Annotated in this window: 53 protein-coding genes and 1 pseudogene; 16 read left to right on the top strand and 38 right to left on the bottom strand. The window is 40.8% G+C overall.

Annotation, left to right across the window (positions count from 1 at the left end; genetic code table 11):
• Positions 1 to 1,060: 1,060 nt before the first annotated feature.
• The 5 genes from GDZ68_RS12335 (at position 1,061) to GDZ68_RS12355 (ending at position 7,762) form a co-directional block, all read left to right on the top strand.
• Positions 1,061 to 3,043 (top strand): methyl-accepting chemotaxis protein, encoded by a 1,983-nt coding sequence (locus GDZ68_RS12335; RefSeq protein WP_153722608.1) that lies wholly within the window; start codon positions 1,061 to 1,063, stop codon positions 3,041 to 3,043.
• Positions 3,044 to 3,462: 419 nt separating this feature from the next.
• Positions 3,463 to 3,684: a DUF3311 domain-containing protein gene (locus GDZ68_RS12340; RefSeq protein ID WP_153722609.1), complete on the top strand. Its 222-nt coding sequence runs from the start codon at positions 3,463 to 3,465 to the stop codon at positions 3,682 to 3,684.
• A gap of 4 nt (positions 3,685 to 3,688) precedes the next feature.
• Entirely contained in the window at positions 3,689 to 5,110 is a 1,422-nt protein-coding gene (locus tag GDZ68_RS12345) for a sodium:solute symporter family protein (protein ID WP_153722610.1), read from the top strand.
• Positions 5,111 to 5,143: 33 nt separating this feature from the next.
• The gene (locus GDZ68_RS12350; RefSeq protein WP_153722611.1) at positions 5,144 to 6,091 is read left to right on the top strand and encodes an AEC family transporter; all 948 of its coding nucleotides are present in this window, start codon (positions 5,144 to 5,146) and stop codon (positions 6,089 to 6,091) included.
• Positions 6,092 to 6,103: 12 nt separating this feature from the next.
• Entirely contained in the window at positions 6,104 to 7,762 is a 1,659-nt protein-coding gene (locus GDZ68_RS12355; RefSeq protein ID WP_153722612.1) for an amidohydrolase, read from the top strand.
• Positions 7,763 to 7,803: 41 nt separating this feature from the next.
• Here the strand turns inward: GDZ68_RS12355 and GDZ68_RS12360 are convergent, their stop codons facing one another.
• The gene (locus tag GDZ68_RS12360; RefSeq protein ID WP_153722613.1) at positions 7,804 to 8,523 is read right to left on the bottom strand and encodes a GntR family transcriptional regulator; all 720 of its coding nucleotides are present in this window, start codon (positions 8,521 to 8,523) and stop codon (positions 7,804 to 7,806) included.
• Positions 8,524 to 8,948: 425 nt separating this feature from the next.
• On the opposite strand from GDZ68_RS12360, the gene GDZ68_RS12365 reads away from it, so the two are divergent.
• Positions 8,949 to 10,925: a methyl-accepting chemotaxis protein gene (locus GDZ68_RS12365; RefSeq protein ID WP_153722614.1), complete on the top strand. Its 1,977-nt coding sequence runs from the start codon at positions 8,949 to 8,951 to the stop codon at positions 10,923 to 10,925.
• A 212-nt stretch (positions 10,926 to 11,137) separates the two neighbouring features.
• On the opposite strand, the gene GDZ68_RS12370 is transcribed toward GDZ68_RS12365, so the two are convergent.
• Positions 11,138 to 11,842 (bottom strand): gamma-glutamyl-gamma-aminobutyrate hydrolase family protein, encoded by a 705-nt coding sequence (locus tag GDZ68_RS12370; RefSeq protein WP_153722615.1) that lies wholly within the window; start codon positions 11,840 to 11,842, stop codon positions 11,138 to 11,140.
• Positions 11,843 to 12,651: 809 nt separating this feature from the next.
• On the opposite strand from GDZ68_RS12370, the gene GDZ68_RS12375 reads away from it, so the two are divergent.
• The gene (locus tag GDZ68_RS12375) at positions 12,652 to 13,437 is read left to right on the top strand and encodes a hypothetical protein (RefSeq protein ID WP_153722616.1); all 786 of its coding nucleotides are present in this window, start codon (positions 12,652 to 12,654) and stop codon (positions 13,435 to 13,437) included.
• A 271-nt stretch (positions 13,438 to 13,708) separates the two neighbouring features.
• Here the strand turns inward: GDZ68_RS12375 and GDZ68_RS12380 are convergent, their stop codons facing one another.
• From GDZ68_RS12380 to GDZ68_RS12410, 7 genes are read right to left on the bottom strand one after another with little or no spacing between them, the layout of a single operon-like run.
• On the bottom strand, positions 13,709 to 15,511 hold the full coding sequence (locus GDZ68_RS12380) for a helix-turn-helix domain-containing protein (RefSeq protein WP_153722617.1): 1,803 nt from the start codon (positions 15,509 to 15,511) through the stop codon (positions 13,709 to 13,711).
• A gap of 21 nt (positions 15,512 to 15,532) precedes the next feature.
• Complete coding sequence (locus GDZ68_RS12385) at positions 15,533 to 16,192, bottom strand: DUF1028 domain-containing protein (RefSeq protein WP_153722618.1); 660 nt, start codon at positions 16,190 to 16,192, stop codon at positions 15,533 to 15,535.
• Entirely contained in the window at positions 16,189 to 17,169 is a 981-nt protein-coding gene (locus tag GDZ68_RS12390; protein ID WP_153722619.1) for an ABC transporter ATP-binding protein, read from the bottom strand. Before GDZ68_RS12390 ends, GDZ68_RS12385 begins: the two co-directional genes overlap by 4 nt.
• Complete coding sequence (locus tag GDZ68_RS12395; RefSeq protein WP_153722620.1) at positions 17,156 to 18,154, bottom strand: ABC transporter ATP-binding protein; 999 nt, start codon at positions 18,152 to 18,154, stop codon at positions 17,156 to 17,158. The genes GDZ68_RS12390 and GDZ68_RS12395 overlap by 14 nt, the downstream gene beginning before the upstream one ends.
• Before the next feature lie 16 nt (positions 18,155 to 18,170).
• Positions 18,171 to 19,007, bottom strand: coding sequence for an ABC transporter permease (locus GDZ68_RS12400; protein WP_153722621.1), 837 nt, complete (start codon positions 19,005 to 19,007; stop codon positions 18,171 to 18,173).
• Positions 19,008 to 19,025: 18 nt separating this feature from the next.
• Entirely contained in the window at positions 19,026 to 19,970 is a 945-nt protein-coding gene (locus GDZ68_RS12405) for an ABC transporter permease (protein WP_153722622.1), read from the bottom strand.
• Positions 19,971 to 20,024: 54 nt separating this feature from the next.
• Entirely contained in the window at positions 20,025 to 21,602 is a 1,578-nt protein-coding gene (locus GDZ68_RS12410; RefSeq protein WP_153722623.1) for an ABC transporter substrate-binding protein, read from the bottom strand.
• A 175-nt stretch (positions 21,603 to 21,777) separates the two neighbouring features.
• Between GDZ68_RS12410 and GDZ68_RS12415 the strand changes: the two genes are divergently transcribed.
• On the top strand, positions 21,778 to 22,902 hold the full coding sequence (locus GDZ68_RS12415) for an amidohydrolase (protein WP_153722624.1): 1,125 nt from the start codon (positions 21,778 to 21,780) through the stop codon (positions 22,900 to 22,902).
• A gap of 450 nt (positions 22,903 to 23,352) precedes the next feature.
• Here GDZ68_RS12415 and GDZ68_RS12420 read toward each other — a convergent pair whose 3' ends face one another.
• The gene (locus GDZ68_RS12420; protein WP_153722625.1) at positions 23,353 to 24,810 is read right to left on the bottom strand and encodes a methyl-accepting chemotaxis protein; all 1,458 of its coding nucleotides are present in this window, start codon (positions 24,808 to 24,810) and stop codon (positions 23,353 to 23,355) included.
• 198 nt (positions 24,811 to 25,008) lie between these two features.
• On the opposite strand from GDZ68_RS12420, the gene GDZ68_RS12425 reads away from it, so the two are divergent.
• Positions 25,009 to 25,707, top strand: a complete 699-nt coding sequence (locus GDZ68_RS12425) for a YjjG family noncanonical pyrimidine nucleotidase (RefSeq protein WP_153722626.1) — start codon at positions 25,009 to 25,011, stop codon at positions 25,705 to 25,707.
• Positions 25,708 to 25,855: 148 nt separating this feature from the next.
• Here GDZ68_RS12425 and GDZ68_RS12430 read toward each other — a convergent pair whose 3' ends face one another.
• Both GDZ68_RS12430 and GDZ68_RS12435 read right to left on the bottom strand, forming a co-directional pair.
• Complete coding sequence (locus tag GDZ68_RS12430) at positions 25,856 to 26,242, bottom strand: hypothetical protein (RefSeq protein WP_153722627.1); 387 nt, start codon at positions 26,240 to 26,242, stop codon at positions 25,856 to 25,858.
• A gap of 488 nt (positions 26,243 to 26,730) precedes the next feature.
• Complete coding sequence (locus GDZ68_RS12435; RefSeq protein WP_153722628.1) at positions 26,731 to 28,380, bottom strand: SWIM zinc finger family protein; 1,650 nt, start codon at positions 28,378 to 28,380, stop codon at positions 26,731 to 26,733.
• 426 nt (positions 28,381 to 28,806) lie between these two features.
• Here GDZ68_RS12435 and GDZ68_RS12440 point away from each other — a divergent pair, with 426 nt between their 5' ends.
• Complete coding sequence (locus GDZ68_RS12440) at positions 28,807 to 29,115, top strand: hypothetical protein (protein ID WP_153722629.1); 309 nt, start codon at positions 28,807 to 28,809, stop codon at positions 29,113 to 29,115.
• A 214-nt stretch (positions 29,116 to 29,329) separates the two neighbouring features.
• Here the strand turns inward: GDZ68_RS12440 and GDZ68_RS12445 are convergent, their stop codons facing one another.
• Positions 29,330 to 29,623 carry a helix-turn-helix domain-containing protein gene (locus tag GDZ68_RS12445; RefSeq protein WP_153722630.1) on the bottom strand — a complete coding sequence of 98 codons (294 nt, stop codon included), beginning with the start codon at positions 29,621 to 29,623 and terminating at the stop codon, positions 29,330 to 29,332.
• A gap of 13 nt (positions 29,624 to 29,636) precedes the next feature.
• Positions 29,637 to 30,068, bottom strand: coding sequence for a hypothetical protein (locus GDZ68_RS12450; protein WP_153722631.1), 432 nt, complete (start codon positions 30,066 to 30,068; stop codon positions 29,637 to 29,639).
• A gap of 288 nt (positions 30,069 to 30,356) precedes the next feature.
• On the opposite strand from GDZ68_RS12450, the gene GDZ68_RS12455 reads away from it, so the two are divergent.
• Positions 30,357 to 30,575 carry a hypothetical protein gene (locus GDZ68_RS12455; protein ID WP_153722632.1) on the top strand — a complete coding sequence of 73 codons (219 nt, stop codon included), beginning with the start codon at positions 30,357 to 30,359 and terminating at the stop codon, positions 30,573 to 30,575.
• Positions 30,576 to 30,867: 292 nt separating this feature from the next.
• On the opposite strand, the gene GDZ68_RS12460 is transcribed toward GDZ68_RS12455, so the two are convergent.
• The 12 genes and pseudogenes from GDZ68_RS12460 to GDZ68_RS12515 form a co-directional block, all read right to left on the bottom strand.
• A complete protein-coding gene (locus GDZ68_RS12460) occupies positions 30,868 to 31,728 on the bottom strand; it encodes an HNH endonuclease (protein ID WP_153722633.1) in 861 nt (286 codons plus the stop codon).
• Positions 31,729 to 32,664: 936 nt separating this feature from the next.
• Positions 32,665 to 33,918, bottom strand: coding sequence for a TRAP transporter large permease (locus GDZ68_RS12465; protein WP_153722634.1), 1,254 nt, complete (start codon positions 33,916 to 33,918; stop codon positions 32,665 to 32,667).
• Positions 33,915 to 34,436 (bottom strand): TRAP transporter small permease, encoded by a 522-nt coding sequence (locus GDZ68_RS12470; RefSeq protein WP_153722635.1) that lies wholly within the window; start codon positions 34,434 to 34,436, stop codon positions 33,915 to 33,917. Before GDZ68_RS12470 ends, GDZ68_RS12465 begins: the two co-directional genes overlap by 4 nt.
• Before the next feature lie 63 nt (positions 34,437 to 34,499).
• Entirely contained in the window at positions 34,500 to 35,516 is a 1,017-nt protein-coding gene (locus GDZ68_RS12475) for a TRAP transporter substrate-binding protein (protein ID WP_153722636.1), read from the bottom strand.
• A gap of 94 nt (positions 35,517 to 35,610) precedes the next feature.
• Entirely contained in the window at positions 35,611 to 36,756 is a 1,146-nt protein-coding gene (locus GDZ68_RS12480; RefSeq protein WP_153722637.1) for a glycerate kinase, read from the bottom strand.
• 269 nt (positions 36,757 to 37,025) lie between these two features.
• Complete coding sequence (locus GDZ68_RS12485; RefSeq protein ID WP_153722638.1) at positions 37,026 to 37,850, bottom strand: sugar phosphate isomerase/epimerase family protein; 825 nt, start codon at positions 37,848 to 37,850, stop codon at positions 37,026 to 37,028.
• 79 nt (positions 37,851 to 37,929) lie between these two features.
• Positions 37,930 to 39,093, bottom strand: coding sequence for a dihydrodipicolinate synthase family protein (locus GDZ68_RS12490; protein ID WP_153722639.1), 1,164 nt, complete (start codon positions 39,091 to 39,093; stop codon positions 37,930 to 37,932).
• 13 nt (positions 39,094 to 39,106) lie between these two features.
• Entirely contained in the window at positions 39,107 to 40,270 is a 1,164-nt protein-coding gene (locus GDZ68_RS12495) for a Gfo/Idh/MocA family protein (RefSeq protein ID WP_153722640.1), read from the bottom strand.
• Between the two features lie 124 nt (positions 40,271 to 40,394).
• On the bottom strand, positions 40,395 to 41,237 hold the full coding sequence (locus GDZ68_RS12500) for an AraC family transcriptional regulator (RefSeq protein ID WP_228551094.1): 843 nt from the start codon (positions 41,235 to 41,237) through the stop codon (positions 40,395 to 40,397).
• A 387-nt stretch (positions 41,238 to 41,624) separates the two neighbouring features.
• Positions 41,625 to 41,955 (bottom strand): annotated as a pseudogene (locus GDZ68_RS12505) (transposase); the annotation flags it as partial.
• 186 nt (positions 41,956 to 42,141) lie between these two features.
• Complete coding sequence (locus GDZ68_RS12510; RefSeq protein WP_153722641.1) at positions 42,142 to 42,318, bottom strand: hypothetical protein; 177 nt, start codon at positions 42,316 to 42,318, stop codon at positions 42,142 to 42,144.
• 361 nt (positions 42,319 to 42,679) lie between these two features.
• The gene (locus tag GDZ68_RS12515) at positions 42,680 to 42,892 is read right to left on the bottom strand and encodes a hypothetical protein (RefSeq protein ID WP_153722642.1); all 213 of its coding nucleotides are present in this window, start codon (positions 42,890 to 42,892) and stop codon (positions 42,680 to 42,682) included.
• 151 nt (positions 42,893 to 43,043) lie between these two features.
• On the opposite strand from GDZ68_RS12515, the gene GDZ68_RS12520 reads away from it, so the two are divergent.
• The 3 genes from GDZ68_RS12520 to GDZ68_RS12530 all read left to right on the top strand — a co-directional run bounded on the left by GDZ68_RS12520 (position 43,044) and on the right by GDZ68_RS12530 (position 43,822).
• Positions 43,044 to 43,376, top strand: coding sequence for a hypothetical protein (locus GDZ68_RS12520; RefSeq protein WP_194841151.1), 333 nt, complete (start codon positions 43,044 to 43,046; stop codon positions 43,374 to 43,376).
• A gap of 41 nt (positions 43,377 to 43,417) precedes the next feature.
• Positions 43,418 to 43,552 carry a hypothetical protein gene (locus GDZ68_RS18315; protein WP_255425146.1) on the top strand — a complete coding sequence of 45 codons (135 nt, stop codon included), beginning with the start codon at positions 43,418 to 43,420 and terminating at the stop codon, positions 43,550 to 43,552.
• Positions 43,553 to 43,621: 69 nt separating this feature from the next.
• Entirely contained in the window at positions 43,622 to 43,822 is a 201-nt protein-coding gene (locus GDZ68_RS12530; protein WP_153722645.1) for a hypothetical protein, read from the top strand.
• Positions 43,823 to 43,863: 41 nt separating this feature from the next.
• Here the strand turns inward: GDZ68_RS12530 and GDZ68_RS12535 are convergent, their stop codons facing one another.
• The 10 genes from GDZ68_RS12535 to GDZ68_RS12580 all read right to left on the bottom strand — a co-directional run bounded on the left by GDZ68_RS12535 (position 43,864) and on the right by GDZ68_RS12580 (position 54,702).
• Positions 43,864 to 44,526: a class I SAM-dependent methyltransferase gene (locus tag GDZ68_RS12535; RefSeq protein ID WP_153722646.1), complete on the bottom strand. Its 663-nt coding sequence runs from the start codon at positions 44,524 to 44,526 to the stop codon at positions 43,864 to 43,866.
• Between the two features lie 24 nt (positions 44,527 to 44,550).
• The gene (locus GDZ68_RS12540) at positions 44,551 to 46,584 is read right to left on the bottom strand and encodes a sulfatase-like hydrolase/transferase (RefSeq protein WP_153722647.1); all 2,034 of its coding nucleotides are present in this window, start codon (positions 46,582 to 46,584) and stop codon (positions 44,551 to 44,553) included.
• 100 nt (positions 46,585 to 46,684) lie between these two features.
• Positions 46,685 to 47,836: a UDP-4-amino-4,6-dideoxy-N-acetyl-beta-L-altrosamine transaminase gene (pseC, locus tag GDZ68_RS12545; RefSeq protein ID WP_153722648.1), complete on the bottom strand. Its 1,152-nt coding sequence runs from the start codon at positions 47,834 to 47,836 to the stop codon at positions 46,685 to 46,687.
• Position 47,837: 1 nt separating this feature from the next.
• On the bottom strand, positions 47,838 to 48,878 hold the full coding sequence (gene pseI / locus GDZ68_RS12550) for a pseudaminic acid synthase (RefSeq protein WP_153722708.1): 1,041 nt from the start codon (positions 48,876 to 48,878) through the stop codon (positions 47,838 to 47,840).
• Positions 48,878 to 49,438 (bottom strand): UDP-4-amino-4,6-dideoxy-N-acetyl-beta-L-altrosamine N-acetyltransferase, encoded by a 561-nt coding sequence (pseH, locus tag GDZ68_RS12555; protein WP_153722649.1) that lies wholly within the window; start codon positions 49,436 to 49,438, stop codon positions 48,878 to 48,880. Before pseH ends, pseI begins: the two co-directional genes overlap by 1 nt.
• On the bottom strand, positions 49,422 to 50,516 hold the full coding sequence (pseG, locus tag GDZ68_RS12560) for a UDP-2,4-diacetamido-2,4,6-trideoxy-beta-L-altropyranose hydrolase (protein WP_153722650.1): 1,095 nt from the start codon (positions 50,514 to 50,516) through the stop codon (positions 49,422 to 49,424). The genes pseH and pseG overlap by 17 nt, the downstream gene beginning before the upstream one ends.
• 12 nt (positions 50,517 to 50,528) lie before the next feature.
• A complete protein-coding gene (locus tag GDZ68_RS12565; RefSeq protein ID WP_153722651.1) occupies positions 50,529 to 51,260 on the bottom strand; it encodes a cytidylyltransferase domain-containing protein in 732 nt (243 codons plus the stop codon).
• Positions 51,261 to 51,274: 14 nt separating this feature from the next.
• Positions 51,275 to 52,240 (bottom strand): UDP-N-acetylglucosamine 4,6-dehydratase (inverting), encoded by a 966-nt coding sequence (gene pseB, locus GDZ68_RS12570; RefSeq protein ID WP_153722652.1) that lies wholly within the window; start codon positions 52,238 to 52,240, stop codon positions 51,275 to 51,277.
• Between the two features lie 13 nt (positions 52,241 to 52,253).
• Positions 52,254 to 53,984 carry a motility associated factor glycosyltransferase family protein gene (locus tag GDZ68_RS12575; RefSeq protein WP_194841152.1) on the bottom strand — a complete coding sequence of 577 codons (1,731 nt, stop codon included), beginning with the start codon at positions 53,982 to 53,984 and terminating at the stop codon, positions 52,254 to 52,256.
• A 118-nt stretch (positions 53,985 to 54,102) separates the two neighbouring features.
• A complete protein-coding gene (locus GDZ68_RS12580) occupies positions 54,103 to 54,702 on the bottom strand; it encodes a hypothetical protein (protein ID WP_153722654.1) in 600 nt (199 codons plus the stop codon).
• Between the two features lie 241 nt (positions 54,703 to 54,943).
• Between GDZ68_RS12580 and GDZ68_RS12585 the strand changes: the two genes are divergently transcribed.
• Complete coding sequence (locus GDZ68_RS12585; protein ID WP_153722655.1) at positions 54,944 to 55,558, top strand: hypothetical protein; 615 nt, start codon at positions 54,944 to 54,946, stop codon at positions 55,556 to 55,558.
• A gap of 23 nt (positions 55,559 to 55,581) precedes the next feature.
• Positions 55,582 to 55,989 carry a hypothetical protein gene (locus GDZ68_RS12590; protein ID WP_153722656.1) on the top strand — a complete coding sequence of 136 codons (408 nt, stop codon included), beginning with the start codon at positions 55,582 to 55,584 and terminating at the stop codon, positions 55,987 to 55,989.
• 282 nt (positions 55,990 to 56,271) lie between these two features.
• Here GDZ68_RS12590 and mauJ read toward each other — a convergent pair whose 3' ends face one another.
• Positions 56,272 to 56,988, bottom strand: a complete 717-nt coding sequence (gene mauJ, locus GDZ68_RS12595; RefSeq protein WP_153722657.1) for a methylamine utilization protein MauJ — start codon at positions 56,986 to 56,988, stop codon at positions 56,272 to 56,274.
• Between the two features lie 131 nt (positions 56,989 to 57,119).
• The gene (locus tag GDZ68_RS12600) at positions 57,120 to 57,482 is read right to left on the bottom strand and encodes a TIR domain-containing protein (RefSeq protein ID WP_153722658.1); all 363 of its coding nucleotides are present in this window, start codon (positions 57,480 to 57,482) and stop codon (positions 57,120 to 57,122) included.
• Positions 57,483 to 57,671 lie beyond the last annotated feature (189 nt).

The following is a 57,671-nucleotide window of genomic DNA, read 5'->3' on the forward strand; positions in this document are numbered from 1 at the left end:
CTCTATACAGAGAGTGACCGCTGCTGAGTAATCTCGGAGAGCAAGCTCTCGGGATTTCAATCCACACTCTCTATACAGAGAGTGACTCTGATGTAGATGTACATTTACATTTAATCAATATTTCAATCCACACTCTCTATACAGAGAGTGACCGCAATATGATGTATTCTATAAAGCACCCATACAACATATTGAGTTCAAAAAGTAAAACATCCAACTTAACAATGCTCTTTTACTCAATTTCAAGCTCAGATGCCGACAAATATGCGCGAACCTCTCTGGGATTACATGTGCACTTCGGGTTCGCCTGTCCTTCTAATTTCGATTGTAGCATGGAAAACATTATCTTTAAAATGAAACTAGCCTTTTCACAGTAAAGCACTTAATCATATAAACCGTTTTTATTGCAGACTAACTTGCAAGTAAATAAGTAAAATTAATTTAATCAGTGGCCTTAATTATAAAAGCTGTCAAACTAATAACGCTTGACCTGCCTCCCACTTTCTGACTATAAACAGGTTGTATTGCTGGCAGTGTATTGAAATAACATTTCTGTATTTGAACATGATAACTCCTTCGGCAACGCTCCCTCTCACGTTTTATTCGATAAAACTCACATAAAGAAAAAAAAAGATGTAAAGACAGCTCGCGTAGCAAATGATTATAAAGTAGCTATCGAACCAATAGAAGGTGTTAACTTACATGAAGTAGTGTCATTTAAATAAAATACCATTTAAAGGAACCTGTACATATTAGCAGGTTCCTTTACGTTTTTTAAGTTATAGATGATAACTCAATATAACTTCGCATCCCTCTATTCCTTACCCAAAAGAACAATTTGCCGGAGCAAAACCTTCAATCTTAGCACTTTCCGCAAATTAGAAAGTGTTGACTCTTCTCTACTTATACTAATTCTTTTAGTTGCCTGTGCACGATACGCTTTTCAGAATTGTGTCTAAATTGTGTGGCACACAGGCACGCCATTTAGTCCTATTCTATCAAAAAAATATATGATATAGTTATATAGCAACAGATTTGACTAGAAAGGAATTGTTTTACATTGTTTCAATCTATACGCTCCAAATTACTATTTACGGTCATGATTTTTTTCGTTATCGGCATTGCACTCATGACATTTCTGACAACTAATCAAGTAAAGAAGCACTCCATTGCGGATGCGCTGAAATCCAGCGACGCCATCGTGAATGAAATTGGTTTTGGTGTCGAGCAATTTCTGAGCAAATATGAAAGCGGTCTCAATTTATTAGCGGACGATGAGGCGATTGCGCTTTTCAAGCAAAAAGTAGATGCTGTAAAAGGCGGCAAGGAGATGGAGAAGAAGTTCGATGAGTTCCTGATGTACTATTCAGATACGTCCGCGGCTTATTACTCATCCACCACCCGTGACTCCTTCATCATGCCCTATGCAGATCTAACCGGCTACGAGCCTGAAACGCGTCCTTGGTTCAGTATGGCGGTGGAAAATCCAGAAAGCGTACAATGGATCGAACCTTATGAAGATGACCAGACAGGCGAGATTGTCATCTCCGTTTCAAAAGCAATTGTCGAAAACGGCAAAGTGACAGGTGTGGCAGGGCTCGATATTCAGCTGGGAACATTGACGGATGAAATCATTAATCGAGATATCGGCTATAACGGCTTCCCGCTGCTGCTTGACGGGAAAGGCACAGCTATCTCTCATCCTACGAAAACCGGAGAAGACGTCAGCCAGCTTACATATGTAAAAGAAATGTACAAAAACGACGATGGCATCGTGGAGTATACTGACGAAAATGGCATCGCCAAGCGATTGGTCTATACAACACTTCCGGATGTCGGTTGGAAAGTAGGCGCCGTCTATGAAGAACGTCAATTGAGCAGTCTGGCGAACAAACTGCGCAACACGACACTTTTCATTGCATTGATCACGCTGCTGGCCATATTCGCGGCATTGTATGTGGCGGTCAACCGCACAACGAAACCAATCAGCACCATTCAGTCACATATGGAATCTGCCTCTTCAGGCGATCTGACCGGCCGTACCAACATGGCCGCAACAGACGAAATCGGCAGACTCGGGAATGATTACGACCTGATGCTTGACCAGATGAGCGGCATTATCGGTATCGTCCGCACCTCAGCCGAAGACGTCCGTTCCAATTCAGAAAGTTTGAGCGCGACAGCACAGGAAACTAGCGCCGCCAGTTCAGAAGTAGCGCATGCAATCAATGAAATTGCAGAAGGTGCTTCGAAGTCAGCAGAAGATGCTGAAAATGTTACCGACCGGACAGATGCCTTAGGTCAGCAAATCAATGAAATTACCAATAATGCCGCAGCCATGCTGCAGATCGCCGAGCAAACAGGTGAGAAAAATGCGAGCGGCCAGGATCAAATGGCAGCCCTGAAGCATTCATTCGAAACAACCGGCCTGACACTGCGATCTACATCAGAGCAAACTCGGACATTAGGCGAAAAAGTTGAGGCAATCGGGCAGGTCATGGAAACCATCATGAATATCTCGAAGCAGACCAATTTGCTTGCTCTTAACGCGAGCATCGAAGCAGCACGGGCCGGCGAACACGGCAAAGGTTTTGCAGTAGTGGCAGATGAAGTCCGCACACTTGCAGAACAAACTGCCCAATCCACCGAAAACGTCGGCAGCACCATCCGCGAACTGCAGGATGAGTCCGACATGGTCGCCAGTCAATTACATGAAACGATCGAATCCTTCAAACAGCAGGGAGTTGTCGTCCAAGAAACCGAAACGACATTCGAAGAACTTTCCAGCCTGATGGCCGACATGCAGCAAAGCATTCATCTGGTCACAGAAGAAATTAAACAAATCAGCATCCACAAAGAAGAAGTGCTGTCCACCATCCAAACGATGACCGCCACTTCCCAAGAAACCGCAGCCGCCTGCGAAGAAGTGAGCGCCTCTTCTGAAGAGCAGCTCCGGGCTATTGGCGCGGTAACGGATGCAGCAGTGACATTGACGGATTTAAGTGAACGGCTGCAAGAGGCAATTGAACGGTTTAAGTCATAATAAGGAAAGACCCGCCAGCTTTAAATTGCTGGCGGGTCTTTTTTAGTATTGACATGTATACGAAAAAAAATTGACTTCTGCCTGATTGTCAAAACCAAGCAATAGCAAGGAACTTGATCACTTTACTAACCTAATTTTCCTCTACTCACTGCCAGCAATCTTCTCGTTTTGCACTTCTCTTTTTAGATTGCTTACACATTTACTGCAAAAAAATCATCTCAAGCGATCTGCTACAAAATTAAGTGTTTTTGCTTCACATGCAAAATTCACGCCAAAAACCCTCTCATTCTTCCTTAAAACTATTATTTTTTTATTTTCTAAATTTTCTATTGACGTTCTACTTCCCTCTCATTATACTTAATTTCAACTGGTACGGACATCATGATGACTGTACCGCATTTTGTAAAGGAGGGGTAAAGATGACGCGACGAACAGCACTCAATGTCTTCATTGGGTTGGTCATTCCATTTGTAGGTATAGTAAGCGGAATACTTGTATTCAGAAATTCCGAACAGTTTGTTCTAGGTTTTCCGATTTTGTATTTTTGGATGTTTTTGTGGTTTGTACTGACTTCAATTTGTATTTCGTTATCCTGGTTTTTCTTTGACAGTAAAGATCCTGAAATAGAGTGGGAGGAGTAACGTAATGGCCATTGTGATATTTAGTTTAATTCTTATTTTTTCGCTGTACTTAGCAGTTCGTTCTTCCAATAAATCAAAAAAAGACAATATGGAAGATTATTTGGTAGGCGGTCGTTCATTTAACGGCTTCATCCTATTCTTTTTAGCCATCGGAGAAGTGTACAGTATTGGAACGATTATCGGCTTCCCAGGCGGAATTTATGCAAAGGGGGTCGGATATGGGCTTTGGTTCCTCGGCTATATTTTATTGGCGTATCCGATCGGTTATTTCCTGGCACCACTCATCTGGCGAGCGGGGAAAAAATATAACGCCATGACAGCACCGGATTTATTCAAAAGTCATTTCGGCAGCCGCCCGCTTGAACTCATCGTGGCTTGTTCTTATTTAATCTTTTTAATTCCTTGGGGACAGTTGCAGTTTGAAGGGCTGAATGTAGCACTTAATGCACTGGGGTTTAATTTGCCTCCAGCAGTTGCGGTATTCATCGCCGGCGTCATTGCTTACATTTATATTTCGGTTTCTGGTGTAAAGGCACCCGCGATTATTTCGATTCTAAAGGATATTTTATTGTTTGCTGCCATCTTAATAGTGGGGATTGCAGCATTTAAAAATATCGGCGGAGTGCATAACCTGTTTTCAGAGGCTAAAAGTCACGGCGCGTCATTATCGTTTGGAAACACAGGCGACTTAACATTTTCTGTCACCACAATCATTTTCCAAGCAGTCGCATTTTATTGTTTACCATTCATTGTGAACGTAGTCTTCACTAGTAGATCAGAGAATACCATTAGAAAAGCACAGCGCTTTATGCCACTCTATATGTTAATGTATCCATTCCTGATTGCATCTTCGTATTTCGCATTAGTCGGAATACCGGATTTAGAAAATCCCAACCATGCATTCATAGCTACAGCAATCAGCCTATTGCCATCCTGGGTGGTCGGTTTAGTAGCAGCAGGTGCTGCATTATCAGGGCTGCTGGTACTTGCCATCACTTCATTAGTAGTGGGCGGTATCTTCACTCGCAATCTTATGCCGAACATTCCCGAAAACAAGCAAAGAAGCCGTTCTCAAATCGTCGTGATTGTCTATTTACTAATCTCTATGGTCCTAACTGTCGGTTTCCCAAGCTTGATGCTTCATTTAATCAATACAGCTTACTTTGGATTTGGACAAATCCTGCCGGGTATTTTGGCAATTGTATTCGCAAAAGGGGCAACAGCCAAAGGGGTCGGGGCTGGTATTATTACCGGAACGGTCATCGCGCTGACTCTTCAATTTACCGGCGCTAGCATCTTTTCAATCAATAATGGCCTAGTCGCACTAATCTTCAACTTTGCAGTCACGATCATTGTTAGTTTACTGACAACGAATAAAGTAAGCCTTCTTACTCCACAGCCTGCATTGAAACCAACGAAGGATTAATCGACTGAATAAGGTTGTAGGAAGTGGTTTGTTATGGAACTAAGCGAAGTATTTCATTCCATCTCTGTCATCGCAATCATGATTTTAATCGGCACAGCACTCGCCCGTGTTACACCGATTACTGAAGATACACGTCGTACCTATACGACTTTGATTGTGAACGTGGCGATGCCCTGTATTATTCTTTCCAGTATTTTCAAAGTTTCTATCGATGAGTCCATTCTACGAAATATGGGGCTGGTCTTCCTCCTATCCATCGGGGTTAATTTAATCGGGATCGGGATCGGCTGGTTTTTCGCCTCTGCCAGCACGGAAAACCGGAAACTCCGTCAAGAAATCGCACTTTTATCAGGGCTCGGGAATACCGGCTTTATCGGAATTCCTTTATGTGCTGCAATTCTCGGTCCTGAAGGTGCCCTGTACGCTGCTGTTTTTGATGCAGGTGTCGATCTGGTCATTTGGACAGTGGGCGTCATGATCTTAAATAACTCGTTTCGCTTTACGTGGGCAACGTGTAAGTCTTTAATAAACATCCCACTAATTGCCATTATCTTTGGTTTGCTCTTTGCCGTGATTAACTATCGTCCGCCAAGTGTGTTTATTGAATTAACAAATCAATTAGCTGCTTTGGCCTCCCCGCTGGCAATGTTTTATATCGGGCTGTTAATCATGTTCCGCAGCAATCATACAGTGAAAACGAGAAACAGTAATCTCATTGCACCGGTTGTATCTAAATTAATTATTTTACCGCTTATCACATTATCGATTATTCGGACCTTTCCTATTCCATTAAACGACGTAACGAGTAAAGTCCTGCTCATGCAAGCCATGATGCCCACGCTGACATTGGCATCCATTCTTTTTACAAAGCATTCAAAAAATGATGTATTTGGAGCCTTGACGACCATAACGTCAACCATTCTGGCTCTCTTAACGATACCATTACTTATTTTGCTGTTCAGTAAATTCAATTATATGTAAGGAGCTGGTTTTTTGGTACAAGTAGATACACTATACACAAACGCCAATGTACTGACACTGGATAATGAAAATAAACGGGCTGACATAGTAGCTGCATATGATGGGAATATTATCGGAGTTTGGACCCATGAACAATACAAACAAATTAAAGAGGTTCTTGTCACTGCAGAAATCGTCGATCTGAAAGGTAAAACAATGATACCTGGCTTTATTGACACGCATAATCATTTGCTCATGTACGCGCTGAATAAAGGACAGGTCAATTGTTCCTCTGAAAGAAATAAGAGTATCGACGAGATTCTCGCAAATCTGCGGGTATTCGGCGAGAAAACAAATGATGACAGCTGGATCATAGGTTACGGTTATGATGATACGCTGCTTGCGGAAAACAGACACCCGACGCGCTATGATTTAGACCAAGTAAGTACCGACCGGCCGATTTTCATTAAGCATATTTCGAATCACTTAGCAGTCGCCAACAGCTGTGCCCTGCAGCTTGCACAAGTCGATGACTCCATTCAAGACCCTGCCGGCGGTCATTTCGGACGTGATGAAAATGGTCAGTTAACCGGCGTTTTATATGAACCGGCGGCTATGGATTTAGTATTTAAATATGCACCGACCCCATCCGATGAGGAAGTCGTCCAATTGATCGAACGCGCCGCACAAGATTATCTGGCACAAGGAATTACGACAAGCTCTGATGCAGGTATCGGTCTGGTACTCGGACCTAAAGAATATGAACTGCATATGAAAGCCTTGCAGGATGATGCGAATCCCCTGCGCATGCGCTTTATGGTAATGTATGACTTATTGTCTGAAGGCGGCCGCTTTGCACAGCACTCCGCTGAAGAACTAGACAGTCAAATTCAACAAGATTCCCATGGCAAGGCCAGACTGGACAGCGCCAAGCTTTTCCAAGACGGTTCTATTCAAGGACTGACCGGCGCTCTACGCAAGCCATATTACTGCGATGAGTCTTTGGTGGGCGTCTTGATCATGTCACAGGACGAGCTGAATCAATACGTTCAGGATTTTCACGACCGCGGATTTCGGGTAACGACTCACGGAAACGGTGATCGTGCCATTGGATCGATTATTGAAGCCTATCAACAGGCGATCGACAACTCTCCAAAAGCAGATCACCGTCATCGGATTGAGCATGTACAGACCGCGACTTCTGAGGACTTACAAGAAATGAAAAAATACGACATCGCCGCTTCCTTTTTCATCAACCATGTCTATTACTGGGGAGACCGACATAAGCGCATTTTCCTCGGACCCGAACGCGCGGAACGAATGAACGCTTTAAAAGAAGCATCTGAACTCGGTATGCTCTACACGCTGCACTCCGACTGTCCGATTACTCCCATCTCGCCGTTATTTTCTATCTGGGCGGCGGTCAACCGGATTACCCGTGAAGGGAATGTACTGGGTGAAAATCAAAAAATAGACGTCATCGAAGCCTTAAAGTCGATGACAATCTACGGTGCTCAATTAAACTTTGATGAGAAAACAGCAGGTACTATTGAAGTCGGCAAAGCAGCTGATTTCGCCATCCTGGATAATGACCCAACCGCTGTGTCCCCTGTGGAACTCAACAACATTTCAGTGGAGATGACCATTATCAACGGAAAAACCGTCTATCAAAAAACGGCCGTCAAGCAATAAAAAACGAAGACTCCCTGCACAATAACGGGGGAGTCTTCGTTTTATTTTCTAGACCGTTCTGATTTAAAATGAAATGCATACTTATCAGGATGATAATCCGCTAAATAATACTCGACAATCTCTCCCATATCATCATACACCAGCCGCTCCAAATGAAGCGTATGACTATCCTCCGCCAGCTGCAGCAACACCGCATCTTCCCGAATAATACGCCGTGATGTAATCGTCTCGTCCGCACCAAATAATCGAATGTCCAACTCATTCTCCAGCAGATCATAAAGCGTTCCCTGCTTAATATCCATCTCAGCCAGTGCCAATCCAATTGCCACAGGATAATACTGTGTCTCCACGGCCAAAGGAACTTCACTCGCAAAGCGCACCCGCTTAATCAAATACGCCTGCTTCCAATCAATTAATTCACGCAAAGCTTCCGGGACTTCCACTACCCCGTGCGCCACCAACTGCGTACTCGGCTTTTCCCCCATTCTCTCAATCATTTCCGTCGTACTTATCAAATTCCCCTGCCAATAATGGGGAGGCTGCTCTGCAATAAACGTACCCTTTCCATGCTTCTTTTCCAGCAATCCGTCAATGACCAACTGCGAAATTGCCTCTCTTACTGTACTTCGGCTCACGTTGTACGTTTCCATCAATTCCCGCTCACTCGGAATCTTCTCTTTGAAAATCCCCTTCTTAATTTTCTTTTCAATACTATATCGAACCTGTATATGCAACGGAACCGGATCGTTCGGATCAATCATGCCACCGACCTCCTTAGTCTTGCAAAATAGCCCGCGATTCTCTGTCTTATGAGTTAATGATACCGAACATAGTTCGTTGTGTCTATTAAAGGGTATATTATTCCTTACCAAGACTCCGCCAATTCCCCTTACACATGTTCGCTTCACAGAATCATGTATTGGATACAGCTTTTACAATTGCTCTGTCCATCCTGTACGTAGTCTATATAACTTTATCTTAGCAAGGCACTGTATTATTTTCGTAAAATAATACCTCGAATACTCAGATGATATTGTATGCAAATCAGAATTGCGTCTGATATTTGAACAACTTAACAGCTTGCATATATGAAATATATGGTATTTACATAATAGTATTGAATCTCGTTCATTTTTTCCGAAATAAGACTGTAAACCAAATTTTCTTTTAGGAAAGGAACAAAACCATGCAAAAATCGTTAAAAACCAAAATTATCGGATCGGCCATCCTGCTATTTGCGTTCGGCATACTGCTCATGGTCTACATGGTAAACGATCAAGTGAAGAAGATTAACCAGCAGGAAGTTCAGGAATCCAGCGAAGCACTGGCAGATCAGATGACCTATACAGTAGAAAATTTCATCGGACAATATACAAAAGGCCTTCAGGCGATCGGAGAATCCTATTCTGTCGAAAATTTCACAGGCGCCGATGGTGAATTAGTTACAGAAAAGCAGTTGACCGATAAGCTGATGGACTATCTTGAAATTTATCCGGATGCTTCTACCATCTATTACACGCTTCCCAATAAAACGATGTATCCGGGCGGTTATGATGCTAGCTATGATCCGACTGAAAGAGACTGGTATAAGCATGCTTTTGAAAATGCCGGCAACGTCATCTGGTCTCCCCCCTACCCTGATTCGTCGACAGGAGCTTATATGATTACAGGCTCGCAGGCCATCGAGAGAAACGGTAAAATACAAGGAGTTCTTGCGATGGACATCGAGCTGACTGCCCTGACGAATATGTTGAACGAACTTGATATTCCACAAAAAGGAGCACCCGTTTTAGTCGACCAGAACGGTCTGGCTATTTCTCACCCGACACGCTCCGGTGAAAACCTCAGCGACTTGGAATATGTAAAGGAAATGCAGCAGAATGAATTTGGCTCCATTAACTACACGACTGAAAATGATGTCAAAAAACTCGTGGCCTATTCCACCATGACAGGTTTCAACTGGAAAATCGGTGTCATTTATGAACAGGAAAATCTTATGGGCATGGCAAAACATCTGCGCACGTCTATTTTGATCATTTCGGGGATATCGCTGCTCATCGTCGGCATCATCCTCTTCGTTCTGATCGGCAAGATGCTAAAACCTGTTGCCAAGCTGCGCACATTAATGGATGAGGTAGCATCAGGCGACCTCACCGTACAGTCTGATATTCGTTCACAGGATGAAATCGGCCAGCTAAGCGAAAACTTCAACGGCATGATTGCCAATATGCACGACATCATCACCGTCGTCAATGAATCCGCAGGCAATGTCCGAATGAATTCTGAAAACCTCAGCGCCGTTGCGGAAGAAACAACTGCATCCAGCACGGAAGTCGCCCGCGCGGTGAATGAAATTGCTGAAGGTGCCCAGCGTACTGCAGAAGATGCAGAAACCGTTTCAGGAAACGCAGATGAACTGAGCCACCAAATTAACGGCATTACCGAGCGCGCCGTCACGATGAATGACATCGCTTTGCGCACCGGACAGATGAACGAAGAAGGCCAGATCAAAATGGCAAATCTCGCGCAGACCTTCCAATCGTCAGAAACCAACTTGCGATCCATGAACGAAGCCATCACCTCCCTCGGCGACAAGGTGAAAGAAATCGGCATAGTCATGGATACAATCACCAATGTTTCCGCCCAGACGAATTTATTGGCACTCAACGCCAGCATCGAGGCTGCCCGTGCAGGGGAACACGGCAAAGGCTTCGCCGTCGTTGCAAATGAAGTTCGAAAACTCGCCGAGCAGTCCGAACAGGCAACCGAAGATGTCCGTCATACAGTAGAAAGATTGCAGAAAGAATCGTCTGCCGTTACCACGCAGATGGAAGAAACAATCGCCACCTTCCGTAAACAAGGACTCGTCGTCCAGGATACCGAAACGACATTCGGCGAATTGTCCGCCCTCATGGAAGACATGCGCCAGTCCATCCAGTCCATCACGGAAGAAATCGATCTCGTCGACAAACATAAAGACGACGTCACGAATACGATTCAGACAATGGCTGCCACCTCCCAACAAACCGCAGCTGCGTGCGAGGAAGTGAGCGCATCAACAGAAGAACAGCAGCGCGCCATCCAATCCGTATCGGATGCCGCTGAAACTCTGACTGATTTAAGCGAAGAACTGAACCATGCGATTGCACGGTTTAAGGTATAAGAGATGAGAAAATGACTGCCGGGTGGCAGTCATTTTTCTTATGCGGTTCTAGGTAGGGCACATGTTAGGTGTCGCTTTAGCATCATCCAGAAGAAAGTTTCTGAATTTCACACCCTGTCATTCTCTTCTCCTTCGTTATTTCTACGGTTCAAAGTATAACCAGACAAAAGAGGAAACTTCCGAAATTGGGCATGTCCTCTTTTAATTTACATTCAGGACTTTTTCGACGCTTCAATAAACTGCTTGAATAATTGGAGCGACGTCGGATCCTTATAATTGACCAATGCTTCCGGATGCCACTGGACACCCATGACGAAACGATGCGCCTTACTTTCGACTGCCTCGATCACGCCGTCTTTAGCCACTGCCGTCACGACCAATGGCGAATTCACTTTATTGACCGCCTGCAGATGCAGGGAATTCACCTGAATCTCAGAAGCTCCGGCCATCTTCTCCAGCTTGCTGCCGCACACAATATCTATTGAATGCGTCGCGAAATCCCGGTCTGCCTGCTGTTTATGCTGCAGTATCTCTCCAGACAGCTGCGAATAAATATGCTGATATATAGTTCCGCCAAATGCCACATTCAGCACTTGATGCCCGCGGCAAATACCGAGCACCGGTTTATCCTGATCAGTCATATATCTCGCCAATGCCAGCTCCATAGTATCCCGCTCCGGCGATAATTCACCAAGTTGCTGATGCGGTTCCTCATCATAATTAAGCGGATTAACGTCTTCCCCACCTGTCAGCAGCAAACCGTCCAGCCGGTCACAAACCTGCTCATTATCCTCAAGTCCTGCAGGCAATACGACAGGCAGCCCGCCTGCTTCCAGAATGGCACGGCTGTAATTTGCCTGTACCCATATTTCTCCGTTTTCGTCCAGGTCTGATGTAATTCCAATTAGCGGCTTCATTATGCAGCATTCTCCTTTTCTCTCTATACATTCTCTTATTACCCTCAATTGCTCAGTTTAAGCTTTTCTGCACCATCCAGAAATCGCTTCGTTAATTTATCAAGTCATGCTATAAAGGATAGAATACGAAGTAGGTGCAAAATAAACAACAGAAGCATTATTGCAGAAACTTTTTAAAAAAATCGGCGTTCTCAAAGAAGACATTGCAGAAAGAAGACAGGATATCCAAAACTTAAAGACGAGCAGGTACAAAAATTAAACAAGCAGTTTTAAAAACAAACGATCTCGTTAAAGACTTGGCTGAAAAACAGACTAGCCAATGCAATCATCACAGTCCTCTCTTCGCGTTCTATCGAGCATGAAGCAATTCTAAAGCACGTTCACTAATCCCGGCACAATCCCCAACTTATAGTTTCCATAAAAGCGAGAAGCGTTCTGCTAAACCGGAACGCTTTTCGTGTTTTCCGCAGTCTTTATTACTTTCAAGCATCCTTCCATCACACCCTAAGCTGAACTCTCCGTCGAAAACAGATATCCCACCCGCTGAAAATCAATTGACAATATATCTTTTTGAACAAAAATTATAATGGAACTTCTGGAAATTAGACTCGTCGTCTATTCCACCTCCCAAAACAAACATACGTTTGTGAAAATGATATAACAATTTAAAATGAAAGTCAATTTATTCCGAAAATTAATAATTCACCTGACAAGTGCGTGCAATTTTTCATTTTATTCGCGGTCATCCAATCACGGTGTATCCTTTTAGCCCCCTCCCTTCTATATAGAAAGAAAAAGGGGTTTTTCTCATGACACATTATCTGTGTAAGTTCGCAAAGTTTGAAAATAAAAATGAAATGGACGCGGCAGCACGAAAGCATGCAGATATTCACTGGAATGCCATGAACAAAACAGACCGCGCCGTTCTGGAGATGATTCGCTGCTATTCAGTAAAATTTCTAGCCGCGCATTTAAAACATCAGACAATCGAACTGAAACTCGGCGTATCGAATTCCACGGTCAGACGCACCCTTCGCAAACTGGAAAAGCTGCAGATTATCGAACGGATCCAATTCGTCAGACCTGTCATGAGCGGGCTCGGAGCGAATATTTATCTCATTTTTCCTGTTAATGACCAGTCGAAAATGAACAGGGGCGGACAGGTGGCTGAGCCCAGCAATGACGCGGTTCCAGAGCCTATTTCGGAAAACGAACCTTCTTTCTATAAAGCTCTAAACATTCAAGACCCTATAAAGACGTCTCCCCTTTCAGGTGAAAAGTTATCCACAACATTGTTTGCGAAGATGAAAGAATTGCTGGCGCTCACCGGAGACAGCTCAAAGGCAAGGGAATTTTTCGCAATCTACAGAGTACTGACAGGACGTATGCTGAAATTCGAAATCTATCAGGAATCGAAAGGGATTTTCGAGGACCTGGGACACCGTGCGATTTATATCAGTGTCATGGCGACGAAGAAAAAGAAGATCCATAATCTGCCGGGTTATTTTAAAGGTGTTCTGCGTGAATTGATTGATGAGACGTTTTTTGAGGATATTTATCAGGAGTACAGCGTGCCGGTGGAGGCTTTGTTTTGAAGAGTTTTTCAGGATACACAGAAAAGTTTTATTTGGATTGTGCAGAATACTTGAATCGACTTAAAAAAGACAGCCCAATAAAACTTCCCATTAGACTGTCGTTCAATTTATTTTCAATATATTCTCAGACTGATTTTCAGCACACCTCTCAAAACTCCGCCAGCAAAGATTGCTCGGTTGTTAAATACTAAAGCTACTATTTCAGGTTGATTTTACTGAGCCTTGTAGTTCCTTAACAATATTTAGAGGTCATTGATTCCTAAGTCATTAATCAATCATGCAAATAATCATAAATTTTACATGCCAATTGAACATCGAACCACTTTTCAGGATCTGTCAGCATAATGCCTAACGTTGTTTCTATTCGTTTCAACCTATAATAAAGTGTATTCTGATGGATCATTAATTGATCTGTTGTGAGCTTCAACGCTTTATTATTCCGCACATATACACGTAAGGTCCCCAGCAGCTCTTGGTTCGATTCAGTAAGCAATACACCTAAATGATCTGTTAAGAATGTTTCCAATTCAGTACGTTCCAAGTCCAATAATATCCGGTTGATGCCACCATCTGAAAACAGATGAACTCTTCCTGTTCTCTTTTTCCTTAATAAAGACAAGCTTTTTTCTGCGTCTTCGAAAGACTTAGGTATATCATGAAAACTGTCATACACTCTTCCTAAACCAATAAAAACAGGCCAATTCATGGAACTCAAATATTTTGAGAGCTCGGTCAATGAACTCCTGGCGCTCTCTTTTCCTCCCGATTCCGGAAAAGAAATAAAGGCAATGATTTGCTGATCTCGCTGTGTAACGATCCCTTTAATATGATGAAATTCTAAAGCTCCCTCAATCCACTTCATCCATTTCTCACGTTCGTATCGACTATCGTTTGAATTCTTTTCTAGTTCACTACAAATGAGCGCTACATAGAAATCACGTGGCATGAGCCCTAAGTTTTTAGCTTGCTCATCCAATTGACTGTCATATGCGCCCAACAAAACCTTTTCAAATAACTCACCATAAATCATTTGCTGTGCTTCTTTAATCGAGTGTTGCTTAATCATTTCAAGAGACAGTAAAGAAGCTCCGTATTCCAGCAACATTCGATTTACTTGGTGAATCTCTTTCTCTTCAATAAATGTCAACAGAAACCCAATGACGGAATCCGATCCAACAATCGGTATGATAATGATCGATGTACCCTTTTTGTCATTATAAACTTGCCATTTTTTCGTAGCAATCACATACTGTACTTCTTTTGTTGAAATCATTCCAGGAGGAAGTTGTACAGGAATCGATTGGCTTGGAGCGATCAAATTAAACAGATCATCATACAACACTATCGGTGCCTGTACGTATGTCTGCAAAGCGGACACCATTTCGGCAATCCCCTTCTTCTTGTTGCTGAGCATCGTTAATTCATTATATAAATCTGCTGTTTTCTGCTGCTGCTCATGTTCTTTATGTAGGGCGATGGTCGTTAATTTAAGTTCTTTCTCCAAATAACGCTCTTTTTCTTTCGCTAAATGAAATCTGTAGGACATCGTAAGAACCGGAGTAAACATTTGAAGCGTTTTTACAAAGTCCTCCGGGTAATGCGCCAAAGGATCATGTCCGCTCATCGTTAACACACCCACCGCGCCATGATCATCCATCAGCGGTAGCGCGATAGTTTGATTGGGATACTCCGCTGCAATAGTGGATTGGATGTAGTGCGATAGATTGGAAGGGGTCATCGTACGCATCGCTTTAATCACAGCTTCACGCGTAATGAGAAACTGGGGCTCTTTCATTTGATAGGCCAATCCTGTAATTCCTTCGCCCGGCTTTAATTGTGTTTTACGATAACTTTCTTCTGAATAGCCTATGGCATATTTTACGATCAACTTATTTGTTTTCTCGCTGAATATAAATAAGAATCCAGAATCGAATTGTGGTATTGTACCAATCATTTCATCTAGAATTTTTTTCAGAAATTGATTTTGTCCCACTGCATTTAAAATGGCTGACGTAGCCGAACTCAGAACTTCATATAAGGCATTATTAGGTATATCCGTTTTGGAAGTGTTCACATCTGCCCCGCCCTTTCCGTTCTATGTCAGTCGGATACCCGCTTCAATCGTTTCCACCCATTCATCATATCGATCAATCAGCACATGCTTGTTTTTCAAATAAATTTGTTCCAATTCGAGAACCGGCTCTTCCGCGTCGTCTACCCGGAAGTCTACATATGGATATCCTTCCAAGGCAACCACTTTGAGTATGGCAGATTGCTTACCTCGGCGATCGCCGCCCATTTGATCTCCCTTAACCAATGCGGCCAGCAGCTTATCTTGTAATTTTCCTTCTGTATTTTTAAATGCATATTCCATGGCGCCCAGCATTTCTTTATTTGCAAGGAGATTTCCCAAAATAGCATAATGCTCTCCAATTATATGGCCCTTCTCTTCATCGTTATCAATTCCAGTATACACAGCGCTATTGCCAAATCGGTCTACTACCGCTAATTGACGTAATTCTCTTCCAGGGTCACCATGGAGCAATGTATTGAGCGTCGCATTCGCCGTGTGGCCATCACGTAAAAAGTGCATGCCTTTTCCACCAAGCGACGGATTCACCCAACCTTGTGTAGCGATAATTCCTACGTCTGCTTGAATAGCAGGTGAATGTGCGCCTACAGCCGGAAAACAAGAAGCGATTGCAGCTCCAAAATTACCTGTATCAGGACAACGTGCAATGATTGAATACGTCATAATAAACTCTCCTCTACTAGATGACACGCAACAAAATGTTCCGGTTCTACTTCTCTTAGCTCTGGAATCGCCTGTTTGCAAATGTCTTGTGCCAAAGGACAACGCGTATGAAATTTACACCCGGCAGGCGGATTCATAGGGCTCGGAATATCTCCGAATAATTTTATGCGATCCCGTGAAATGGTTGGATCTGGTATAGGAATAGCTGAAATAAGCGCTTGCGTATAAGGATGTAATGGTTTCTCATACAAACGTTCGCTTGAAGTCAATTCTACAATACCACCTAGATACATCACAGCAATCCGATCACTAATATACTCAATTACACTCAAATCGTGTGCGATAAACAAATAAGTCAAATCAAATTCATCCTGCAAATCTTTCATCAAATTAATGATTTGCGCTTGTATGGAAACATCCAATGCGGCAACAGGTTCATCCGCTACAATGAACTTCGGATTTAACGCCAATGAACGCGCAATTCCAATCCGCTGACGCTGGCCGCCAGAAAATTCATGGGGATATCGTGTCAAATAATCCTTTGGAATACCTACCGCATCGACAAGCTTCAATAAACGCTCTTTCCTATTCTGAACTTTATACGTTCGCAACGGCTCGCTAATCAGCTCTTCTACCGTCATTCGTGGATTGAGCGAAGCATAGGGATCTTGAAAAATCATTTGAAAATCTTTGCGTTTAGCGCGCAATTGTTCTTTTGAATACTCCAGCACATTTTCACCTTCAAAATATACCGATCCTGACGTCGCCTCCATTAATCGTAGAAGCAAGCGCCCTGTAGTGGATTTTCCACAGCCAGATTCACCGACAATTCCTAGTGTCTCTCCCTTATAAACTGTAAAAGATAGATTTTCCACCGCACGAATGATTTCTTGTTTTTTATTTAAGAATGAACCGCCTAATGTAAAATGTTTCGTTAGACTTTCCACCCGTACAAGCTCTTGATTATTGGTTTTCATCTCCACCCTCCTCGTTAACTAGATGACACGCTACTTGATGTTCAGTTTGCTCTTTTTTTAAAGCAGGTTGAACGGATCGGCATTTATCCATTACAAAAGGACATCGATCTGCAAAGGCGCAGCCGCTTGACAGATGATGTAAATTGGGTGGCTGTCCCGGAATTGGCGTCAATCGTGTTTTATCTCCGAGTTTTGGAAGCGAGGCCAGCAGTCCTTGTGTGTACGGATGTTTAGGGTTTGAGAACAACTCCGCTACAGATGCCTTTTCTACGATCTTCCCTGCATACATAACCGCGACTTGATCACATATTTCCGCCACTACCCCTAAATCATGTGTAATGAGCATAATGCCTGCGCCCGTTTCATTTCGCAAATCCAGAATTAGCTCTAAAATTTGAGATTGGATCGTAACGTCCAGTGCTGTGGTCGGTTCATCTGCAATGAGAAGCTTCGGATTCCCAGCAAGTGCCATCGCAATAACTCCGCGTTGTCTCATTCCACCACTAAACTCATGGGGATATTGTGCAGCCCGAACCTCCGCAGAAGGAATTCCTACGCGCTTAATCATTTCAATAGCCTTGCTCCAAGCATTCTTTTTGGAAAATCCCTCATGTATCATAGGTACTTCCGCAATTTGATTGCCTACCGTATATACTGGATTCAGTGATGTCATAGGATCCTGCGCAATTAAGCTAATTTCCTTCCCTCTGATTTTCTGCATCTGCCGCTCCTGTAATTTAAGCAAATCTTGCCCCTCAAATAGAACTTCTCCGTTCACCTGTTCACTTTTCCTACTGCCGATCAAACGTAAAATTGATTGTGAAGTCATACTTTTTCCAGAACCTGATTCACCGACAATGCCTAAAATCTGCCCATGATCGATTGTAAAAGAGACATTATCAACCGCCCGCACCAATCCCCGATCTGTACGAAAAGAGGTAGTCAATGATTTCACTTCTAATAACGGTTTCTTCACTTCAGGCATAGTAGTTGACCTCCTTTTAACGTTCATTTTTCAAACGTGGATCCAGTGCGTCACGCAATCCATCTCCCATAATATTAAAGCTCAGTACAGCCAGCGTGATTGCTACACCAGGGAATATGGCAGTCCACCAAGAAATCTCCATCCAATCTTTCGCCTCACTCAACATAATGCCCCATGAAGGCGTGTCTGGTGAAACCCCTAATCCCAAGAAACTTAATGCTGCTTCGGCTAAAATAGCAAAAGCAAACGAAAGCGTAACCTGCACGATTAAAGGTGCTAACGAATTGGGCAGTATATGGCGAAGCATGATTTGAAAAGAGTTGACTCCCATTGATCGTGCAGCCTCAATATATAACGAATCACGAATACTGAGGACCGCGCCGCGAGCAATTCGAGCGAAAATCGGAGTATAGACAATACCGATTGCAATCATCAAATTCGTTAGGCTCGGTCCCAAGATCGCCATAATAACTAATGCCAGTAGAATATCCGGAAACGCGAACAACACATCCGTAATCCTCGATAGCACTTGGTCAATCTTCCCGCCAAAATAGCCTGCGACAATTCCGATAATCGTTCCAAAAAACAACGAAAAACCAACTGCTATCAATCCAACCTTCAATGAAATTTGTGTTCCATATAAGATTCGGCTGAAAATATCACGTCCGAACTGATCGGTTCCAAACCAATGTTGACCATTTGGCGAAGTAAGCGGACTGCTCGAATCCATGAAGTACGGATCATATGGCACAATCCATTTTGCAAACAGAGCCACAACCAGAATGAGGGCAATGAATAGAAAGCCAACGAACGCAAAGCGATTTTGCTTAAATCTTTTCCAAGTATCTTTCATACGTCATTCCACCTCATCCTAACTGTATCGAATTTTTGGATTGATTAAGGCATAAATGATATCCACTGCTAAATTAATCAATACAAATGCACTGGCAATAAATAGAATTGTTCCTTGCAGCAAACTGTAATCCCGATTGGAAATTGCCTGCAAAGCAAGTTGCCCAATACCCGGCAATGAAAAAATTTGCTCAATAATAATTGAACCACCCAGTAAATATCCTGCTTGGATACCCAGCACCGTCACGACAGGAACTAAGGCATTTCGCAATCCGTGTTTCCAGATAAGACGAGAATTCGTAACGCCTTTCGCTTTTGCCATTTTCATATACTCTTCGCCTAACACTTCAAGCATTGAAGAACGTGTCATCCGCATCGTGACGGCTCCCACAGAAGTCCCTAGTGCAATACCAGGCATAATCATCGTTTTGATGTTCGCCCAAACACCATCTGAAAGAGGGACAAATCCACTGGAAGGCAACCAACTTAAATGAAGCGATAAATATAAAATCATCAATGTACCAAGCCAAAAGTTCGGAACCGAAATACCGAACATTCCAAAAAAGCTAGCCCCATAATCAACAGGTGTATTTCGCTTCAATGCTGCAATCGTGCCCAGTGGAATCGCGATTAACAAAGCAAAAAGTATACTAATAAAACTGAGTTCCAGCGTAATGGGAAGACGTGTGAGAAGTATGTCGAAAACCGGTTCATTTGTCAGGGAAGAGATTCCCAAATCACCTTTTACTACATTCATGATCCAAAGACCATATTGGACGATGATCGATTGATCCAACCCATACTTTTGTCTAAGGATTTCTGCTTGCGCTTCATTGTAATTCGTACCGAGCATAGCCGTTACAGTATCTCCAGGCACCAATCGCACCATGAAAAAGGCCAAGACGGATATACCGAACAACACAGGAATTGCAATGAGCAAACGACGTAATATATATGTAAACAATTAGACACCTCCTAGTTTGAAAAGGGATGAGCAGGCTCATCCCTTTTCCGGTGATCAGCGATCAATCCATGTAGTTTCCAAAGACTTTGTAGTGACTGTAGGATTCACATCAAAACCATGTACACCATCCCGTATCGCCGATGCATGCTGATTTGCATATAAGAATATCATCGGTGCGTCATCTACGATAATGGATTGTGCCTTTTTATAGATGTCATATCGATCGTTCTGTTCAGCTGTCTCCCTGCCTTCTTCCAATAAACTGTCGACTTCAGGATTGGAGTAGGCTTGTTGGTTAAATACTTCATCCGTGTGGAAGATGTTGTATAGGAATTCATCGGGATCGACAAACCCTACCCAGCCGACTATGGACATCTCAAAATCTTTTTTCCCTAATGCGTCAAAGAAAATACTGTCTTCCTGTTGAAGTATTTCTACATCGATTCCAATTGGCTTCAACTGTTGCTTCACCACTTGTGCCGCATCCACTTGTGCTTTGTTTTGACCTACTTTCAAGGAAATGTCAAAACCATCTTTATAACCTGCTTCTTTTAATAATGTTTTCGCTTTTTCAATATCTGGTTTTGAGTAGTTATCTAACTTCGCATCTGCCCAATGACCTTCAGGAATCGGACCGCCTGCCAAGATCGTTGCTTGGCCAAACTTCACCGCCTTATTCATTGCCTCCCGATCAATGGCCGTTGCAATGGCTTGTCTTACAGCTTTTTCTTTTAAAGGACCCGCTGTCAAATTCAACCCAATATACTCCCAATATGTACCGGTCACGGGCTCAACCGATAGACCATCCGATTTTGAAAGCAACTGAATATCTTTCGGTGACAACTGTAAAATTACATCAATTTCATTATTACGGATTGCAGTCGTTCTAGACGTCTCGTCCGGTACGGCTTTCCAAGTAATCTGATCTAGATAAGGCAGTCCTTCTTTGAAATAGTCTTCAAATTTCTCCAGCACCATTTCCTGGTCCTTCTTCCAGTGGACCAATTGGAACGGACCACTGCCTGCATCCACATTATCCAAGCTGCCGCCATTTCCCTCGACAACTGATTGATTGACGATTGCATTCATCGGATACGCAAGAAACGTTAAAAATGGAGCTACTGGCTTTTTCAGATTAATAATTACAGTTTGCTCATTCGGTGTTTCGATGGTCTCTATATCTTCGAACTGCGGCGCACGGACAAGTTGTTCAACAATCCGTTCAATCGAATATTTCACATCCTCCGATGTCAGATCATCACCGTTATGGAATTTGACTCCGTCATGCAAGGTGAATGTGTAAACGGTGCCATCTTCAGAAATCTCATAATCCTTTACTAGATCCCCTTCAATTTCACCGTACGTGCCTTCTTTATATTTAAAAAGCGTGTTGTACATATTCTCGATGTAATGCATCGATTGAGCATTTGTTTCACTATGCGGATCTAATCCCTGTGCATCATTAAGATCCACAATCGACAACGTGCCACCTTCTACTGGCTCTCCGATGCTTTCTTTTTGACCTTCTGATTTCGGCGTGTCCTCTTTCTTCGGTGAAGACTCTTGATTACCTGAACATCCGGCAAGCATCAACAATAAAGCAACCCCAAGCAATCCTACGAACCTCTTCATTACATCCCACTCCTTTTCAAGTTGTCTAACTATTCCAAGTTTAATAGATGGCGTTTGCGAATAATATAGAATTTCTCCCAAAAGTAAGCGTTATCATCTTGGAAGATATTCTAATCATTATTCGCTCCTAGTCGTTTAAAATGAAATTCATACAATAAAAAAGGAGGAATAGACAATGCTGCTTGTTAAGAATGCACTCGTCTATAAAGGCTTTGGGACTCCATCCATAGAAACGATTGCCATTGTGGAGGGCAAGTTTGCAGAACCGTTTGAGGAATCGCAACTCGAAAATACTGTAATCGATGCAAAAGGAAAAGTGATTACACCAGGGCTCATCGACGTCCATACACATCTCGGCATCAATCAACAAGGCGTAGGCGAAGCCGGGCATGATTTCAATGAATCCAGTTCAGATACAACTCCTGAAGTGAACACAATCGATGCCATCACAATGAGGGACAGCGGTTTCGAAGACGCCCGCCGCGCTGGCGTTACAACAGTCCAAGTCATGCCGGGAAGTGCAAACATCATTGGCGGGGAAATGGTCGTCATCAAAACAGCCGGAACCGTCGTCGACAAATGCATTGTCAGAAACCCATCCGGACTCAAGGCAGCTATGGGAGAAAATCCAAAAGCGTATCATCGCCAAACAGTCCAGACGAGAATGGGCATCGCAGCCCGACTGCGCGAACAGTTCCTAAAGGCAGATTATTATGCTGCACAACGAAAGGCAGGAAAATGCCCTCCAAATCTTGGACTAGATCATATCGTAAAAGTATTACATCGTGAAATTCCTCTACGCGTCCATGCACACAGAGCTGACGACATCGCGACTGTTCTACGAATCCAAAAAGAATTCCAAATCGAAGTCTCAATTGAACATGGAACAGAAGGACATCTAGTCACAGACCTGCTGGCCGGTAGCAATATCCCGGTAGCAGTCGGTCCCACCATGTCCACCCGGCCAAAGTTTGAATTAGCCGAACAAACTTGGGAAACTGTGCGTGCACTTGATGAAGCAAACATTTCAATTTCACTAACAACAGATCATCCCGTCGTAGGTATCGAACATTTAATGACAAGTGCTATCCTTGCGATTAAAAATGGATTAACAGAAGAGAAGGCATTGCAGACGATCACCTTAAATGCAGCAAAACATTTAGGGATAGCGGATCAAGTGGGTTCGATTGAATGTGGAAAAGATGCGGATTTTGTTATCTGGAATGGAGATCCCTTTGATTTGAGGTCTATTGTGGAGAGGACTTATATTGGTGGAGAGTGTGTGTATGAAAAAGTATGAAGCTTCAGCATATTTTAGACATTTAATGTTGATCGTAACACAACAGAAATTTTAAACACACTCTCTATGCAGGAAGCGTGCTCATTTTTTCAATTTTCATATTATTTATAAAATTGGTCAAGCCGCGAAAGAACATACCAATGGTCAAATTAAGATTATTGAAGAAGTGACCGAAGACAATTATACTCTACAAATCATGTAATTTTGTATGTTTTTTCGGAAACAACGTAAGCCGTGTATTAAGTAAAATGACTTATTAAAACGAACAAGAATCTGCAGCTGAGAAGTCGTTTGCGGATTCTTGTTCGTTGATAATGTTCTAAATAAATAGTAATTGTTCAGGTATTGGTATCCTTCTATGATGAATAGGTGTCCCAACTTGCGAAAAGCACTCTAAACTGGGTGAAAACCATGTACCTTTGTTGGAAAACCCTAATATTCTCTTCCTAATTACAACGAAGTAACCTTCCGGGCCGTACTGTCCATCTCTTCTGCCACAATCCGGCTATCAGCAGTCAGATTGTCGATGATTTTGCTCATTTCCTGCAAGTTAGCGGACGTCTCTTCGTAAATTGCCGCAAAATTATTTGTGGAGTCTTCGATTTCCGTTGACTGCTCAATCATTTCAGTGGATGAGGATGAAAACTGGACCAGGCCTTCATCCAGATGCTCAAGTGTCGAAGCGATCTTTAGAATCTGATCGGATACCTGTTCCGTCGTCAGCGCATTTTGTTCAATCTTTTCACTGCTCTCCGTCATTTTTTGGAAAGCGATGCGATTGCTGTCGTTCAGCTCTGACAAGTTGGCTGTGATTTTTTCGGTTGTTTTATTCGTCACGTCTGCCAATTTCCTGATTTCGTCCGCGACGACTGCGAATCCTTTGCCTGCTTCCCCGGCCCGCGCGGCTTCTATTGACGCATTGAGCGCAAGCAGATTCGTCTGTTCTGTGATCCCTTTGATGATGGCGGCGAATTCATTCGTCTCGTTCAACTTATTGGATAACGAGAGGTAGGTCTCATGCAACTGGGCAATATTCTCCTTCAGCATTATCATATCAGCTGACAGGACGTCGATTTGCTCTTTGCCTTCCCCTGCCACTCCGTTCGCTTTGCCTGATTCCCTTTTCAATTCATTTGCTAAATTGAATAAAGAAGTCATGCCGTCTTTCATGGACACCGTATTTTGCGCAATGGTTGAAATCTGACCAGCCTGCGACTGACTGCCCTCCGCCATCTCCTCCACGACAGACGCCATATTGTCCTGTGACGTCATATTTTGCTGAATGCGCACATTCATTCCTGAAATATTTTCGATAATTTCCAATGAATTCTTTTCCAAAGCCGCTTTTTCGTTCTCCTGCCTTTTTGCATCGTCCGCGAACTCCTGCGTAAAAGCTGCAACCTGTCTGAATTGCCCGGTCGTCAGCCGCATAATAGTGATGAACATGAACCCAAGCAGCAAGTACAGTAAAAAAGCATAGCTGAACAGTTCCACAACCATTTTGTCAGCGCTTGTCATCCGGTTGACGATCAGCAAGATCAGGCCATACGCATAACCGAAAAGAAACGGCTGCAGCTTCAACTGAACTGCTGAGAAGATAGCAAGGAAAATGCTGATGATAACCGCTTTCATGCCCCCGTCGAATAAAATAGTTCCAATTAAAGCAAACGTAAACACATTGAAAATAGCCGTGTAAGCATACCATTTCGGCTTATTGAATAACTTGGAAAACAGAAAATAAAATCCAACCACGCCTAAAAAATCAAGACTGTATAAAATAACAGTTCCTGTGTCATTAAACGCAATAGCCTGCATAACCGCAACAAACAGAGTGATGCCCATCGTAATCGCCATTACTTTGTTCTTTTTCAAAGTATCTTTTAATACTAACTCCTCAATTGACTGCATGATGCGCCCCCTTAAACTTCATTTCATATTCCTATATCGGTATAATTTATAAATTCTCAAGACATGGGTAATATGAAATGCAATTCTGTCAAATCATTAGAAGAAATGGGAGGTCATAAAGTCGCAGTATAAGATTTAGTAACCGGGCCTTTCCCATGTTATACTAGTAATAACTGCAGAAAAAAGGAGTCTTTCTTTATGTCATATGAGTTATTTTTATTTGATTTGGACGATACGCTGTTTGATTTTGGTGAGACGGAGAAGCATGCGCTCGGCAATACATTTACCTCTTTCGGTCTGCCGGACGGCTTGGCAAAGTACCGCGCCAGCTACCATGCCATCAGCTCGGTCATTTGGGATGATCTTGAACAAGGACGCATAACGCTTGAGGAGTTGAAAGTAGAACGTTTCCGGCGGTTATTCGAGCAGCATGATCTGACTATGGACGCACAGGATTTCGGGGATCTATATATTGAAAACTTGGGACGCGAATCACATGTCATCGACGGCGTACCGGAAATGCTTGCAGGACTGGCAGAGTACCGGTTGGCTATTTTAACGAACGGCTTCACACTCGCCCAGCTCGCCCGCATCGCCGGCTCCCCGCTGCATAATACATTCGAGGCCATCATCTGCTCCGAAGAAACAGGCTTCAAGAAACCGCAGCCTGAAATCTTCGACTATACATTTAAAAAGCTCGGCATCACGGACCCTTCCCGCGTACTGATGATCGGCGATTCGCTGACATCAGACATACAGGGAGGCATCAATGCCGGCATTGATACTTGCTGGTTTAACCCGGACGGCCGCGTGAACAACACGGCCGTCCAACCGACTTATGAGATTCATTCATGGAAAGAATTCAGTTTTTTACGCAAAGCGGCAGAAAGTTACTGATTGAGGAATGAGATAGAAGGAGCATACGTGATTTAGCTGCCCTCTTAGTTGAAAGGCAGCCATTTTGCTGTTGATTAAGTTTGTCGCTTATAACAGCTAAACATTGTATACAATTCCAAATCGTGTCTGAATTGTTTTGCATGCCTTTTCACAGGCCCATCAAAATCCACGCCACACGACCGGTCACGACTATCAGGAACAAGAATATTACAATGAATAGACTTTTAAGAATTATAGCCAATAAAGAATCGTCATAGGTTCGCATGGATTTGCACAAAGAAATACATACGATAACCGAGAGAACAAATGAAAGGATGACAAGCACCAGCGGGATAAATAAATGAATAAATGGATTGTAGAGATGTTCTACATTTTCCAGTTGAAGTAAGCCTCGAAACATGTCTTCCTCAAGCCCGCAGATATCTTTGCCTTTAATAGGCTCCAATAGTTTATCCGCAACCAACAATAGCAGGCTTACCAAACCCAATCCTGCTGTTGTCAAAATCAAATCAACATGGTCTGTCCTTTTTTCCAAGTCGCTCTCCTCTTTTCTTTCAGTTCATCAAATATATGTACTGTGAAGAGGAAGTAGGACTAGTTAGGTTAGGATCTTTTAGAGATTCATTTAGGTGTGAAGATTTATTTTTTTATTAATCTTTAATTGTGCGGGGAACCGGCAGCTTTAATCACGCATGAAAATCAACCGTGGTCAAAATTCAGGGTTGGGATGCAATACGCTTACTCAATAATAAGACACCGCTTCAAAAACGATACAGGGCGTTTTGAAGCAGTGTTTTCACATCTAAACCTTCCCCAATTCATCCACAAAAGCAGGTTTTCCTCGATAACTGTTCCGAAGCTCTTCCACAATCTCCTGCTGCAGCTGTTTTTCCACAAGCTTGCCGTAGCGCCAGATTAAAAACGGTGCCTGTGCGCAAAACAAACGTGAAAATTTACTTATTCACGTTTGTTTAAACTTTCATGAATGTTTAAATAAACATGATTGTTTCGTGCACAGGCACTTTACAAAAACTTCCCCAATTCATTCATAAACGCCGGTTTCCTCGCAAATCTGTTTCTCAGCTCATCCACAACTGCCAGCTCCATCTGTTTTCCCGCAAGCTTGCCATAACGCCGAATAATTCCGCACACATGCTGATAACCTTTGCGATTCGATGAACGGTTCGCAATCCCGTGTATGTATTCCTTATAAATCTTCAAAATTTCATACTCATGCAGCCCGATCAAATCCTTTGCATAGGTTTCGACTGCCTCCGGATTCTCCCTCACAAATTCCAACAGTTCAGCCGTGTCATGTTCTTCTTCAATCAGCTGCCTGTACAAACCCTTCGCTCTCCAGTTTCCCTTTGCTTTCAACTCTTGCTTTAATTGTTCGTAAGATTGTTTCGAATCAACAGACAGCATCTTTAATTCCTGATAGAAATCAAAATCACCGTCAAGGAATAATTCCTTCGCCAAAACAGCTTGTTCCTCCCGCAGAGTAAGCCCCTTATAACCGGCATACCGAAACTTCTTCCATTTCGTCACTAGTCCTGCAAATTCCTGATCAGCCTGCTCACCTGCAGCTGCCAGCTGAATAGCGCGGCGGTATTCTTCATTTTCCAGATATTTCTCAATCAACAGTTCCCTAAATAATGAAATATAGTGATACTCCTCTAAAAATTGTACCACCTCATTCGCACTGCCATTCCGTTCAATGATTTCATACAATAGCCTGTGCAATCCTTCATAATAGTAACGCAAAGAACGGTCAGAATCCGTCTCCTCAATTAAAGTCCGAATCTTATCCTGCAGCGCTTCCCTGTACTCTTTGTCATCCGTAAAATGAATGCCGATTCTCAGCAAAGCACCCCGGTACTCCTCCCAATCTTTATACACGGGATGATCGCATTGCAGCAATAGTTTATCAAACAGCATCTGACGCTGCGCCGAACCCGCCTCCAATGCTTCTACCACAATTTTCTCAATCAACTCCGCCACTTCATCAGCCAGCATACCGATATCTCCGTCTGAATCATCCGCGTACTGAAATGCCTTCACCGCTTCATTCAGCAGCAGAAAAGCCAGATCGAGCGCCAGAACTTCATCCGTACACTCCCCCACTTCCACTAGACATTCATCCAGTTCCCTGACAAACCGACTCGTCTCTCCATACTCAATAAATCCTCTGCGCCCTTGATTCTTATGCACAATCAAATGAATCCACTCAGCAAAACGCTGACGTTCCTGCGCAGCATCCACTTTTGAATATTTAATTAAAATACGATTCTTCACATGGTCATCTTGACGGGCGAGGTCCTCAATCAATTCGATCAGCTGATTTTTCGTTAATTGATCCAGTACGTCTGCCAGCGCTTCCTGCTTCTCTTTATTCGGATCAGCGCTGTCGAACAGATCAGCCAGTTCAAAATACACCGCCGCTTCATGTTTACAGACCCGTCCATATGTATACGGGCAATCACAGTACGAAGAAAGTATCTCACCGTCCGCATCCAGCGTGACGATTACTTCATACAAGTCGCTTCCGGAGACACGAAATCGGTATTCACCATCAATGCAATCCGTCTGCTCAGCCAGATCTTCCATATAGTATCCATGCCCTCTATCTAAAATCGTGTCATTGATATGCTGCTCAAAGTTTTCCAGATTCATCAGCTCACCCCTATGCGTAATTAATTCCAACTTACCATAGGTGAATCACTTTTTCATTATGTATTCCTTTAATCAAAGGTGCCTGTGCAAAAAACAAACGTGAAAGTTCGATTTTTCATGTTTGTTTGAACTTTCTTGAATGTTTAAACAAACATGATTGTGACTGACTAATTGTGTGTAGACCTGGTACCTTTCGTAATGATTACCAATATTATTGTGAACTACACATGGAGAAAGCAAGAAAACTTACATCCTCCTTTTACATCAGCCCTAAAGATTAGGAGTAAATAGAGCCGTCAATCGTGATAATTTGTATGGTGACAAGCATTCGAAACTAACACGATTGTTCCATGCATTGGCACTCAACACGAGACTTGTTTTTCCAGACCATTGCTAGTACTATTCTAATTAAGGGAGGTGATTAAATTGGAACAAGAAACAATCCTGAAAGAAATTTTACATGCTATTCAGCTTCACGGTGAACGTACAGATCAGAAGTTAGAAGAAATGGAACAGAAGTTCGATTCTCGTTTCGAACAAATCGATCAGCGATTCGAACAAATTGATCGACGTTTTGAACAAATGGATCAGCGTTTTGATCGATTGGAAATAAAAGTTGACGGTATCCGCTTAGACTTGTCAGACACCCAGAGAACCAGTAACTTCACCCTCAGCAAATTGGCTGCCCACGACGAAAAGCTTCTGAAACTTTCACAAGAAAATGATATACAATGAATTCCTTTCCGCGAATTTTCTCTATGTTAAACACTATCTGCCGCACTCAAAAGCAGCAGCGCGGCAGATGTAAAATAGGTGTTTGCTGCCGTCTACACAACAAGCGAGCGGCCATCCACCTCGATTACGGTCTGTTGATGCAATAAATTCACTTAGATTTCCAAGTAATTTATTGTGCAAGGGTCTGGTGTCCTATTTCCAAAACGTTTTCAATTTATGATTTAATGTATAAGTTTTTATCATCTTCACTCGCTTTACCAATAGTAAAAGACGTGTTTAAGGTTTTTGCTAACTGAGCTAATGTATCTGTTTTCGGACTTGTCAAACCCGCCTCAATTCTTCCGATTGTTGATTTGGGTAATCTGGCTAAATCCGCTAATTCCTGTTGTGAAAGGTTTCTTTTTTTCCTTTCCCTTCTCAACTGTACTGCTATCTGTCCTTCTTTCCTCGTCTTTATAGCATGATCTTCTCCAACCACGTCAGAAAATCTTTTATAAAAGTCATCCATGAATAAAACCTCCTTAGTATAAACTTGGATCTATGGCACAATACTCTTCATAACATTTTTCAGCGGGCACAATGTCAGCAGACTTTATTGCTCCATTATAGTCTTTATTAAAGTAATGAAGCAAAATCACTTGTGAAAAGTTATGAATAGCGTATATAATGCGATGGTTGCCAGTAGCGCCTCCTTGAAAACCCCATCTGTATAAATCCGACCGCCCACTATTCTTCTCAATAATTTTGAACACTTGTTCACCCGGTGGAATTGTGTAATCAGGGTGAGGTTCCTGACTGATAACTTCATGTTGTCTTGCGTAGGTTGTCAAAGCTTTTAACCACGGTCCTGGTTTTCCTACTCTTTTTTCTTGTTCTGCTTCTTTAAGCAATAAATCTTCGAATTTCTGTACATTTCCAACAGAGATAACTTTATATAACGGAAGTTTAGTCATATTGATTTCCTCTTCATTATAGTATTCCCTTTATAGTAGCATGTATGCTATCAATATGTAGTTTTTAATTACAGTTTTTTGCAGGTTAAATTGTGTTTGTACCTTGTATGAGGTTCTGGCGCCTTCGCTTTATTTCTAAGAAATATAGCTGTGCACAAAACAAACACGAAAGTTCACTTATTCACGTTTGCTTGAACTTTTGTGAATGTGTAAGCAAATACGTTTGTTTCACGCACAGGCACGCCAAAATCAAAGATTTCTAAAACGACAGCGGAGATTAATGAAAAGTTGGATAAGCTGAGCGTATTGCTTTGTGCTGAAAAGAAAACAGTTTGCCAACTAATCTTTTTTAATATATTTCAGCAAGTGCCAACAGTCGTTGTTGATACTGCTACTTATCAAATTGTGATCTCTGAAGCGCATCGCAGAGTTTTAGCTGTGATCCGACAGCAGACCGGATTATCTGTTAGTCAGTTGGTGACTTATTGTTTTGAGAAAGATTTATGATTTTGATCAGTGTATTGTGTGAGAATTGTGTGGGGACCAGGTACATTTGTTCCAAATTACTCATTTCATCCCCCACTATTCCTGGGCAATTATGCACCTGTTTCAATACTCTAATTATACACTAAAACACTATAATACTTTCATTGTATTGGAAGATTTGAGATATTTTTAAAGTGTCTTGGCTTTAAGAGAGTGATAGAAATGAATATATAAAAAAGTACTCTGCGCAATTTCTTGGCTCGAGTACTTTATAACTTTTCATCTGATTAGTGTACAGCTATCTATAAAACACTTATCGTGCAACAGTTCCGCCACCCCAAAGATTTCGGCCCCCTGTATGCCCGGTCATTCCATGTTCTTCTTCATTAACAAGCTGCATTCGGCCAGGCTCTTCATGATGATGCCAGTCGTAACCTTCCGGAGTCACGGAAGACTTGAGATTTTCCACCTCATTGGCATCAAACCCCAGATCAACTGCCAGAGAAGGATCGTTTTGAATCGCCTCATATAGTGACATGTTGGCAATACCGATATGAACAGTATCTGAATGATGGAGAGTATCTTCTGGTAACTGCATGTCGAAAGCCGAATCAAATACAGGGAAGACGCCTTCATAGGAGCCGTTTTCGTAATCTACGGTATTCGTCGCAAACGGCACTCCTGTTACTTCATGGCTGCCTCCGTCAAGCGCCATATTACGCGTCTCTAATTCAGCGGCTTCTGCTACATCTGTATCCAACACACCTGCAAAATCAAGCACACCAACGCCAGTTGCCATAACAGCCGTCACTTTTCCCACATTTTTTAAACCATCCACCCACTGTTCGCGGTCTTGACGCATGACTCCTGTTACGGTCTGTCCAATACTCTTACCAGTGAATACTACGCCTCCTACCATGCCTTTCGCAGTACTGGATGCAGCTGATTTCACATCATCCCAGCCTTCTGCAAGCTTGTCCTCGTCCTTTTTCACGGCACCATACGCACCAGTTACCGCGCCATCCGCAAAGTGTGCCGTGTTTTTAATAACAGTTTGAGAGGAATGAACAACTGTATCTCCTACCTCTTTTATGTATTTACCCGTCTCAGGAAACTTTTTACCAACTGCGGTTCCTGTTAAATGAACCTCGGTTTTCACAATGCCTCCGCCCATCGTATTCACTCCTGAAGCAATCTTTCAAAAAACTCTCATCTCACCCACTCCTATATCTCATGTCATAGTTACCATTCAATTCTTATGAACTAGTATAACATTCAAAAGTGATAGTAAGTACCTAATATTTTCACATTGTATCCTTTTCGCCCCCTCCCTTCAATATTACCTTTTATTGCCTGTGCACAAAACTAACATGAAAGTTCACTTATTCACGTTTGTTTGAACTTACGTGAATGTTTAAACAGACACGATTGTTTTGTGCACAGGCACGCAAATTCGTTTTCCCAATTATTCAATGGATATTAGATAAGGAGAATAAAAAAGCAACTGTGCGACGGGACTTCCGTTCGCACAGTCGCTTTTCTTCTTTAAATGGACTTTTTCAGCGGCCTCGCTAAAGCAGGTGGTTGTTTAAGTTTGCTATACCAGTGTGTCAGTTTCTCACCTACGTATTACGGCGGCCATAAAACGGTAAATGAATCAAATAATTGCTCCGTATCTAAATGTTATACCGTCAATAGAGTCAAAGTTTATAATTAAGAAGAAAAGAAATTGAGCTTCTGATTACTTCAAATAGAGAAAAATACTGCCAATCGGGGAATGTCTGCAAATTTGTTAGACAGGGCATATTAGTCAATTGTCTATAAAATAAGAGAGCTTAGACACTAGGAACTGTTTTGGAAATCAGCAGTTGAATTTCCTTCGCGGTTGATTGCTACGGGAACAACCGTTTGTTTTCCCGCTTCTATTAAGACCTCTAAACCGACAGCTGCGATTAGTGAAAAGTTGAATAAGATGAGCACCTTGCTTTGTCTAAAAAAGAGAACAATTTGCCAACTAACCATTTTCATATATTCCAGCTATCGCTTGAAAGAAGAGGCAAGAAGGTGACCACCAAAATATAGTTAATCAACAGGCATGTTAAAATAGTTATCATTTAACCAAAAATAACGATAGCTGTGGCACAAACATAATTACAAATAACGCCATAATCAAGATAATAATAAACGGTAAAACTCCTTTTATTACTTCCATAATTGGCATCTTACTAATTCCCGCAGCTACATATAAATTTAATCCAAATGGTGGCGTTATCATACCGATCGCAAGATTAACTATCATAATAACTCCAAAATGAACAGGGTCAATTCCAAGTTCCATGGTAATTGGTAAAAAGAGTGGTGTAAATATTAATACTGCCGCACTTGCGTCGAGAAACATTCCAGCAATTAGCAAGATGACCGTTACCATTAATAGAAACATTAATTGAGTATCCGCAAATCCAAGTATTACAGAAGCAAGTTTTGCTGGTATTTGCTGATAGGTTAAGTACCAACTAAAAATATTTGCTGAAGCTATAATTAGCATGATCATTGCAGAAGTAACTACAGATTTTATTGTAATTTGAATTAGATTTTTTAAATTTAATTCTTTATATATAAATGCACCAATTAACATACTATACACGATAGCAACGCCTGCAGCTTCTGTCGGTGTAAATATCCCAGTATATATACCACCCAGAATAATAATTGGCAGTACAAGTCCCCAAACTGCCTTTCTAAATGAATGCCACAACTCCACGAAACTCACTGTTTCTTCTGATTTAATACCTGCTCTTTTAGCAACAATATAACTTGCAATCATCAAAACTATTCCAATAAAAATACCTGGAATTATTCCCGCTATAAATAAATCACTAATGGAAACTTCTGCGGCTCCGCCATAGACTAACAGTGTAATACTAGGTGGAATAATGATTCCGAGAGTACCTGCAGCCGACATTAGACCTAAGGTAAATCTTTTTGGATACTGGGCCTCATTTAAGGAAGGAATCATTATACCGCCAATTGCTGCCACAGTTGCTGGACTAGAACCAGATATTGCGGCGAAAATCATCGATGACATAACTCCCGCAATTGGTAAACCACCAGTAATCCTTCCTACTAATCTCTTTGCAAAATCAATTAACCTCTTTGAAATTCCTCCTGCTAGCATTAAATCACCAGCGTAGATAAAGAAAGGAATTGCCATTAATGAAAAGGAATCTACACCAGCGAACAAAGTTCTTGCAAAAACATCAATGGATATTCCATTTTGCACCAATGCATAAAAACCGGATAAACCAATAGACACGGCAATAGGGGCTCCAATTAATAGAAGTACTGCAAGAAAAATAATAATCATTTATCAGCCCCTCCCCCTTCTAGTGGTACGTTCAGTCTATTATCCGTTTTAAGATCTTTAATATCGTCAATTAATATTTGTAAAAACCGATAAAACATCAATGCTCCACCTACTGGCACAGCTAAGTAAGGAACCGCCATAGAAATTCCTAAGGATGGAGTTACGTTACCATAATCCAGTACATTTAATACGACGAGTGTCCCTGACCAAATAAGAATAATGCAAAAGGCGAGACCAGCTAAATTAGCCAAGATAAAAAAGAGCTTTTTTAACTTCGTTGGTAGGATAACTACAATTGCATCCACAGTTGCATGTCCTTTTTCTCTAACGGCGATACTGCTGCCTATAAAAATACACCAAATAATTAAATACCTTGCTGCTTCTTCTGACCAAAATAAGGATTCATTAAATACATATCTCAGCACTACCTGAATAAATATCAGTAATGATGAGCCAAGCATGGTCGAAACTGCTAAGTATTCTTCTATGCGGTTTAAAAACTTGTTTAACTTCCCCATAGTACCCCCCCACGAGATATTAAAGTTAGGGCGAATTTATCGCCCCATATTTTTATATAATGACTACTGTTTCATTGCAGCTTCAAGGAGCTCTTCACTTCCTTCTATTTTTGCAAATACGTCATAAGCTTCTTCCATTGCAACTCTGAATGCTTGTTTTTGTTCTGTTGTTAGCTCCGTAATTTCGATTCCTGATTCTTTTAATGTTTTCATGTATCCTTCCTCATCTGCAATTGAATCCTTCCACTGCCACTCAGTTACTTCTTTAGCCACTTCATCTACATCAGATTTTAAATTATCCGGAAGATCTTGATAAAACTTATCGCTAATTGTTAGAACATAGCCCATATACCCATGCTCACTTAAAGTAATATAATCTTGAACTTCATAAAATCTTTTACTAATTACATTTGATAATGGATTTTCTTGACCGTCTGCTGTCCCCGTTTGTAATGCTGTATAAAGTTCCGCAAAGTCAATGGAAACACCTGAAGCATTTACGGCCTTGAATTGAGTGATGAGCAATGGACTCTGCGATGTTCTAATCTTCAAACCACTCATGTCCTTTGGTGTTTCAATTGGACGCACCGAATTTGTTAAATGTTTAAAACCACCATCCCAAAATCCTAGCACATGTAATCCTTGAGATTTTAACTTTTCCCCCAACATTGAACCTAGTTCACCATTGGTCGCTTCATATGCATGATCCCGATCTTCAAACAAGTATGGTAAATCAAATACCTCATACTCTTTGGAAAAAGACGGAAGAACTCCTGTAAATGGAGCATTCATTTGTATTGCACCTGATTGCATTTGCTCTAGTATCTCCCGATCACTACCTAACTGCGAATCTGGAAAGACTTCTACAGTAATTTGACCGTCTGTTCGCTCTTCAATTAATTCCTTGAACTTTTCTGCAGCCTTTCCTTTTGCTGTAGTAGGATTTACGACGTGGGCAAACTTTATTACATACTTTTCATTCGTTTCTCCACTAACCTTTTGATCTTTATCACTGCAGCCCGCAATAAACAATAAGAGTACTAGACTAATGACCAAATGAGATATTAATTTCCCTTTCAAGATAAATCCCCCTTTTTTTGCATTCGCGTATGATTTTTTATGCCTAGCCGCCTAGCCAATAAAATACCTATAACTTTTCTGTTCATACTAACAGCTACTTTAGTAAGCTAGTTGTTATTCGAAAGGAATCTACTAAATGTATTACCTGTTTCGTTTGTTCATATAATAAGTTTTCTGCTTGATCCATACATTCTCCAAGAGATAATGGTTTGTTAACGATTGAAAAACAACCTGAAAATCTCTGTCTTAATATTTCCAAATTCCCGGCAAGGCTACCTGATATTAAAATAGCGGGTACCTTGTGTTTATCTGCAAGTGACGCAATATAACCAGGTGCCTTACCGTACAAAGTCTGCTCATCACTTTGTCCCTCGCCCGTGATTACTAAGTCTGCCTGCTGAATTGCTTCTTCTAAATTTATTGCATCTGCGATTAACTCTGCACCAGAAACGAGATGTGCACCTATTGCAAGCAGTGCAAAACCAACTCCGCCAGCAGCACCAGCTCCTGGCACATCTTTTAGCTTTTTATCTATTGTCGATTCGATAATATTTCCAAAGTTATATAATGATTGGTCATATTTCTGTACTTGTTCCTTTGAAGCTCCTTTTTGTGGTCCGTAAACTTCACTCGCACCACGTTTTCCACAAAGTGGATTATCCACATCACATGCCACTTTGATTGTAACTTCTGCCAACCTTGGATCCACCCCAGCAAATATAACCTTCCTAATATTCTGTAGACTTATGCCATACGGACCAACCTCGACTCCATCTTCATTCCATGCCTTCATTCCTAAAGCTAGGAACATGCCAAGTCCTCCATCATTCGTTGCACTACCACCAAGTCCTATTACAAATGATGTACAGCCCCTGTCTAAGGCGGCAAGAATAACCTCACCTAAACCAAAAGAAGTTGTAAAATCGGGATTTCTTTCATCGATAGGAACTTGCATTAGTCCAGCAATATTTGCATACTCAATAATTGCAGTTTTTGAATTAACGATTGCGTAGTTTGTGTTTATTCTCTCTCCTAAAGGACCTGTACATTCCAATGAAATCATTTCGCCTTTAGTCGATGCCATCAATGCATCAATCGTACCCTCCCCTCCATCCGCCATAGGATTCATAGTAACGGTATGTTTTACATTAACATCCAATATGGCTTTTTTCATTATTTCAGATGCTTGTATAGAGTCTAAACTTCCTTTAAATGAGTCTGGTGCAATCACGATATTCATATATTGCTCCTTTTTTACGTATTGCATTAATTAAACAAAGGGTTGGTAGCGCTTACAAATAATAAAAAGCTGAGTGCGAAAGTAATCAGTTAGTTGACAAACTGACAGCGTCTCAGCTTAGCTTAGCACGAGAGGCTTCCCCCTATACCCAAAGCGAAGGAAGGAATTCACTTTATCAATTGATAAACTACCTATTCGTATGTACGCTAAGGAAATATGAATAAGCAGAAAAGAGAATAGAAAGTACTATTCTCTTGCATACACAACCATTATACATATTCTACATAACGATTCTTTATTAAAGAAAGTACATCATCTCCGGGCTGATCCCAAAGTGCTTGATTCATTATTTCCACTTCAATCGGCCCATAATACCCTGCCTGTTCAACTGCTTGTCTGATGCGGCGGATTTCAATTACTCCGTCTCCCATCATATGACGGGCTTTAAACGTATCTGTAATTGGTACAGCCCAGTCCGAAACATGAAATCCTAAAATGCGGCCTTTTGCACGGGATATTTGATTATATAAATCTGGATCCCACCATACATGAAATACATCTACGACAACACCAACCTGATCCGCATTGTATTTTTCAGCCATTGTATTCGCTTGATCTAGTGTCACGACAACGGAACGGTCGGCAGCATACATTGGATGAAGCGGTTCGATGCCTAATTTAATACCGTAGGATTGCGCAAATGGAACCAGCTGTTCAATTCCTTCTTCCACCCATTTACGGGACGTGTCAATGTCGCGATCAGGCGCTGGTCCACAAACCAATACCAAGACGTCTGTTCCTAATTCAGCTGCTTCCTCTACAGCTCGGCGATTATCGTCTAAATTCTTTTGTCGCAATTCCGCTGTAGCAGCAGGGAACATACCGCCACGGCATAAACTAGAAAGCTTCACTCCTGAATCTGTGATGATTTTTTTACTTTCAGCAAGACCGATTTCTTCAATTTTATGACGCCATAATGATATCCACGGTATTTCTGCCTTCACACAACCAGCAACAGCTTCTTTTAAACTCCAATTTTCTGTAGTTATCTGATTTAAGCTAAGATTTTTTAGCAATGGACTAGCTTCAGTCATTTTTTAACCCCCATCATTTACTTCATCTGTAAACAGACATCCATGTGGAAGAAACTTCCACATGGAATCCATTTAATACTCAATAAATCCCTGCTTGTGCTAAGACAGTTTTCATTCGGTCTACGGCAAGATCTGGATTGACTAACAGCCCTGCCTCATCAGCCATGACAAATAGTTCTGATAAGTGGATGATCGAGCGATGCCCTTCTGCTCCACCAACCATGCGAAAATGAGATTGATGACCATTTAAATAAGCCATAAATACAACACCTGTTTTATAGGCATACGTTGGCGCTTCGAAAATATGGCGAGCCAGCGGCACCGTTTTGTCGAGGATAGAATGATAGCTTTCAAGGTCATTCGCATCTAATGCATGCATAGCTGCAGCTGCGGCAGGTGCTATTGCATCAAATATTCCAAGTAGTGCATGACTATGCCCCTGATCATCCCCCTTTATCAGTTCGGGATAGTTGAAGTCATCACCAGTATACATTTTAACGCTTTCAGGTAGCAGGCGTCTCATTTCGATTTCCCGCCGATCATCAAGCAATGAAATTTTTATGCCATCAATTTTAGATTCGTTTTCTTTGATGACACGTAAGCAAACTTCCATTGCCTTATCGATATCTTCATGCCCCCAGTAGCCTTTTAACGCCGGATCAAACATATCACCAAGCCAGTGTAAAATAACGGGACGGGAAACTTTGTTTAAAATATTCCCGTAAACCATTTCATAATCCTCTGATTTTTTAGCACATGCTGCTAATGCGCGGCTTGCCATTAAAATAATTTTCCCGCCCTCATTCTCAACAAATGCACATTGCTCTTCATAAGCAGCTTCTACTTCTTCTAGCGACAGTGCTGCGCTTGGTAGTAAATGATCGGTACCCGCACCACAGGCAATCAGCCCATTGACAGACTTAGCCTCTTTAATGGAGCGACTAATTAACTCCTGCGCATGATTCCAGTTCAATCCCATGCCACGCTGAGCTGTATCCATTGCTTCTGCTACTCCCAATCCATGTGCCCATAAATGATGACGATACTGCATGGTCGCATCCCAATCTATTTGACTATTATTAATCGGATCTGTAGCCGCAAATGGATTAGCAACCACATGTGCCGCTGAATACACAATCCTTTTTTTGAATTTCCCCCCTTGAGTTCCGAAGGAAACAGCTTCTTGTGGCGTGTAAATATATAGCTCTCCGCCTTTTTTCGGCAGTTTTAAAGATTTAACCAACTCGAATCCCCCCTTACACCTTCAATGCGACCTTTAACTCGGGTACATCCACCCAGCGTTTTTCTTTCCAGGATTGTAGTGCCAGCTCAGACAGTTGTGTTCCTTTTGCCCCCTCAAGTAAATCTAAATCATAAGGTTCATCAGCTACTACATGTTTTAAGAACATTTCCCATTGCACTTTAAACGCATTATCAAAGTATTCATTTTCAGGTACTTCCTGCCATTGTGATTCAAAATCAAATGGATTAGCAATATCAGGGTTCCACGTTGCTCTAGGAGTGTTTGCACGATGTTGTACCTTGCAATCTCGTAAGCCAGCAACTGCACTTCCTTCTGTACCATCCACTGTAATCGTTAAAAGATCATCACGATTTACGCGGACAGCCCATGAAGAGTTCGCTTGAACAATAATTCCATTCTCCAGTTCAAATGTACCGTACGCAGCATCATCTGCTGTAGCTTGATATGTTTCACCGTTTTCATCTACTCGTTCTTTAATATGAGTCGCCCCTATGCAAGACACAGATTTAATCTGCCCAAATAAATGATGGATAACATAACGCCAATGTGCGAACATATCTACAATAATTCCGCCGCCATCTTCTTTACGGTAGTTCCACGATGGACGTTGACCTTCCTGCAAATCCCCTTCAAATACCCAATATCCAAATTCCATTCGGACACTTAATATTTCCCCAAAGAAGCCTGAATCAATTAGTTGCTGTAATTTTAAAAGACCTGGTAAGTATAATTTATCCTGTACAACTCCATTTTTCACTCCAGCTGCTTTCGCAAGGCTAGCTAGTTCTAGCGACTCTTCTAAACTTGTTGCAGTTGGTTTTTCACAATAGATATGTTTTCCTGCTTCTATTGCCTGACGAATTCCTTCGGCTCTCCTGACAGTTGTTTGAGAGTCAAAGTAAATTTGGTTATAGTCATCTGCCAATACTTCCTCCAGATTCGTGCTCCAGCGTGATAAATTATGTGTTTTCACTAACTCTTGTAATCGATCCGCGCGTCTACCAACCAGTATCGGGTCTGGCATAATAATATCCCCATTTGAAAGCTTAATTCCACCCTGCTCGCGCATCGCAACAATAGAGCGGATTAAGTGTTGATTTGTTCCCATACGTCCTGTTACACCGTTCATAATAATACCAACGTTTTGTATAGCCATAACTATTACCTCCTGAGTTGTTTTGTATTTCTTAACCTAATAGTAACCCGCTTGTACTCAGGAGTCTTAGTAATGGTGGATTATTATTCCCAATTTCAGAAACTATTTTAATTTTCAATTTTATCTAGTTATGAATTACATCCACTTCACTGTTAGAAATTTGAAAGGCAATTCGAAAGTTATTTGGCGAGAAGTTTGTAAAACTTTTAAATAACCTATAAAAGGTAGATAGTGATTCAAATCCAATTTCAAAGCAGATAGAGGCAATATCATTATTTGTTTCAATCAATAATTTTTTAGCAACTTCCACCCTAACCATGCTTAAATATTGCATTGGTGTAATCTCATACTCTTCTTTAAAAATAGAATTCATATGCCGCGCACTTAACCCAATCCTTGTAGCAATATTACTAGGGTTGATTACTTCATAATAATGGGTATCTATATATTTACGTAATCGTTCTGCTCGTAGGACATTCGCATCTTTTATTTTCGATTCTTTCTTTGACCTTAGTAGAATGAGCAATAATTCAGAGAGAAATATTTTCATGGCTAACCAGTTAATCGGTTGGCTTTGCGATTGCTCATAAAGCATTTTCCTAAGTAGTTGTTTTATTTCTCCAGCTTCAATCAGATTTAATTGAATCAGTTTAGTTTCATTAAAGTTAAATTCATCTATTATCTTTTGAAACTCTGAGTCAAGCTTGTCTAAATCAAATTCAAGAATGAGTACTGTTAGCTTGGACTTTGCCAAAATCGAATGGTCGGAATAAGGAGTTATAAACGCCAAATTATCCTGGGTAAACTCCTGATTTTCATCTCCAAATTTAATTTCACCTTTATTTTCTAACACGTACAGAATCTGATAAACTTGATGATGATGACTTAACACCAGATTTTTTTCTGTATGTTTATTTTCTCTTAAATGAATTCCATGTAACATTAAGTTACTGTCCAATTTATTCAAAGCCTAATCCTCCCTCTATAAATGTTGATGTACCAAAGATTTGATCTGTTGTCAGGGTCCCAAAAAAATACTTTCGACATGCTGATAAATAATGATAATATAGTATTTGAATATTCAGATATTACTAAGTGCGCTACGAGGTCATCGCCGGATAATACTGGTTTCGATGATGCTACAATATACGTTGTACTATAGATCTCCGCATAGCTTATGATGACGTATCCTCCCATGTCTCTTGGCGTCGAGGCGCCCACATTCCTTCGTTCGATCTAGTCATAAGGCGGAGGCTGGCGAAGCTCCTTTGGCGACTCATAGGCCGAATGGAAAATATAATGTCGGCTTCTCCGTGTCTTCCGATTTTCTAGTCATTCACTAAGAATGTAACGCTTAGGCAGCTCTTACGGACGTGGGAATATCCCCCATTATTTGCTCGAAGTCAAAAGCGTGCTTTGTACAGAGTGTGTGTAGTACCTTGAGTAGTTGTCCTCAGAGAACCACGATGGAATGTTTTTTGCGCAATGGATTCTACTTGTCTCGTCGTATAATACTCGTGCAGTTGTTGAAAAACCTTGTTGTGCCGGATCATCGGTATTATGACACGGAAGAGCAATGCACGCAGCTGGCTTCTTCCTCTTTTAGAAATCCGCTTCTGTCCTTTGTGCTGTCCCGAAGAATTTTCCCTACGTGTCAATCCCGCGAGTTTCAATAATTGGCGTGGGTGATCATTAGTGTCGGGTACCAGGTCCCGATATAGTTCTGAATTGTTCTTAAGTGTATGAGGACCTGGTATCCTAGGTTAATTTTGTGAGAATAGAAAAACAGTTTGCCGCTTATAATGATGTAATCTCTGAAGCTCATCGCGAAGTTTCAGCAGAAATCCGGCAGCAAACTGGATTATCTATTGTTAGGCAGCTGGTGACTTATTGTTTTGAAGAGATAAAATGATTTTAATCAGCAAACTTTGCTTGAATTGTGTGGAGACCTGGTACCTTTCACGAAAGAACGTTCCATTTTTAATCTTTCTCTCGACACTCTGACGAATTTGGACATGTAACGGTACGGGGTCATTCGGGTTAATCATGGCATGAACCTCCTTGGTCTTAACAAGCACGAATACCTGACATCTCCCTTTATCATAACGTTTCCAGTAAATTGTGTCTATTCTTGGTTAAACGGACTTGATAGTTTAGCACACAGGCACACCAAAAACAGTCACTTCAACAATTCCAATATCCCTTGCGGATTAAATTCGCTTACACCAACACCAACTGATTGGCTTGCATCCAGATATCGCTTTTCACTTTCCCCATCATTTCTATAGCGATATCTGTATCACTGGTCTTAAATTCACTCCGAATCAGGAACGATTCAACTCCGTCACCTAACACTGTTTGAAATAGGGACAGGCATTCTGCTTCAGCTCGATCGCTGCTATTGCTCCATCAATCCAAATACCCCTCCAAAGACCGAATCGCCGCCTGATGCTCTTCCACACCCTCTTCACGTGACAGCCGATGCCCCGCCGCATACTCCGCAATTCTTTTCATCTTATGCAGCCTCATCTCAATCTCGGCAAGTATGCGGTCCTGCTGCTTTATGTGCTCTAGCTGCTGTTTCAAGAATTCCAGTTCATTTTCACGCTGTTCTTCGTGCATGGCTGCCGCCTCCTCTTCTGATAATCTTATCTTTTATATCGGCAGATAAAACCAATTATCTACCAGACTGACTGCCGGATGGAATAGTAGGAATCATTCAGATATTATAAGATAATAGGAATAGACGTTCTATCAAAGGGAGCGAGTAATAGTGGAAGAAAACAAAGCATACTATTCCCGTATTTGCGGGAAGCTTCTCGGGGATGGCTGTATCACCAAACAGGCAAATCGAAAACCGAGGTTTCAGTTTATTCATCGGATTGAGGATCTTGGCTGGTCGGCGTATTGCTATGAGCAACTGAAGGACTTTGTGCCGTTGTCTCCGCCAGCCTATAAGAAATGCATCGACGCGCGGTTAGCAAAAGGATTTTCAGAATGTTATGTAGTTCAATCCAGGACTCATGAACGGATTACGGACCTTTACCCGATATGGTATCCTGACGGCAAAGAAAGAGTGCTATTTCATTTCCTGAATGATATCTAACCGAAGAAGCGCTGTCCTGGTGGTACCAGGATGACGGCCATTTGAAAATAGTAAACGGGAAAATGACAAAAATCATCTTATCGACGGAAAGTTTTTCTGCAGAGGAAAGCCGGCAGATGATTGCTCTGCTCTTTCATAAATGCAGACTGCAATTCACAACCGATGGCCAAAACTGATTGATTTTATATGATCAATTTCAGATTATATACTTTCTGCAACTCACCTCACTCTGGATGCAAGACGCAATGGACAGAAATGCAGCAGTTGAATTGCCTCTGCGGCCGATTGCCAAGAGAACAACGGTGTATTTGCCTGCTTCCATTAAGATATCTAAACCGACAGCGGAGATTAACGAAAAGTTGGATAAGCTGGGCACCCACCAACAGATTAAAATTGTTGGCAGGCTTATTAACTTTGTAAAGATTAATAATTTGGTTAGTGTCTAATCGAGTATATATTACATAATTTGATTACAGTATAGTCGGTTTTAAAGCTTTGTAGCAAATACACGTGCTAAAAAAGGGTCTTCCCCTTTGTAAATAGACAATCCGGTACCCTTACAAAAACTATTTATTTCAAAACCCTTAGATTCTAAGTCTGGTATGAGTTGATCGGTGTCTACAAAACGTCTATAGTGATTATCATATATTTTATTGAGCTGTTCGTCTTCTTTTGTACGGAATTCAGCTGCAAATTTAGTTCCTTGTGGAAAGACATCAGAAATAGTTTCCAGTAAAGTTTTTTCTGTTTTATCATCTATCGCATGTAGTAAGAAACGAAGATATAGAACTAAATGTTTTTGTTTCTCTATACCCTGGTTTTTTAATTCCTCAAATAAATTCCTCAAATCACTTGATTTGCACAAATCTAGAGCAATGAAAGAAACTTTACTTGATAAAAGTAACTCCTCAGCTTTAGATTTATTTAAACCTATTGCTTCTTCAGATCCATCTATACCAATCGCGTCTACACCGCTAGAAGCGAATGCAAAAGTATCTCTACCCGACCCACATCCAATATCTACAACAAATGATTCTGAAGTTAAAGTTTCTTGTACTTTAGAACAAAATGACGATTTGGGTAAGTTCACATTTTGTTTATAAAAAGCATTCCAATATTTCTTTGTGCCTGCGGTTCCTTGTTCCTTCATAATTATTCTCCTATAGTAGATAATTTATTTTAGAAAATTCCTTACTTTGTTAAATACAATATTTTCGAAATCTACTGTCTGTTTTTCACAATTCTCCAATAGTTCTATGCCAGTAATATTATCAACTATTTTAGTAGTATAATTTGCTAAAGGGATAGTTAAATCCTTATCAACCTTTCCTTCTGATTCAAGAAAGAAACTACTTTGTTTTTTCATTACCTTTGCTTTATAGGTCTGACCTGGATGGATAATTTGTGTCACTACCGATTCTCGAGCCTCTGTACCACCTAAGACTTTAGGCAATTTACCATTTATTTGAGACGGTACCGACAACTCAGAACTTTTTAATATTGCAGGTAATATATCAACGGACTCAATCAACTCTTTCGAAGTTTCCGCCGGAATATTTTTCCCTCGAATCATAAAAGGTATTTTTAATCTTAAATCACTTAGTAGATTAAAGTCATTTTCTAGAAAAGACTGACCATGATCCGAATGAAGAGTTATTGAGAAATCTTCATTCGGATAAGTTTTTATCACAAAATCATACAAAGTGGATAACAGTTGGTCTATCCTGCTAATTTCTTGCAAATATTTTTCAATTTTATTCTCATCGTATGTAGTCTGAACTGAAGTGTTTCCTTTTTTATTTTTATTTACTCTAAACTTGATATCTGTTCCTATTTGACTATATAAGTGATTCTCGATTTCATCGGGAGCATTGTGCAAATCCATTAAAGAGATGGTCATAAAATTATTCTGACCCCAAAATGTCATTAAATGTTCCAAAGCTTCTCCGATGACATCCTTAGCATCCATACCACCCAAGAAATTTTGATAAATCATTCGATCGAAGCCTCTGTAATAACCTAAGGATGGTGTGGTTCTCCAGTTAGTAGAGATATTAGTGCAATAATATCCTGCTTCTTTAAAGTATTCTGCCAACAATTGATTCTCAGATGAAAATTCATAAAAATATTCCGGATGAAGCATTTTATGCTCCGTTGAATACATCCCTGTATTGATACTCGACTTACTCGGCAACGTCCACTCGCTTGTTGTATAGCAATTCTCAGCTATAAAACCCTTTTTGAAAAACTGATATGTATTAGGCATAATTTCTTTTAAACCCTTGTCTTGCAACAATTGATACGACAAGCCATCAACAAATATCTTCATAACCAATTTAACTGGTTTCTTTACTGGTTCCAACTCTATAGGATGTCCCACAAAAATTGGAGAGTCTGAAGATATTTCAATAATACCTGGTTCGGTAATTCGAATATAATGATATTGATTAATTGGGAGATGTTCTTTTGTGAATTTGAACTTTTCTCCATTCACTTTGATTTGGATAGTCGCATTCGTTTCCATCTTTGAAATCGGAAATACTACCGCCCCAGTCGTTGTCCACACTTTTTTATTGGATAAGATACTACCTTTAACTAATTCGCTTTTAAATAACATTCTGGATTGTAGATCAATATTTGCATACTTCAATTCATTATACATATTAATCATATACTCATCAGTAGTACCTACTTGTTGTGGTTTTCTAATCATGCTTACTCCATTAACATCAATTGGAAAAACACGAGCGTCCAACTGGGTTAGTAAATTTTCATACTCTTTAAGTTTCTCTCGTAGTGAAGCTGAAGTAAATCCTGCCTTTATTGCAGCCTGACTAACTTCTTGAATCCCATCTAATGCCAATTGTTTATCTTCTTCGTTCACATGGTATTTCACGGCATTAAAATAACACTCTAAAGAATCTTCATAACGTTCCAAAGTAGCCATCATAAAAGCTTTATTATAGTATAGTGAGAAGCTAAACGGATGCTTTTTAATACCATCAGTTAGGATATCAATTGCTTTAACTTGTTCTCCTTGTTGGAAAGCTAGAATTGATCTAAAAGCATATGCAGAGCTATTATCTAATTCAGTACTATATTCATCAATATATGTCTGCGCCTCAGCTAAATTATTATCGCTGATAGACATCTCAATTTGGTTTGATAGCTTTTTATAATACTCAAGTTTTTTTTTCAGTGACTGCATGCAGTCTCATCTCCAATTTAAGTGATTTAGTTTTTCTTATTCTATTATCGGCTTAGATTTGTGAGAATCAAGAAAAAGCCTAGTTTATTAAATGCCTAGCTCAACAGGGGTGAATAATGCTATTTATTGCACTCACTACATACTCAACGTCTTCAGTATTCATCTCGGGGAATATCGGCAGCGTTAACGCTTGCTTGTAAAATTTCTCTGCGTTAGAACAAGTCCCATTCTTATACCCCAGCTCCTGATAATAAGGATGCCAATAAACCGGAATATAATGGACATGCACTCCGATATTTAACGCTCGCATTTCATCAAAGACTTCTCTTCTAGGCTTTCTCACTAAACGCCCGTCTACCTGTATCATATACAAATGCCATCCTGATCTAGTGCCTTCAAGCTGTTTCGGCAAGATGATGCCAGGTATATCAGCCAACTTCTCATTATATAAAGCAGCTATTTCTCTGCGTCGCTCTATAAAGCCATCTAACTTATTTAATTGCGATAAGCCAAGTGAAGCCTGTATATCATTCATTCGATAATTATAGCCGAGATCTGTCATCTCATAGTACCAGTCACCTTGTTCCAATGAATAAGGAGTTTTCTGAATCCCATGGTTGCGGAATAGTTTGAGGCTCTCATAATGTTCTTCTGAATTCGTTGTAATAATACCGCCTTCACCAGTTGTGATGGGTTTTACCGGGTGAAAACTGAACATAGTCATATCTGCTTGGGAACCGACTTTCTGTCCTTTGTAGTCAGCTCCCAGTGAATGAGCCCCGTCCTCTATAACAATGAGATTATGTTCTTTCGCAATCGACATGATTGCATCAAGATCTACGGGTTGACCTGTGAAATCAACCGGTATAATTGCCTTTGTTTTTGTTGTAATCTTTTTCTTGATTTCTTCCGGGTCAATATTGTATATAGCTGCATCGATATCTGCAAAGACGGGTGTGCCGCCACAATAAAGGACAGCGTTTGACGTGGCCGCAAATGTAATAGATGTGGTAATCACTTCATCGCCTTCGCGGATCCCTGCTGCATAGCATGCCCCATGTAAAGCTGCTGTTCCATTAGAAAAAGCTACAGCATATTTTGCACCTACATAGTCTGCAATCCTTTTTTCGAATTCCTCAACCTTAGGACCCTGTGTTAAAAAAGGCGATCGTAAAGTGTTTACGACCGCTTCAATGTCTTCTTCATCAATAGATTGCTTTCCATAGGATAAAAAGTCTTTACGTTTCTCCATATCAATTTAACAACTCCCAACTTACTGGTGTGCCTGCTGCTAAATCTCGTGAAACCTTCAACCCTATTAACTTGTTATAATGCTTAGGGGATAGGCCATATCCCGGACGTATTACCCTTATGTTCTCCGTATTTAGCTGTTCTCCAGCTTTAATATCTTTTGAAACATAGATAGAGCGCCTAAACTTCAATGATTCTGTTTCCGCTTCTGTCGCTCCATACGTGACTTGCCCCATTGCCCGCCAAGCACGTTCTGTTTCAGCAACTAGATTTGCCATTTCATCTGGCTCCATAGAGAACGCCGAATCCACACCTCCGTCAGCTCTGGATAATGTGAAATGCTTTTCTATGACAGTAGCGCCAAGCGCCACGCTGGCAACCGCTACTCCAGTGCCCATAGTGTGATCGGATAAACCTACCTGTACATTAAACAATTCTCGCATATGGGGAATCGTCGAAATATTTGTATTTTCAGCAGTCGCCGGATAAGTACTTGTACATTTAAGTAAAATCAAATCATTACAACCTGCTTCTTTAGCTGCCCGAACAGCCTCATCCAATTCAGCTACAGATGCCATTCCAGTAGAAATGATCATTGGTTTTCCAGTTGCTGCAACTTTTTTTATCAAAGGAATATCATTGTTTTCAAATGAAGCTACCTTATAAAGGGGTACATCTAATTCTTCTAAAAAATCGACAGCAGTTTCGTCAAAAGGTGTACTGAAAGCAATCATTCCCAATTCACGAGCTCGGTCAAATATTGGCTTATGCCATTCCCACGGAGTATAAGCCTGTTGATAAAGCTTATATAGATTGTTACCATTCCAAAGACTTTTTTCATCATCTATTTGAAAGTCAGGATTTTCAACATTAAGTGTCATGGTATCTGCAGTGTATGTTTGTATTTTCAACGCATCTGCTCCTGACTTTGCAGCTGCTTCAACTATTTGAAGTGCGCGTTCTAAGGAGTGATTATGGTTTCCTGACATTTCAGCTATGATATAGGGTTTGTAATTCTTTCCGATAGGTAAAAAGTTAGTCATCACAATTCATAACTCCTTTCTATATAATTATGTATTACAGGTTCATTGTTTGCCCAATCGGATGCTAGATAACCAAAAAGATGTACATCTATAATTTGTCCATTTCTTATCAATTGCTCCCTGAGAATGCCTTCTTGTTTAAACCCCATCTTTTCGTGAAAATTAATACTTCTTTCATTTATGCTTAGTACTTCAGCTGACAACTTCCTCAACTTTAAAATATTGAATATAAAATCTAAAGAAACATACCCTAATACCGAGCCCAGCCCCCTTGGTGTAGACTCTGTACCAATGTAAAAGCCCCACTCACACGTACCATGTGTGTAATCAATTTTATTTACATTTAATACACCGTAAGGAATATTATCGAAATAGAACATTTTAGATATGAATGTTTCGCTATTTACCATTTTATTAAACCACTGAATATGTTGTGCACAAGATATTTTTCGATCATTAAACATTACTTCCCGTATGAATCTTTGGTTACGCCATTCTAATATTCTTTGTAAGTCATCTTCTCTAATATTCTTAAGCGTAGCCCTATGCTGAAGGTTCATTATAATTCTCCTTTATTTTCAATATTACAGGATAATTGTTAATAACCTTCGTATTAATTATTTCTTGACTTCGTTTATTCAATAACAACAATTTGCTGGGGTTTGTCATCAATTCGATGATTTCTTTTTTAATGTCTTCTTTTAATAATCTACAACTAGTTCCTAAGTTTATTAAAACTTTTCGTGCTGCAAGTACTTCTGTTAACTCTAGTTGATTTTCAGCCACTACAATTGCTAAAGTCGGCAAGCCTACTAAACATCGCTCCCAAGTCGTAGCTCCCCCAGCACCAATAGCTAAATCTGCCTTCATCATTAATTCCGCCATATTATTTACTTGGCAGAGAAATTGAGTATTCGGCACTATCTCACATAATTCTTCAACTTGCTCTTTATTAGGATTCGAAGCTCCTACAACAACATCTATATTTTTAAACTGCTGATCTAATTCCTTGATAGCCTCCAACACCTTAATTGTCTCACCTGTTGGATCCGTCCCGCCAAAGAATATCAATAAATTCTCCACTTTTCCGGAACGGATTCTCGGTCTGTTAGCTGCTTCAATAAACTCATCACGCAAAAGTACATAATCCGGTCCTAACAAAAGGACACATTCATCTGGTACTAAACCAACATATCGTTCTCGCATATTATTGTAATAATTTTGATCAAGTAGAAAATCACATGTATGATGCCTATTTGCTAAATCATCAATGACAAAAATAGAGCCGACCAGGTTATCAAGCTCTTCTTCCCATTTCTTGTCTAATGAATAATGATCCACTACCAATACATCGACTTTACAACCCAGCTGCTTCAAAAATGAAGCTGTGCCTTTAGCATCTTGCTGCCAACTATCCGCAATCCATTCTAAATCATTAATAGAATCCTCAACCCTAGGTAAAGATAATACCTCCACATTTTGCGATTGCAAGTAAGCAATACTATTACCAACCAAGTTACGACAAATAAACGTCACTTCTGCTCCGTGACGTTGTAGTTGCTTAGCGAGTGTTAAGCATCGCATTACGTGACCAGTTCCTATTTGGATTGAGGCATCTGTGCGAAATACAATATTCATTACGATCACGCCTTACATTTCTTTTTGTTCTATATGTGCATTAATCAACGACCAATCATGATGATTGGTTAACAAATCAATAATATCCTTTTGTGAAAAGTTATTATTAAAAGGGTATAGTTCCATGAGTATGCGCTGGATTAATTCGAAGTCCTCTATAGTGTCGACTGTCCACCGATACTGAGAAAGAACTTCGGAGCTCTTTAGATTGAGCAAAGAATACTCACTTTCATTTGAATAAATATATGCTGTAACATGCTCGCGATCACTCTCTAGTGTTGCTTTTCTATAAGCTTTAATCAATGCATTCATAGACATTACTTCGGTATCCATGCCCCGTGGATACGTCCTCTCCAGAGTATTCGATACATAATCCACGTTTGGACAGTTATCAATAAACAACTGAATTACCTGATCGATAACTGCTGGGTCTATTAATGGACAGTCAGAGGTTAACCTGACGACCACCTCTGCTTTCGCATCCATCGCAGCACCATAATAGCGGGACAACACATCCTCTTCGGATCCTCTGTAGGTAGTATAACCAAGCTGCTTGCACAAATTAACTATGGGATCATCAGTTTCATTAGTAGTTGTAGCGACAATGATTTCATTAATTAACTGACTTCTCGAGACTCTTTCAAGTTGATATTCTAATAATGTTTTATCCATGACTTTCTTTAAAACTTTTCCAGGCAGGCGCGTAGAAGTCATACGCGCTTGAATGATAGCTACAATCTTCATTATTGCAACCTCCTTCACATCTCTTCTGAAAACTGCCGAAGTTCCTCTATAGTCAACCAGTCATCATTTGTATCACTCGTATATTTAAACTGATCTGAAAGCTCTTTAGAATTTTGTCTTTCCTCGTCTGTCCACCAAGAAAACTCCGGTTGGATCACGTAATACGTATCATACTCTCTCGTATGCCGCGCATCATCTTCCATAATCATTGCCTCATGCAATTTTTCACCTGGTCGAATTCCAACGATTTCTATCTCACACTCAGACGCAATGGCTTCTGCTAAATCTGTAACCCTCATACTCGGTATCTTCGGAACAAAGATTTCGCCACCCTGCATCCGTTCTAAATTATCTAATACGAACTGAACCCCTTGTTCCAAGGTAATCCAAAACCTCGTCATGCGAGGATCAGTGATAGGTATCTTCCCTGTACTTTTTATCTTCTTGAAGAAGGGTACCACGCTTCCCCGACTACCAGCCACATTGCCGTAGCGGACCACCGAGAACATAGTATGTTTTTCCCCTACATAGGAATTCGCCGCAACAAATAATTTATCCGAAGCAAGTTTAGTTGCGCCATATAAATTCACAGGGCTTGCCGCCTTGTCTGTGCTGAGTGCGATGACCTTCTCGACTCCGCGATCAATTGCTGCTTCAATGACATTTTGCGCGCCGTGTATATTCGTCTTCACAGCTTCGAATGGATTGTATTCACAGGCATCTACATGCTTCATTGCAGCGGCATGAATGACGATATCCACTCCGTCGAATGCTCGATACAGGCGATCTTTATCACGCACATCCCCTATAAAAAAACGAAGCCGGGAATCAGTAAACTCCTGTTTCATTTCATATTGCTTTAACTCATCTCTGCTGAAGACAATAACCTTTTTCACGCCTTGTGTTAACACTTTTCTAATGAACTTCTTACCGAAAGAACCGGTACCGCCTGTAACTAATATTGTTTTGCCTTGTACCATGGAACCACTACTTTCAATTTATGATAGATTCAATTTCACTTTTCATTTCTTTGTAGAGCTGATGTGCAAAATTATAATTTTGCGCACATTCCGTAATAAAGTTAGAAAACTCGGCTAAAATAACCTCACCTTTTTTCAAGGCTTGATTTTCATGCCTAACATGCTTAATATTTTGATTAAGAAACTCTTGTTGGACACGGACCATCGGCTCAACGAACGTCTTATAAAAGTTATTATCCTTCATTGCATTGATCTCAGCATCCAGCTGATTATATTTTTTTTCTAATTGATTTGTTCTATTTAAATTAACTTCTTGATGGATTGATTTTAACACGTCCAATATTCTTTTAAGCACTGTCTCTAGAATATTACCTTGACGATCCATTTCTTGCAGCTTCTTTTCTAGATGATCTGTACAGTAGCCGTGAATAGGACGAGTCCATCCTTCCCGAAATATGGTTCCATTTAGATCGTTTTGAATGATATCTTCAAGCGCTCTGAATTCTGCACCTTGAATGGCTGCTCCGCCTTTTGTCGTATTCCACACTTTAACTTGTGGATGACTTGAGATGTACATTTCCAATTGTTGACGCATTCGATTAAACCCATCTGTTGTTTTAACCTCATTGCCATATACGTCTTTAATTGAGTTTGCCAAACCCAACTTTTCTTCACTTACTGTTTGGCTGCCTGTACCATAGTCAATGCCTTTAGCGTAATGTTGATTAGCAATATACGCAAGGTTTTGCCCGACCAATATGATGTGACTGACACCAAGCTTTGCAAGCAATTGGAAGGTGACAACCGCAATGGATGGAGCGTCATTTACGAAGTTCAATTGTATCTTCTCTGAAAATTCTATAAACGCCGGTGAAACCGTATCTTGGCTCACAATCATATGTAATAACTCACCAGGGTAGCTTTCCAGTGTTTCAAAGCCGACACTGCTTCCAAATACTAGAGGAATTTCTTTTATTTCTTTATCTTTAATGATTTGTATCACTCGATAGTTAATATCTTGCGGGTCATACGTACAAGCCGCATCCGGATAAATCCCTTGCTCAATCAGCGCATTAATCGCAGATCCAACCGAAAAGATATAAGCTAAACCATGTTCTTTAATATACCGCAGATTCTCAAACTCTTCATTCAGAGAAGGCCCGGCAGCAACAATGATTGCAGGCTTCCCCTCAAAAGCACTCTGATTAATGTCATGCAAGATATTCGGCGTTTGCAAAACAGTCGGGAAGTTTTTTATGGAGTTAATGGTCCATCGCTTTTGAAAAGCGATATTTGTCGCAAGAGCACTGTGTCTATCTTTCACTGAATTAAGTGCTTTTTGAAAGATGATTTGGATTTGCTCTCCATAAATCTTTTCATAGACAGGCAGTGTAATAATCTTTATGACATTATTAGAGGCTGCCAAAAGTTGCTGGACCTCTGCCATTACAGTTTCTTCTTCAGTTCCAGTGAAAATCTTTTCTAAATGCCGAATGGGCAGGTCGTTGAGACGAAAGTTCGATAAATACATATGCAGTACTTCTTCATTTGGTTCATATATAGAAAACTTCGCATCAGGGTGCTTTTCCATAAACGCTTGGATATGCGCGCCAGTGCCGATGCCTGCAAAGAGTACATGTTTACTGACTTCCCCATCAAATTTTCCGGCAAACCGCTGCGCTTCTTTCTGCGGATCGTATTTGCTTTGCAAGTAGAGAGGCTTGCCGTCATGCAGTACTTTCATTGTGAGTGCCCCTGTTTTTGCTGTTTCAGAGAACACCGTCCCGCTCGCTGGCTGGTCATCCCACTTAGAAAGGTGCTGCAATAGTTCCCGGTCTTTTAAACGCAACACATTGCGATTATCAATTAAGATCATGGCGCAAACCCTCATTGTCCATAGTCAACTGTATTTCCTTTTCTAATTCTTCAAAGTTCGGCAGCAGTTCATATTGAATGATGTCCCCAATCAATACATTATCTTCATTCTCTATGGCTTCCGCCAAACTCTGAATATCTTCCTGCATTTTTTCGGAAATAGTAAGATATCCTTGCCAATTCGACGGCACTGCCAAACTTTTTCCGATAGTCATTAGCATTTCATTGATCCATTGAAGACCGCCAAGCAGCTGATCAAGAGTCGTCCATGTGTCAGCCTTAGGATTGTCATAGAAAGCTTCCGCTAACGGAGCCAGTTCAGGGATTGCCCGCTGTGTATATTCTTCAGCAGAAAGAAGTAGATCATTTACGAATTCCTTAACTGTTTTAACAATAATTTCCAACTTTTCAATTTTTTCAGCGTATTCATTCAAATAATTTTCATGATCTTCATACACTTCTATCCCGTCTGCGATAAAATGGCTCAAATAATAATCCTTAGCTAGTATGTTGTTAATTTGTTCAATAATATGATCAGCAGTTGCATTGTCGAGAGTGGTCGTCTGCTGTTGAAAAATCAGTTCCACGGAGAACGCCTCCAGTTGATAGTTTTATGTAAAGTGTAACATATTTATATAGTTTATATCGGCTGAAAATCAGTATTTTGAAGGGAGAGTGCTTTGAAGACGTTATTGCAAGCTGTATGAAGGGAATACCCGATTCGGCACGGTAACCAGATATCCTTATATCAATTGATCAGATTATGATATAATAGAAACATACGTTCTAAAAAAATAATACTTAAATCTGAGAAGGAGGATTTTCACTATGCCAAGTGATCATACCATTTCCTATATCAAACAACACTTTCCCACTAGTCCAACAAATGTTGTGGCTAAAGCAGTCAATCTCTCCATCAGCCAAGTTCGTACTCTGGCGAAAAAACATAACATCAAGAAATGTGGATTGTATAAAGAAGGATTGAAACGTCAGCTTGTAACTGACAGAGGCAAATGGTTTGAAAATAGCATCTCTCCATTTGAACTATCGCACTATCAAGAGCAGCTTTTGTTCGGAAGTTTACTCGGTGATGGTTATATAAGCACCGGAGCTGCACGGAGTGTAAACTGTTATTATCAAGAACATTTCGGAGACGGTCAGCGAGGATATCGTGAATGGAAATTAACACAGCTGCATGATCTGCCATTTACCATTAACGGAAATTATCTGCGTTCAGCGAGCTATCCGTATTTCAAGCAGCTACGTGAAATTTTGTATCGAGGAGGCCCCAAGACATTGGATAAGGCATTCCTTGACCGGTGTACACACCCCGTTTTTCTGGCAGTGCTTTATCTGGATGACGGTAGCCTGTCGGTTTCTTTCCGCTTCAATGCACGCAATCAGTCTGTTTACTGCATGCCAAGTATTATGCGTATACACTGAATTTCACACAGCAGGAAAATCAGTTGCTGGCGGATCATCTGAATAAAACATTTGGGACCAGCTTTGTATTGTCGGGTCATCCGGATGGTCATCAAAGTTTATTGAAGCTGAATAAGGAACAGGAAGTACGACACCTGTTGAATATGATTGGTCCATATGTGAAAGAAATTGACTGCATGAGATACAAAACTGACGTAGAAGAAAATATTTCGTTAAAAACAGAGTCATTACAGGAGAAATACGGGAAGAATATAAAAATTGTTATCAGTTCATCTGAAAGAGTTAAGGCGTATACACAGGAGGAAATCGAGCGGATAGTTATTTTAAAGAAAGCAAAAGTTGCCATCCAGGTGATTGCAAATGAATTAGGTAGGTCTTATTGGTCGGTTGTGTATAAACTGAAAGAATTGAGGAAGAAAGGAAATTTGTAAAAGGGTCTAATGTGTAATTTGACAAATATCCTTCAAGTGATAGAATTACTTGTTCGTGTTCTTGCATACGCTGATTTAGTTCATCTCTTTTTCATCGGGTACTGCCAGGCTGCATACTCTGCAATTTTTACCCGGCGCAGCCTGTTTCTATTTCTGCCAGGATGTTGTCATGCTGCTTGACTGATTCTAATTGTTATTTCAGTAAATCAAGATTGGTTTCTGGCTGTTCATTGGACGTAAGATGTCATCCTTTAAATATTTCCGTTCTATCCACCAGTAAATTTAAAATTGGAATCGTATAAAATCGTTCTCTTCATATTTCGAATTTATAATAGAATCTACTAAACGCTTCGAAGTGTATGTCAATAAAGGTATTTGCTCTGATATTCTTTTTACAGTTTCTAGTGTAGTATCTTCTCCACCATGAAAAATTTTATTACGACTTTCATACATGGTGTCAATCCACTTTTCAGGTAAATCCCATGTGTCTATTTCACCAAAATAATCAATGAATGATTGGTAAATTCGATTGATTGTTCCTTTTTCAGTACGAGTAGTCTTAGTATGATAATGATTACTTAATATTTCTAGTACATTCCAATAAGCTAAGAACTGATCGAACGTATTTTGAGACTGATTCCCTTTTGAATACCATCCAATAGCCCTTAGGAGTCTAGGTTCTTCTATTTCAAACTTTCTAGCCATATTAAAAGCTGCTTTGATTTCTTGGACAGTCAGTACTCTTCTCGTACTGCTGAATTTTTCTGTGTTGGATAATTTATTTCCCGTCAACTGAATAGATATGTTGTTTTTTAAAGATAGAATGTCTATCATCCTGCCAAAATAAACATGAGCGACTATCTTAGCTGTTTCCAGGGATTCAGCTTTGGCAGTAATTGTAGCATCAAATCCAAGCCGTGAACTTGTCAATTTAATATCGCTATAAAACTGATGTTTTTCAAAGCCTTTTTCCTGACTAAACTCCATATTCAATTTCAATATGACTGGTCCAATTACTTTGAAGTCAACTTCCCATATTAAATCTAATTTGTAATACCTCTTCCCATTATCAAATAAAAGACACTTTATTATCCTATCTTTAAAATATTCCGAAAGACATTTTTAGGCTGTTATTCAATTGTAGCTTGAATCCTGTTTAATAATTTCTCATACAATTCATCTTCAGTTTCCCATATGATATGACTATATTGTCTAGTATCGAAATGTAAAGAATCAAGATGATCTTTTCGGTATGTCCATATCACAGGCTTTTTTAATCCCATAGCAAAGCCGGCCTCGAAGTAAACCCCTCCTCTGTGACCTGTAAAGTCAGCGACTAGAAATTTGCTCTTTTTTATTTCGGCTATAATCTCGTCATCGATTTTATTGTTATGCTCTTTTTGATCAATCCGGATTGCTGAATACCCTGTATCTTCTAATGCCCTCATAATTCCCTTCTTCGCCGCTATATCCATTTGATCATCAAACCACATTGTAACAAATGCTTGTTTGGGGTTCGTATCCTTATCTTCTATTGCATTTACCTTATTCCAACCACTAGGTGTTACAATAGCGTCTAATGGAAACCCCCTTGTCCCTTAACTCAAACTATGGTCTACTCTTTCACTTACAAGTGTTGGGAAAGAACTGATTAACTCCCTTACAGAATAATAAGCATATTG

This window comes from Sporosarcina cascadiensis, assembly GCF_009650995.1.
In the GTDB taxonomy this organism is placed as follows: Bacteria; Bacillota; Bacilli; order Bacillales_A; family Planococcaceae; genus Sporosarcina; species Sporosarcina cascadiensis.

Bases quoted from the DNA above. Each gene is read 5' to 3' on its own strand.
- GDZ68_RS12340 (WP_153722609.1), top strand. From the start codon at position 3,463: ATGACGCGACGAACAGCACTCAATGTCTTCATTGGGTTGGTCATTCCA.
- GDZ68_RS12345 (WP_153722610.1), top strand. From the start codon at position 3,689: ATGGCCATTGTGATATTTAGTTTAATTCTTATTTTTTCGCTGTACTTA.
- GDZ68_RS12350 (WP_153722611.1), top strand. From the start codon at position 5,144: ATGGAACTAAGCGAAGTATTTCATTCCATCTCTGTCATCGCAATCATG.
- GDZ68_RS12360 (WP_153722613.1), bottom strand. From the start codon at position 8,523: ATGATTGATCCGAACGATCCGGTTCCGTTGCATATACAGGTTCGATAT.
- GDZ68_RS12365 (WP_153722614.1), top strand. From the start codon at position 8,949: ATGCAAAAATCGTTAAAAACCAAAATTATCGGATCGGCCATCCTGCTA.
- GDZ68_RS12370 (WP_153722615.1), bottom strand. From the start codon at position 11,842: ATGAAGCCGCTAATTGGAATTACATCAGACCTGGACGAAAACGGAGAA.
- GDZ68_RS12375 (WP_153722616.1), top strand. From the start codon at position 12,652: ATGACACATTATCTGTGTAAGTTCGCAAAGTTTGAAAATAAAAATGAA.
- GDZ68_RS12385 (WP_153722618.1), bottom strand. From the start codon at position 16,192: ATGACGTATTCAATCATTGCACGTTGTCCTGATACAGGTAATTTTGGA.
- GDZ68_RS12390 (WP_153722619.1), bottom strand. From the start codon at position 17,169: ATGAAAACCAATAATCAAGAGCTTGTACGGGTGGAAAGTCTAACGAAA.
- GDZ68_RS12395 (WP_153722620.1), bottom strand. From the start codon at position 18,154: ATGCCTGAAGTGAAGAAACCGTTATTAGAAGTGAAATCATTGACTACC.
- GDZ68_RS12400 (WP_153722621.1), bottom strand. From the start codon at position 19,007: ATGAAAGATACTTGGAAAAGATTTAAGCAAAATCGCTTTGCGTTCGTT.
- GDZ68_RS12410 (WP_153722623.1), bottom strand. From the start codon at position 21,602: ATGAAGAGGTTCGTAGGATTGCTTGGGGTTGCTTTATTGTTGATGCTT.
- GDZ68_RS12415 (WP_153722624.1), top strand. From the start codon at position 21,778: ATGCTGCTTGTTAAGAATGCACTCGTCTATAAAGGCTTTGGGACTCCA.
- GDZ68_RS12420 (WP_153722625.1), bottom strand. From the start codon at position 24,810: ATGCAGTCAATTGAGGAGTTAGTATTAAAAGATACTTTGAAAAAGAAC.
- GDZ68_RS12425 (WP_153722626.1), top strand. From the start codon at position 25,009: ATGTCATATGAGTTATTTTTATTTGATTTGGACGATACGCTGTTTGAT.
- GDZ68_RS12435 (WP_153722628.1), bottom strand. From the start codon at position 28,380: ATGAATCTGGAAAACTTTGAGCAGCATATCAATGACACGATTTTAGAT.
- GDZ68_RS12445 (WP_153722630.1), bottom strand. From the start codon at position 29,623: ATGGATGACTTTTATAAAAGATTTTCTGACGTGGTTGGAGAAGATCAT.
- GDZ68_RS12450 (WP_153722631.1), bottom strand. From the start codon at position 30,068: ATGACTAAACTTCCGTTATATAAAGTTATCTCTGTTGGAAATGTACAG.
- GDZ68_RS12460 (WP_153722633.1), bottom strand. From the start codon at position 31,728: ATGGGCGGAGGCATTGTGAAAACCGAGGTTCATTTAACAGGAACCGCA.
- GDZ68_RS12465 (WP_153722634.1), bottom strand. From the start codon at position 33,918: ATGATTATTATTTTTCTTGCAGTACTTCTATTAATTGGAGCCCCTATT.
- GDZ68_RS12470 (WP_153722635.1), bottom strand. From the start codon at position 34,436: ATGGGGAAGTTAAACAAGTTTTTAAACCGCATAGAAGAATACTTAGCA.
- GDZ68_RS12480 (WP_153722637.1), bottom strand. From the start codon at position 36,756: ATGAATATCGTGATTGCACCAGACTCATTTAAAGGAAGTTTAGACTCT.
- GDZ68_RS12485 (WP_153722638.1), bottom strand. From the start codon at position 37,850: ATGACTGAAGCTAGTCCATTGCTAAAAAATCTTAGCTTAAATCAGATA.
- GDZ68_RS12495 (WP_153722640.1), bottom strand. From the start codon at position 40,270: ATGGCTATACAAAACGTTGGTATTATTATGAACGGTGTAACAGGACGT.
- GDZ68_RS12510 (WP_153722641.1), bottom strand. From the start codon at position 42,318: ATGATTAACCCGAATGACCCCGTACCGTTACATGTCCAAATTCGTCAG.
- GDZ68_RS12515 (WP_153722642.1), bottom strand. From the start codon at position 42,892: ATGCACGAAGAACAGCGTGAAAATGAACTGGAATTCTTGAAACAGCAG.
- GDZ68_RS12530 (WP_153722645.1), top strand. From the start codon at position 43,622: ATGGACAGAAATGCAGCAGTTGAATTGCCTCTGCGGCCGATTGCCAAG.
- GDZ68_RS12535 (WP_153722646.1), bottom strand. From the start codon at position 44,526: ATGAAGGAACAAGGAACCGCAGGCACAAAGAAATATTGGAATGCTTTT.
- GDZ68_RS12540 (WP_153722647.1), bottom strand. From the start codon at position 46,584: ATGCAGTCACTGAAAAAAAAACTTGAGTATTATAAAAAGCTATCAAAC.
- pseC (WP_153722648.1), bottom strand. From the start codon at position 47,836: ATGGAGAAACGTAAAGACTTTTTATCCTATGGAAAGCAATCTATTGAT.
- pseI (WP_153722708.1), bottom strand. From the start codon at position 48,878: ATGACTAACTTTTTACCTATCGGAAAGAATTACAAACCCTATATCATA.
- pseH (WP_153722649.1), bottom strand. From the start codon at position 49,438: ATGAACCTTCAGCATAGGGCTACGCTTAAGAATATTAGAGAAGATGAC.
- pseG (WP_153722650.1), bottom strand. From the start codon at position 50,516: ATGAATATTGTATTTCGCACAGATGCCTCAATCCAAATAGGAACTGGT.
- GDZ68_RS12565 (WP_153722651.1), bottom strand. From the start codon at position 51,260: ATGAAGATTGTAGCTATCATTCAAGCGCGTATGACTTCTACGCGCCTG.
- pseB (WP_153722652.1), bottom strand. From the start codon at position 52,240: ATGGTACAAGGCAAAACAATATTAGTTACAGGCGGTACCGGTTCTTTC.
- GDZ68_RS12575 (WP_194841152.1), bottom strand. From the start codon at position 53,984: ATGAAAGTACTGCATGACGGCAAGCCTCTCTACTTGCAAAGCAAATAC.
- GDZ68_RS12585 (WP_153722655.1), top strand. From the start codon at position 54,944: ATGCCAAGTGATCATACCATTTCCTATATCAAACAACACTTTCCCACT.
- GDZ68_RS12600 (WP_153722658.1), bottom strand. From the start codon at position 57,482: ATGTGGTTTGATGATCAAATGGATATAGCGGCGAAGAAGGGAATTATG.